Raw genomic sequence first — 56,489 nt, forward strand, 5'->3', positions numbered from 1 at the left:
AAATAATTTATCGACAAAGGGAGTCGACCGTGAATTGATTGAGGTATTCAACACCAATATCTCTGTCGCCTTCGAAAACCTGCACCTTACTCAAGAGATTGAACACACCCAGCATGAGATTATCTATACGCTTGGCGAGGTAACTGAGGCAAGATCCTACGAAACAGGTTTTCATGTAAAGCGTGTGGGTGAATTTTCACGAATCATGGCCCGACGCTATGGACTGGATATAAAGCAAGCTAACCTGTTGAAGGTGGCGGCTGCGCTGCATGATGTGGGCAAGGTGGGCATTCCAGATGCGATATTGAATAAACCTGGCGCTCTGACAGAAACAGAGTTCGAAGTAATGAAGGAACACGCCCTGCTCGGCCATAAGATTCTTGGAAAGTCAAAACGGGAAATGCTCAAGACAGCATCAATCATAGCGCATCAGCATCATGAGCATTTTGATGGCAGCGGCTATCCTCAAGGGCTAAAAGCCGATGAGATCAATATTTTTGCCCGTATCGTTGCAGTTTCAGACGTTTTCGATGCGCTGAGCAGTGATCGTATCTATCGCCCAGCCTGGAATGATGAAAGGATCTATGACTATTTTCGGGAGCATAGGGGCAGCAAGTTCGATCCTGATATCGTTGATACCTTTTTTGAAGCACTTCCAGAACTGTTGGAGATCCGAGCGCTATTTTCTGATTGATCTGTCATTCTCGCCTGCCGGTCTGAGCGTTTCTATTTGCGACGACTCTGATCTATTCGTCTATTCCAACCCCTTCTGTCTACAGAGCAAGGAGGTCTCGAAGTCATCGAGGTGAAATAAGTCCGACGGCCACGAATATCTCTACCGGGAAATCCCCTTGCATATAATCTCAGTGGAGAAACAGCCTATTTCTTCACCTACATATTGAAAAGTTAAGTATCAGGCCCCATATCCAAAATTCTCAAGCAACTAATGGATGGATCAAATGCCTCAATCTATCAATGACGCGCTGAAAGATGGATCCACCTGGAAACGAATCATCAGTATGCTGGTGTTGGGTTTTGCCTATGGCGTGGCGGAAACCGTGCTGATCGCTCTGGTAATCGCTCAAGTAGTGTTCCGGCTGGTCAGCGGCAACACCAATGAGCCAATGAGGGCAATGGGAAAAAAGGTGGCCGATTATATCTACCGCATCCTTATGTTTCTGACCTACAACAGCGATTTCCGCCCCTTTCCCTTCAGCGCCTGGTCGGATGCAACAAACTCAAATGTGATCGTGCCGCCTGCCACGCATGGCACGGACTGAGAGAGTGGGCATATTCCAGCGATTCGTTCAGCAGTTGACATCTGGGTTCCGCAACCTGGTGATGTTGTATCACCCCGGAACCTTACGGGAAAAAGGTTGGGGTTGGGCCGGTACAGTCGGCTTGATGACACTACTGACCATCATGGCCGGCCTTAGCGTCTATTGGAGTCACGAACCCGGGCCATTGGATATTCAGAGGGTCACCCGCGCCCAGCTGTCCCCGGAACTGGAACCGGTCACAGGAAGCTATACCACGGCCACACTGATTGGCGTGATAGAGACCCTGCTGGACAAGCCGGGGGGCTATCTGAGTAACGATGTCATTCTCCCGTCAGTATGGATGGACAATATGCCAAACTGGGAATTTGGTGCGCTGGTCCAGGTGCGGGATCTGGCGCGCTCGCTGCGGAACGACATGAGTCGATCTCAATCCCAATCGATTGAGAACAAGTACCTGTCTGTCGCCGAGCCTCAGTTCAACTTCAACAACGACTCCTGGATTCTCCCTGCGACTGAAAATGAATACCGCAAGGGCATTAAGGCCTTGCATCGGTATCTGCATGACCTTTCAAGCAAAGCCAATCAGGGCACTCAATTCTACGCCAGAGCCGACAACCTGAGAGACTGGCTCTCCATCGTCGAAAAGCGGCTTGGCAGCCTTTCGCAGCGCCTCAGTGCCAGCGTGGGGCAGGAGCGGGTGAATACTGACCTCGCCGGTGAACCGGACGCCACCCAGTCGACCAACGCCCCTGACCGGCTGTCGATCAAGACCCCCTGGCTGGAGGTCGACGATGTTTTCTACGAGGCCCGTGGCTCGACTTGGGCGCTGGTGCAGATTCTGCACGCCATCGAAATCGATTTTCGGGCGATCCTGAAAAAGAAGAATGCCCTGATCAGTCTGCGTCAGATCATCCGTGAACTGGAGGCGGCACAGCAGCCGATATTCAGTCCCATGGTGTTGAATGGTCGCGGCTTTGGCTTGGTCACCAACTATTCCCTGGTGATGAGTTCCTATGTCTCGCGCGCCAATGCCGCAGTGATCGACCTGCGAAACCTCCTGCAACAGGGCTGAAGTATGAATCCAGATCACTGCTATCTGGTCACCTCTGCCGCCGCCTGACCTGCACAACTACTGACAGTACTTGTAACTCTGGCTAATCTGCTGTCACAACTTCAGATAGGCAACCGGACAGCCGGTGATAGAGTCGCCCCACTGCTGGAGAGAACATCCCGCATGCTCCTTTCTCCGACCTAAATATGCGACAATGTTGCGCTTTCACCCTGCGCCAGGGTGAACTTGAAACCCGATCCACCGGAACAGCTATACGATGAACAACACACCGCGCAAAATCCTCGTCACCAGCGCCCTGCCCTATGCCAACGGACCGATCCATATCGGCCACTTGGTGGAGTACATTCAGACCGACATCTGGGTACGATTCCAGAAGATGCGTGAAAACCAGTGCATCTACTGCTGCGCCGACGATGCCCACGGTACACCGATCATGCTGCGTGCCCGGTTGGAAGGGATCGAGCCGGAACAACTCATCGCCCGGGTTGCCGAAGAACACCAGGCTGATTTCAGCGCCTTTCGCATCGCTTTCGACAACTACCACTCGACCCACTCGGAAGAGAACAAAGTCTGCGCCACCACCATCTACGAACACAACCGGGATAGTGGACACATCGTGCGACGCGAGATCACCCAGGCCTACGACCCGGTGGAGAAGATGTTCCTGCCGGATCGTTTCATCAAAGGCACCTGTCCCAAGTGCGGAGCCGAGGATCAGTACGGCGACAACTGCGAGGTCTGTGGCGCCAGCTACTCCCCCGCCGAATTAATAAACCCGGTCTCCGCCGTCTCCGGCGCCAAACCTGAAGAGCGCAAATCGGATCACTACTTCTTCAAACTGGCCGATTTCGAGGAGATGCTGCAGAGCTGGACCAAGGGCGGTCACCTGCAGGCGGAGGTCTCCAACAAACTCGACGAGTGGTTCGACGCGGGTCTGCGAGAGTGGGATATCTCCCGCGACGCGCCCTATTTCGGCTTCGAGATCCCCGATCACCCCGGTAAATATTTCTACGTCTGGCTCGACGCCCCCATCGGTTACATGGCGAGTTTCCGCAATCTCTGCGACAAGACCGAGGATCTGGACTTCGACGCCTTCTGGAAGCCGGATGCCGACACCGAGCTCTACCACTTCATCGGCAAGGACATCATCTATTTCCACGCCCTGTTCTGGCCGGCAATGCTGCACGGCGCAGGTTTCCGCACCCCCAGCGCCATCTTTGCCCACGGTTTTCTCACCGTGGACGGCAAGAAGATGTCAAAGTCCCGCGGCACTTTCATCAAGGCCAGCACCTATCTGGACCATCTGAATCCGGAGTATCTGCGCTACTACTTTGCCGCCAAACTCAGTTCAGGCGTCGACGACATCGACCTCAACCTGAAGGACTTCGCCCAGCGGGTAAACTCTGACCTGGTGGGCAAGGTGGTCAACATCGCCAGCCGTTGCGCCGGTTTCATCAAGAAGCGTTTTGACGGCAGGCTTTCTGACAGCCTCTCCGAGCCGGCCCTGTTCGACGAATTCATCGCCGCAGGTCACACCATCGCAGAACACTACGAGAAGCGGGAATTTGGCCATGCCGTACGCGCCATCATGGGACTTGCCGACAAGGCCAACCAGTACATCGACGAGAAGCAGCCCTGGGTGATCGCCAAAGAGGATGGCAAGGATCAGGAACTGCATGATATCTGCTCCATGGGCATCAACCTGTTCCGGGTGCTGATCGGCTATCTGTCGCCCATCCTGCCGGGCACTGCTGAGAAGTCCGAGGCTTTCCTGCAGGTGGAACCGCTAACCTGGGACAGACTCGCCACGCCACTTACCGGACACCCGATCGCAAAGTTCAAACCGTTGATGACCCGGGTCGATGAAAAACAGATCGATGCCATGCTGGAACACTCCAAGGAAGACTTGAAGGAAGAGGGTGCAAAACAAACGCCCGAACCCGAGAAGACCGCCGGTCCCCTGGCCGAGAATCCCATCGCTGACACTATCGATTTCGACGACTTCGCCAAGCTCGACCTGCGTATCGCAAAGATCGTCGAGGCCAATCCTGTGGAGGGCGCTGACAAGCTGCTGCAACTGACACTGGATATCGGTGGCGAAACCCGCAACGTCTTTGCCGGTATCAAGTCGGCCTATCGGCCCGAAGACCTGCAGGGCAGGCTGACGGTGATGGTGGCCAATCTGGCGCCACGAAAGATGCGCTTCGGTCTCTCCGAGGGCATGGTATTGGCAGCCGGCCCTGGCGGTAAGGAGCTCTTTATTCTCAGTCCGGATGAAGGCGCGCAGCCTGGGATGAAGGTAAAATAATCCACCGTCGCGGATGTAGGCCCGATCAAGCGCAGCGGATCGGGCAATTCAGGATTAGCGATTTGCCTTGATCGCCGGTTCCGCTACGCTTGAGCCGGCCTACGAACCCAGCTAAGTTGCGGATCATCAAGGAACTGAAGACTCCACCTGCCCATAATGACAACGGAACCTCTGAATAGAAGCGGCTCCTGCAAATAACCTATAACTAAATAGTTGTTTCCATTGGCCCGGTTGCCTATTCTTAGACGGATGTTTGAATTTAGTGCTAACAGGCCCTGACACCCATTAGATGAAAGAATACGCCCTCATCCTAATCAGCACCGTCCTGGTGAACAACTTCGTATTGGTGAAGTTTCTGGGACTCTGCCCCTTCATGGGCGTCTCACGCAAGCTGGAAACCGCCACCGGGATGGGGCTGGCCACCACCTTCGTGCTCACACTTTCATCCGTTTGCGCCTATCTGATCAACGAATATCTCTTACTGCCCCTTGGGCTGGAGTTCCTGCGCACTATTGCCTTTATTCTGGTGATCGCGGTAGTGGTGCAGTTCACCGAGATGGTGATGCACAAGACCAGTCCGATGCTCTACCAGGTGCTCGGGATCTTCCTGCCCCTGATCACCACCAACTGCGCCGTACTCGGCGTCGCACTGTTGAATACTCAGGAGCAGCACAACTTCGTCGAATCCGCCCTCTATGGCTTTGGTGCTGCCGCCGGCTTCTCCCTGGTACTGGTCCTCTTTGCCGCAATGCGCGAACGGATCGCCGTAGCCGACGTTCCAGAACCCTTTCAGGGCAACGCCATTGCGCTGATCACTGCTGGTCTGATGTCGATGACCTTTATGGGTTTTGCCGGTCTGGTGGCCAACTGAGAGTGGTGAAACCATGCTGATCGCCATTCTCACCATCACCGGACTCGCCACCGCCTTCGGCCTGCTGCTGGGTTATGCCAATATCCGTTTCCATGTGGAGGGCGATCCAGTTACCGATCAGATCGAGGCACTGCTGCCCCAGACCCAATGCGGTCAGTGTGGTTTTGCGGGCTGTCGCCCCTACGCAGAGGCCATCGCCGGTGGGGAATCTGAGATCAATCTATGCCCTCCCGGTGGTGAAGCCACCATGATTGCCCTCTCCGACTTGCTGGGGCACGATCCGGTACCGCTCTCCGAAGAAACCGCCGAAGAGAAACCCAAGGCGATTGCTCTGATCAAAGAGCAGGAGTGCATCGGCTGCACCCTCTGCCTGCAGGCCTGCCCAGTGGATGCGATCATCGGCGCCGCCAAGCAGATGCATGTGGTCATAGCTTCCGAATGCACCGGCTGCGAACGCTGCCTGCCGCCCTGTCCGGTGGACTGCATCGTGATGGAGCCGGTTTCACAGGAGAGCAGCGGCTGGCGCTGGCCCTTCCCGGACAGTGAACACCCCGGGATCGTCTCGGCACCGCAGTCGCAGTAGACCAGCAGCATGTACGTTGAATCAAGCAAAGGAAAGATGCGGCGGTTATGGGATTTTCATGGCGGCCTGCACCTGCCGGATAACAAACGGCAGTCTCTGCAGACTGACCTCACATCCGCCACGATGCCTGCTCTGCTGATCCTGCCGCTGCGTCAGCACATCGGCGAACCCTCGATCCCTCTGGTAAAATCTGGCGACCGGGTGCTGAAAGGAGAAAAGATCGCCGACAATACTGCTCCCGTCTGCGCACCCATCCATGCCCCCACATCGGGAATCATCAAAGGGATCGAAACACATCCAATTCCCCACCCCTCTGGTCTGAACGGCCCGGCGATACTGCTCGAAGTTGACGGTAAGGACGAGTGGACCGATCTGCCGGCACCCATCAGCGACTTCAAAAATGTTGATAAAAGCTTGTTGCTGCAACGGGTTCGTGAGGCGGGTATCGTCGGTTTGGGCGGCGCCACATTCCCGGCAGCAATCAAGCTCAATCCAGGCAGAGCGATCAAGACCCTGATCATCAACGGCGCGGAGTGCGAACCCTTCATCACCTGTGACGACCGGCTGATGCAGGGCGCTCCGGAGCGCATACTGAACGGTGTACGCATCCTGCAGCACATTCTCGGCGCGGAAGAGTGTCTGATCGGTATCGAGGACAACAAGCCGGACGCCATCAGCACCCTGCGCAGTCACCTCACAGACGACGACCCGATTGAGGTAGTGCGCATCCCCACCCTCTATCCCAGCGGCGGCGAGAAGCAGCTGATCCGTATCCTGACCGGGCGCGAGGTGCCCAGCGGTGGCTTTCCCGCACAACTCGGCGTGATCTGCCACAATGTGGCCACCGCCGCAGCCATCGCCGATGCGGTTCTCGAAGGACGACCGCTGATCTCACGTCTGGTAACCCTCACCGGAGAGGGCCTCGCGAACCCCTGCAATATGGAGGTGCCCCTCGGTATCACAGCGGCCGATCTGATCGAGCAGGCCGGCGGTTATACCGGCAAATCGTCCCAACTGATCATGGGCGGCCCGATGATGGGCTTCAACCTCTCTACCGATCAGGTTCCGATCACCAAGGGCAGCAACTGCCTGCTCGTCCCCAGTGAGGAGGAAGTGCCCGCCGCAGGCCCCGCACTCGCCTGTATCCGCTGCAGCCGCTGTGCCGAAGTCTGTCCGGTAAACCTGTTGCCCCAGCAGATGTACTGGTTCAGTCGCGCCAAAGAGCTGGAGAAGGTTCAGGACTACAATCTTTTCGACTGCATCGAGTGCGGTTGCTGCTCCCATGTCTGCCCCTCCCATATCCCTCTGGTGCACTATTTCCGCTTTGCCAAAACCGAAAGCTGGGCAAAGGAGAAGGAACAGCTGGCAGCAGATCACGCCAAGAAGCGGCACGACTTCCGTATCGCCAGGCTGGAGCGACTCGACGCAGAACGAAAGGCCCGCCTGCGCAAGAAGAAGGAAGATCTTGGCAAGAAAAAACCGGTCAAACCGGCCGCCAAGGGGGAGGATGCAAAAAAGGCAGCCATCGAAGCCGCCATGAAACGGGCTGCAGCAAAAAAGGCAGCCCGGCAGAGTCCACCCAAGAACACAGATAATCTGACGCCGGCGCAGCAGAAGCAGGTCGATGCGGTCGATCAACACCGAGCTGAAACAACAGCCGATCAGGAGTGATTTACGGAATGCAGTTCCAGACCTTCAGTTCCCCCCACACCCGACTGCCCAACAGCGTCGACAAGGTGATGCTGCAGGTGATTCTTGCGCTGCTGCCGGGCGTGCTGGCCATGGCCTGGTATTTCGGTCCAGGCGTATTGGTCAATATCGTCATCGCCACGCTCTCGGCAGTAGCCTTCGAGGCGCTGGTACTGAAACTGCGCAAGCGCCCGGTGATGCCCACCCTCTACGACCTCAGCGCCGTAGTCACCGCCATTCTGTTTGCCATCGCCGTACCACCACTGCTGCCCTGGTGGCTGACAGTCATCGGCATGGCCTTCGCCATCATCATGGTGAAACAACTGTACGGTGGACTGGGTTACAACCCATTCAACCCTGCCATGGCCGCCTATGTGCTGCTGCTTATCTCATGGCCGATCCCCATGACCAGCTGGCTGCCACCAGCGATGCTCAGCAACAACCCGCTGGATATCATGCAGATAGTCAGTGCCATCTTTACCGGATCACCACCAACAGGACTCGAGTGGGATGCCATTACCATGGCGACACCGCTGGACGGAATGCGCACCAATCTCGACCAGGGCCACATGATCAGCGAGATATTCCAAAGTCCGGTCTGGGGCGATTTTGGTGGTCTCGGTTGGGAGTGGGTCGGCAACTGGTTTCTGATGGGCGGCCTCTGGCTCATCTACAAGCGCACCATCACCTGGCATATCCCACTGGCATTCTTTGCAGGCCTGACTGGGCTGGCGATGATCGCCTTCCTGTTCGACCCGGAAAGTTATCCCTTCGCCCTGTTCCATGTCTTTAGCGGCGGCGCAATTCTCGGGGCCTTTTTTATCGCCACTGATCCGGTGACTGCCTGTACAACCAGAAAGGGACAGCTGATCTACGGCGTCGCCATCGGCATGCTGGTCTATATCATCCGCACCTGGGGCGGCTACCCCGATGCCGTGGCCTTCGCCGTACTGCTGCTGAACATGGCGGCCCCCACCATCGACTACTACACCCAGCCGCAGGTGTTCGGCCATGGGGATAACCATGGTTAAACATCCGGTAGTGATTGCGGGTTCGATTCTGGCCATGTTTGCCGTTGCCGGTAGCACACTGGTGGCCTTCACCCATGAATTCACCAAGGATCGTATCGCCGCCAACGAGCGGGAGACCCTGCTGCGCAGTCTGCGCGCCATGGTGCCCTCCGACACGGTGGACAATGACATGACCACCGACAGCCTGATCATCAGCGATCAGGAGATGCTCGGCAGTCCACAGACCACCGTCTATCGTGGCCGTTTGATGGGGCAACCGGTGGCCACCGTACTGACCTCTGTGGTGCCCGGCGGCTACAGTGGCCCGATCAAGCTGCTGGTAGCCGTACGTTACAACGGCACATTGGGTGGCGTGCGCGTCATCTCCCATAAAGAGACGCCAGGACTCGGAGACAAGATCGAAGAGTCACGCGCCGACTGGATCTATAGTTTCGATAACAAATCCCTGGACAATCCAAAACTCCAGGATTGGAAGGTCAAACGGGACGGCGGCGTCTTCGATCAGTTCACCGGCGCAACCATCACGCCTCGCTCTATCGTCGAGGCGGTCAAGAAAACCCTACTCTATGTCAAAGACCATCGTGATGCGCTCTATGACAAAAAAGCCGCCTCCGATCCAGAGCCACAAGGGAATAAGAAACCATGAGCAACAGCGGATTAGGCCGGATCATCAAAGATGGCCTCTGGAGCAGCAACCAAGCACTGGTGGCCCTGCTCGGTCTCTGTCCCCTGCTGGCGGTAACCAACACCGCAATCAACGGACTGGGGCTTGGCATTGCCACCACCGCTGTGCTGGTGGCTTCCAACGGCACGGTATCGCTGATCCGCAATCTGGTCAGATCAGAGGTGCGGCTGCCGGTCTTCGTACTGGTCATCGCCTCCTTCGTGACCGCCATCGAATTGAGCATGAACGCCTACTTCCATGAACTGCACAAGATCCTCGGTATCTTTATCCCGCTGATCGTCACCAACTGCGCCATCATCGGTCGCGCTGAAGCCTTTGCATCCAAAAACAACCTGCTGCGTTCGCTGGTGGATGGTCTGAGTGTCGGTGTGGGTTTCACCCTGGTATTGGTCACACTGGGAGGCATGCGCGAATTGATCGGCCAGGGCACACTTTTCGACCAGGCCCATCTGATGTTCGGTGCTGCCGCAGAGGGCATGAGTCTGTCACTGGGCAGTGATTTCCAGGGTATGCTGCTTGCGATCCTACCACCGGGGGCATTTATCGGTCTGGGCCTGATGATTGCAATAAAGAATCTGATCGATAAACGGCTGGCACAGACAACTGCGACAAAACCTGAGGCCATCGAATCCGGAGCTGAAGCCGGCGTCTCCTGAGATGCGTATCCCCCGCATCTTTACCAACCAGGATCTTGCCGACACCGGTTCGATCACTCTGGAGAAGGAACCCTCACACCACCTCAGCCAGGTGCTGCGCCTCAAACCGGGTGTAGACCTCGTGCTCTTCAACGGTAACGGCAATGAATATGCCGCACGCCTGCTGACCTGTCAGAAAAACGCCGTTGAGGCTGAATTAACCCGCTGTCTCCGGCATGAGGAGCCGCCCCCACCGTTGCATATCCATCTGACCATCGGCATCTCCCGTGGCGAACGCATGGATTTCTCACTGCAGAAATCGGTGGAACTCGGCGTTGCAGAGATCCAACCAATCTTTTCCGAGCGCTGCGTGGTTAAGTTGGACGGCAAGCGGCTGATGCGGCGCATGTATCATTGGCAGAAGATCATCGTCGGCGCCTGTGAACAGTCCGGGCGCTGCCGTATCCCCATCCTGCATAAGCCAGCCGGCTATAGCTCCGCGATTGAAAACAGCTCAGCCAGTCTCCGTATATTGCTTGACCATCGAAGCGATCTCACGCTAACAGACATCCCTGCTCCCAAAGGGGATGTGCAGATACTGGTTGGCCCGGAGGGAGGACTCTCCGGTGCAGAGAGAGAGATAGCAAAAGAGATGGGGTTCACCGGCATCAGGCTGGGACCCAGGGTACTGCGCACCGAAACCGCCCCACTGGCAGCCATCTCAGTCATGCAAATCCTGTGGGGGGATTTTGCCGATTGACGCCTGTCTGTCCTATCATGAACCCATTCTGGTTCAACGTGAACACTTTTTTGGTTTTCCGGAATCAGTATTCACCATCCCGGTAATTCTAGTCTTTTCATTGAAAATCATTGGATTTTCTGGATTATTGAGGAATCGTATGTCGACTAGCCCCCTTAGAAAAAAGGGTATAGCGTGAAGTCAGGAGAGGACCGTAAAGGTGATGGGGTAGAAAGAGTCATCCAGTCAGTATGATGCCGCAGGACAGACACGAGTCACATCTGTGCCAAGGCATCCTGAACAAGTAACTCCAACTCATCGAGGTCTGGAATAAGCGCGGATTCACCACCAACGATTACCGGTTTCTGTATCACAACTCCCATCTCTTCATCTGTAGATGCTGGCAGAATATTATCACTGGTTACACGCACCAAACGGGGAATTGCCTGAGCAACCAAACCAATGTACGGCAGCTCCTCATCACCATTCAGGGTATGGGTCACGATAATTCGGCCTCGATGACCCGGTTCTTGAATCGGCTTGCCTATCAACCCATCGAATGAAACCACTGGAATGTCATACTTCCGCCACTCAATAAATCCAAGCAGCCAGTCCGGTAAGTTCGCCTCGGGCTTAGGTTTCCGGTAGCCGACCACTTCCGCCACTGCGGCATTCGGCAGCAGCAGCCGTTCCGATTCGAGCGGTATCAGAACGCTTCGCACCTCTGATGAGACAGGAAAGCCGGCGTCTCCTGAGATGCGTATCCCTGCATCTTTACCAACCAGGATCTGCCGACACCGGTTCGACTACCGGAGAAGGAACCCCTTACACCACCTCAGCCAGGTGCTGCGCCTCAAACCGGGTGTAGACCTCGTTTCAACGGTAACGGCAATGAATATGCCGTACGCCCGTTGACCTGTCAGAAAACGCCGTTGAGTTGAATTAACCGTCTCCAGTATGAGGAGCCGCCCCCACCGTTGCATATCCATCTGACCATCGGCATCTCCTGTGGCGAACGCATGGATTTCTACTGCAGAAATCGGTGGAACTCGGCGTTGCAGAGATCCAACCACCTTTCCGAGCGCCGTGTTGTTGGACGGCAAAGGTTGATGCGGCGCATGGATCATTGGCAGAAGATCATCGTCATGCCTGTGAACAGTCCGCGCCGTATCCCCATCCTGCATAAGCCAGCCGGCTATAGCTCCAAGTGATTGAAAAACAGCTCAGCCAGTCTCCGCATATTGCTTGACCATCGAAGCGATCTCACGCTAACAGACATCCCGTTCCAAAGGATGCAGATACTGGTTGGCCCGGAGGAGACCTCCGGCAGAGAGAGATAGCAAAAGAGATAGCTCACCGGCATCAGGCTGGGACCCAGAAAGGGTACGGTGCACCGAAACCGCCCCACTGGCAGCCATCTCAGCCATGCAAATCCTGTGGGGGGAATTTCGCCGACTGACGAGTCACTTTCCCTTCTTTGCTAATCGCCTCGAAAGTTTTCGCAACAAGGAGCAGTTAGCCAATGCAATTTACTTTCACCTTGAAGGACTGGATATTTGTCCTGCTGGGTTGATTAAGCGAGAGTCACCCACTGGACCAGGGAAAGAACCAAGATTAAATTGCACTGTTTTTAGAGTAAACATACATTTACTTGAGTGTTTCCCGATATATCAACTTTCCTTTTTCCATATTAATTTTGTATCTCAAACAACAAAAGGATATTGCCGAAAGCCCTTCGGTTTTATTAATACCAACGAAATAATCAGGCTCATTTGAATTTAAGTATGGAGCACCCATGAATTCCAAGTCGACTCTCATCCCTTCGCTATCAACTAATTTTAAATTAATTTTATTTCTCGGCACACAAACATCAGCAGGAATGTCATATAAATAAAGACGAAAACCACCATACTCTATGCTATCTATTACTGAACCAAGCATGTCACCATCTTCCTTCATCTTGCTTTTAACCGTTCTGACACTTTCTTTCCTATAGGAATTGCCTTGGACACCTTCAAGTCAATCTTATTGAAAGATTTATTTTGGCGATTATATTGTGGACGCAGCTCATACTGAACACCTCCACCCAGCGCTGTCTTACCATTCTTTCGATAAGTTTGCCTACCCGCAATACCTATTGAAACCTTGGTCTTTTGCGGAACAGTAACATGAACAAAATGCGTGGGAACATGAGGCAAGGCAAATTTTCGTTTGATTTGGGCCGGAGTCAGACCACGAATGTCTCGGGCTCTCATAAGCCATTTTCCCTGTGCAGCAGTTTTTCCTTTTGTGAAGACACGTACAAATTTTTCAGGCTTCGTTGTTGTCCTAGTTAATACTGAAGTTCCACGCTTGTAAGGATTATTATAATTCTTTGCCCTTAGTCTGGAATTCTCCCGACCAGATTTAGTAAGCTTTACTTTGGCTTTGCTTAGTAGCGATTTTACAGAATCTACGTTTTTAAAAGCCTTCACAGTGCCAGGCTTAAGATTAACTTTCTGACCATTCTTAAGCTTCAGATTATTACTTAAAGACTTTCTTTTAGGCTTTAATTTTTTCCGAAACCCCAGACTGCCAGAAGATTTCTTTGGCTTGACTGACTTTTGTTTTACCCTCCTAGATTTGACTTTCTGTGGAGGTGGTTTCTTTACACTCGCATAGGCAACACCTTCACTACTAATATTGGCAACTGGGAAAAAAGTAACGATAAAGAAACATGTGACTATTAACGCAGCAAGAACAGATTTCATATCTAATTCTCAACAACAAACTTTTTTAAACCTCTATAGACACGGCGAAATGCATCTGGATCCGAATCATAAAGAATCGCAAGGCGCTGAGCATCTTGATAAGCTTGCTTCTTGAGTACATCCAACTTTACTAGCGGGCTATTTACAATAGCTGTATTTGAGGCCAGTAACTCATCCTGAATTGAACCACCACTTTTACGAGTGTTCGCTATTGCAATAAAAGGGGCAAGTATAGATTTTAGCCCGGCATCCACTGACTGATTCAATCCACGTTGAGTCGTCAGTAATTTTTTCTCTATCTCATGAGACAAATTTGGATCAATTTCAGTAACAATCATCCGATTATCTGTGATAAATAATACGCTCGTCGTGTCGGACAGAAAGTTGTGTATAGTTGAGGCATATGTGATGTTATTGAGAAGCTCTGTCTGAAGTGGAGTGGTATTTCCTGTATAAAAAGCATTGATCAGGTCTGGGCGATTAAAGTTATCTGGATTGAATTGAGGAAATTGACTGGATGGCGGAGCGGAAGACATTTGCACCTGTTCCTCTGCAATAGCAGCTTCCACTTCCGCAAGCCAATCTTTAGCTGGCCCAAATCCTCCTTCGACCGCACGACGGAGATGCTCCGCCATCTCATCCAGATCTTCTGTTAGGTGCGCAATATACGCATCGGCAGCTGATGACCCCCGCTGGGAAGCTTTTTCGAGGAGCTCTAAGGCAAGTTCTTCATCACCGTAAACCAATGCCGCTCTCCCCAAGGCAAATAGATATCGGGGCTCCCCTGTTTTCGCTTCGGCATAAGGCAGTGCGAATTCTATAAGCTCAGCAATTTCTTCAGGTGGTACCTCCGCTAATTCCTCATCACTCCTGCCTACCACATCCATTGAGTTCTGAGGATCAGAAGGATGTGCAGCTACTTCATCTATTAATCTAAATGCTAATGCTGCCATATCTTCTTCATTTAAACTTTCGTTCGATTCTTCCTGTGTAATTTCTCCAGACTGATTTGAGTTTTTCTTCTGCGCGGAGCGATTTTCCGTCTCAGAGTCGGTATCTCTACGGTAATTGCTCGTTACACTATTGGCAGAAGCTACCTTGCTTGCGGCGATCGGGGCAGACTGTTCGTTCTGGTTACCAACCACTAAAAACAATCCAAGGCTGCCAATGGCAATGCCAGCCAATGTCATACCCGCAAGCAATAACGCAATATTTGTCTTGCTCCCACTCATAATGTGACTGCCTTACACCTTGTGCGATTCACTCTGTCTCCAGAGCATGTTTGGCACGGACTAAGAGGATTCGGTCAATAGAACGCTCAAGGACGGCAACCTCAGCCCCCAGATCTTCAATCTCAACCTCATATTCCGCCATTCTCTCCTTGACTATTTGTTTATCTCGTTCTTTTGCTGTAGCTAACAAGGATTCGAACTTCGCCAACTCTACCTTGAGTCCTTTTACCTCTTTAACCACGCGAGCCAGCTCTGTGCGTTTTTTACTGACAGCTCTCTCTATTTCGCGTTGTTTATGTTCAATATTTTCTGCCTTTGCAGACTCAGCCTTAAGGCTGCGATCAAGGCTCTTCAACTTTTCTTCCCTGTCATAAAGCCGTGATTCCAGTAACAATGCATGTTTCTGCATACTCTTTAATTCGCGCTTACGAGATTCCAGATAAGCCTCAAGACGATCGTTTCCCCACCAGAGATCACCAGCAGAAACGCGCGTTGGGTGTGTTTCCTTTGTGGTTGCACACCCAGTTAAAACAATGGCAACCAATATAAATAATATCAGGGAAATTCTCATGATTATCACCCTAACGACAAACTACGTAAATCTTCTTGCTGCTCTTCCAGCTTTGGTGTTATGCCGTTTATCGTGTTGAGGGATACGATCAGTTCAGCCCGTCTTTTTACAAGCTGATCACGACGCAACCTAAAGCCCTGATTTTCCGGATCGGCTTTAATGATGGTTTCCACCTCAGTGATATCATCTTGGACAACTTTAATAGCCACCCTTGTCTTCTTGGCTAGCTTATGACTTAGAGTGATATCACTATCCAGACTTTTCAGCAGAATGTTGGTCTGTGCTACTACATCCTCACCTTTCTTGGCACGATGCTGCACCGCAATAATTTCTCGTTTTCGCGACCTCACATTTGAGTCAACTAAAGATATTGTTGACTCCAGTGCAGATATTTTCTTGTCGGTTGCGTTAATTGATCGATCAATCTTGTCGTATTTCTCTGCATACTTCCCTCTATTATCAGCCGTCATGCCCCCTACTACGTAGCCACCAATGCCGCCCACCGCTGCACCGGCCGCTGCACCTTGCCCCTTGCTCAGGCCTAATTTATCCGCAAGCATTGTCCCAGCTATTGCACCACCCACTGCACCAATAAGTGTTGCTTGCTGCTTATCTTTCTTTTGTGCGTTTGCAAGCTCTTGGGAATCACTAACGTTTTCGGACGACCTAACACCATTTGTTGCATCTGTTAGTTCATCCAGTAACCCCAGCGTCACAAATCCATCTGAAGAGGTTCCGCGGCTACGCTGGAAGGACTTGATCGCATGAGAAGTCTTTTTTCCATAGATACCATCAACAACACCAACATTGTAGCCTAGCCGGGAAAGCATCCGCTGAGCATCAGCTACCGATTGCCTATCAGTCAATCTAGTTGATGTGTCCCGCTGATATTGCGTGCTCCTTTGTTGATACCGAGTTATGTCCTGATGCTGTGGCTGTGGCTGTGTTTGCGTGTTCGCACCGCCTCCTGGTATGGGAATGGCATCGATCAAGTCATCCATCCAGCTTGCGTTGGACACTGATCCGTTTAGCAGGCCAACACCTGCAATAATCACCAGCATTTTTCTCATGACTCATAACTCCCCTATTTTCAACATCTTGGCTCGTAATCAGAATCCTACTCTGGCAAAGAGAAAACGGACACTTGTGAAGCCACCATTACATATATAAAGAAAATACTTGCCCGCATTAAAATTACGTTGAGACAGCGCATACCATACTAAATTCAGCTGGACAGAAAATTGCTATAATCTATCCTCAACCGCTACCTTCATATATTCTCGTATATCAGCATCCCTCGGAGATCCTTCCAATACTTTCAGCCCCATTTTCAACAAGCGAACGGTCTCCGAACTATCCCTACCTTCCGCTGCAGCAATCGCCTTATTAAATTGCGCTTCAACTGAATCCGAATGCTCAGAATAGACGTGATTAAGTTCCATCAGTAAGGCAATAAGCTTATCTTTATATTTCACAAGGTCTTGTCTTTTCTTGTTGACGACAATCTCTAGCGCGGAAAGCACCGCCGCACCACCGATTTTTTCTGCCTCGATCAACGACAAGACATTTACTTCAAATTCTTTCTTAGAAAGCGAGGTAAGCGAGCCTATCTTCACAAGCCGTTCCAGATTCATTGATATATCAACCTCAGCGACCTGAACTCTTCTCTCCTCTTGCTTATCACGAGAAGCAGCGGAAAGTTTCCCGTATAGATAGTAAGATCCCAGCGGAAGAAGTATGCCTAAAACCAACGCTAAAGCTGACGGAAGCAGCAGACTACTACGGCCGACCTTGGGCTTCGACGGCTGCGTCACATCCTCGCTAGCAGTGGGAGCATTTTCATTCTCTTTGCGCAATACTTCTTCCGCAGGAGAAGCAGGTTCAATAGGAGTTCTTGATATTGGTTTTTCAATTATGGGCATAATCTTTATCCGAACTCGGTTGGCTGCCTATTTGTTTTTAACAATCGCGGTAAGAAGGTAAGCCAACATTTTCCCAGGGTTCTGAGTAAAATTATCCGGCTGCCCCGACTTGGCAGCAACCTCTCTAAAAAACCGAAGACTTTCTTTATGCCGGATGTGATATCCCTGGGGCCATGAGGGCTCAGGAGTAGCACCAGAAAACAGGCTGATTACACGCCGTTTGTCAGATCCCTTTACCCATGAGGCAATTTTCCTGATTATAGGAGCCTCGTGCCGCTTCTTTTGTTGGCTGAAAAATAGATCTTCAAGACTATACTCATATGGACCAACATCCCCCAACAGCAAGAATATCTGATAGCCGTCGTAAGCGTTTGATGAAGATAGTATGCCTATAGCCTTATCAACAGCCATACCTACTGGAGCTATACCGTTAGACGCTTTAAGGCCTTGCAGAAAGTTGCTGATTTTTGCGAAAGACCGGCCTCCGTCTTTTGAATCCACAACAATTCTATGGGGTGGAAATATTTTCAAAGGTGTTCTGTCGTCTGGTCCCTGCCGATAAGCCACTATACCTACCCGAAACTCTGGAGTGATCTTCGGCAAAACCTTCCCGATCGTCGTAATGGTTTCCACCAAATGTCCCAGCGCCTCGCCCATACTGCCTGACACATCGACAGCAATCACAAGCTCCAGCCCTTGCGCCTTTACCGAATCTTCCAACTTGGTTAACTGTTCAGTCAATTCCTGAAGCTGTTCGCGCGCTTTATCTCTTTCAAATTCAGCTTTTGCGATTTGTTCAGACTGTTCAACAACCCGCTTTTCTACATCTTGAAGCATCTCCTTCAAATCACCTTCGCTACCTGAGGATTGAATAAGAGTCAAAAAAATAGTCATCAGCAATACGAAAATCGCCATGGTCGCGAATATCAAATCGCTGAACGACTCATAAAAGCTTGTGAACCTGGATGGTGATTCTAGCTTCATGACTAAGAAGCTGTAGTTTCTATCATTTCGTGCGTTTTCTTGGCAGTACGTCGCATATAGGGCAATACATACACCTCAGTCAGCTCCGCAAGATGGGCCGTATAACGCATAATATTTGCATCTACTACGCTGGTTAAAACCCGGAGTATCACACCACCAAATACCGCGCCCAGCAACGTCGTGTAAAAAGCAATGCCAAGTCCAGAAAGGGGACCACCCTCTGGATCAGCCAATCTGGCCAATAGGTCATCGCCTCCTTGCAACATAACTTCAGTCATGCCATCCATCATGATAATCAGACCGACTATCGTCCCTATCAGGCCGAGCGTGATTAGTATACTTGAGAACAATTCTATAACTCGATTTCTTGCCATCAAACGCGTGTGCAACACCTCAATCAGATTGTCTTGATTGATTTCAGTATGGGAAAGAGAAATCGTATGTAAATTGTCTATATGCGACCTGAAAACACTTTTTTTTGCCTGATCCAGAAAAGACTCAAAGTCATCAACCCGCTCAAGTATCTTCACCTGCTCAGAGGCCAACTTCATTTCCCTATCGAGAAACTTAGCGTCCTGATACCCTTTGTAGACCAAACCGATTGCCAGAGAGAAGATGACGAAATACATCCCTGCGCTAATCTGACCGAGAAGGAATGTCACAACCAGGACCACGCAAATTGCCACCATAACAACCAACCACGCAAGCCAACTGCTGAGGCCAGAGACGGTTTCAAATTGAGATGCAAAGCTTTCTGGATGATGTTGATTTTCGGCGGGACGGGCCATCTTATCCTCCTTAATAAAACGCGGCCGTTTATAGTACCTACCCGTTGTATGTAAATCCAGCCTGAAAACGGATCCCAAAAATGCCTAGGGACAGGCAGGGTTAGAAGCTATATTGGCCAGCAATTCTGCCGGTATTATGCGCACTTTTACCCATATACGATTTCAATAAATAGGAGTATGGAGTGAAGTAAAAAGAGGGTAGTAAAGTGGTGGGGTAGAAAGAGTCATCCAGTCAGTATGATGCCGCAGGACAGACACAAGTCACACCTGTGCCACTGCATCCTGAACAAGTAACTCCAACTCATCGAGGTCGGGAATAAGCGCGGATTCACCACCAATGATTACCGGTTTCTGTATCACAACTCCCATCTCTTCATCTGAAGAGGCGGGCAGAATATTGTCACTGGTTACACGCACCAGACGGGGGATTGCCTGAGCAACCAAACCAATGTATGGCAGCTCCTCATCACCATTCAGGGTATGGGTCACGATAATTCGGCCTCGATGACCCGGTTCTTGAATCGGTTTGCCTATCAACCCATCGAATGAAACCACTGGAATGTCATACTTCCGCCACTCAATAAAACCAAGCAGCCACTCCGGCAAGTTCTCCTCGGGCTTAGGTTTCCGGTAGCCGACCACTTCCGCCACTGCGGCATTCGGCAGCAGCAGCCGTTCCGATTCGAGCGGTATCAGAACGCTTCGCACCTCTGATGAGACAGTTTCACTCATGCACTGCCTTCCGCCAGTACTTCATTGATGTTCTCCAACAGATCGCTCTCCTGATATGGCTTGCCGAGACAGCGTTTCACACCAAGATCGAAGGCCCGCTGACGGTGTTTTTCACCAACGCGAGAGGAGATCATGATGATAGGAACCTTTTTGTAATCAGCTGAGTTGCGCATATGACGCGCCAACTCGAAACCATCCATACGTGGCATTTCGATATCCAGCAACATGATATCGGGAACCTGTTCCTGCAACAGCGCCACAGCATCTACCCCATCTTTGGCGGTCACCACATCCATTTCATGACGCTCCAAGAGGCGGGTGGTGACTTTTCTCACCGTAATCGAGTCATCCACGACCAAAACCCGCAGTCGTTCTTTTTCAGCCCCGGCTTCAGCACCCTTGTCAGCATCCGGCACTGCAAGTGCGTGGGCAGCACCCAAGCGTACCAACGTACCGACATCAAGGATCAGGGCCACCCGTCCGTCCGCCAGAATTGTTCCGCCGGTAATCCAGGGCACACTGCTTACCTGCTTGCCCAACGGCTTCACTACAATCTGGCGCGTACCCAACAATCCGTCTACCTGCAGTGCCACCTGATGTTCACCTGTATGCACAAGCAAAATAGGGAACCACTTGGCACTCTCATGCAGATCGGGGGCACCCGCCATCATCAGCTGCCCCATGTTCTCGACTTTGTAGCTTCTGCCCGCGTAACTGTACCCCACCTGCTCACCGGCGTAACAGGCGCTCAATTCCTCGTGACTGATTCTGACCACACCCTCCACACTGCCGTGGGGAATGGCATAGACCTCTTCACCGATCCGCACCAAAAGCGCATCAGTGATGGCCAGGGTCAGCGGCAGTCGAATGGTAAAACTGGTACCACGACCGGGTTGCGAGTCGATGCCAAGCGTACCGCCCAACTGCTTTACCTCACTGCTTACGACATCCAGCCCCACGCCGCGGCCAGCAATCTGAGTCACCTCATCCGCTGTAGTAAATCCGGGCATCAACACACACTGCATCAAATCATCGTCACTGATCTCCGCATCCTGGACAATCAGGCCGTGGTCGATAGCCTTGGCCTTGATGGCATCGATATCCAGTCCACGTCCATCGTCTGAGATTGTCAGTACGATATCGGACGCTTCCCTCGCCATGTAAAGCGAGACTACGCCTTGCTCGCCCTTTTCAGCTTGGGCACGTTCTGACAAACTCTCGATTCCATGGGAAACCGCATTGCGCAACAGATGCTCCAAGGCGGGAATCATCCGGTTGAGTATGCTTCGATCCATCTCGCCATCGGTGCCGAAGCTATCGAGACGCGCCTTTTTCCCTAACTGATCGGCAGTCTGCCGAACCACGCGCTGCAGCCTGGGCAACAACTGCGCAAAGGGGACCATGCGAGTACGCAACAGACCATCCTGTAGATCGGTGGAAATACGCGACTGCTGCAGCAATAGTGTGTCTGTCTCACGCTGAAGATCGTCCATCAGGTGATAGATACTGTCGAGATCGCTAACCGTTTCAATCAGTGCTCTGGAGAGCTGCTGCATATTGGAAAAACGATCGAGTTCCAGCGGATCGAAAGCCGCCTTGTCCACATCGTCCTTCTCGTAGTCGTCCCTTTCCCAACGATAGAGAATCTGGGCTTCTGTCTCTATCTCCAGCTTGCGCAGCTGTTCGTGCAGACGGGCCACGGTCTGCTCCAACTCAGTCAGGTTAAACCCAAGCACACTGTTCTGTTGCTCTAAACGGGTGCGATAGATACTGATCTCACCGGCATTGTTAACCATGCGATCCATCAGTGTGGAGCTGACACGCACTTGGTCTCGGGCCGGTCGAAAGATCGAACCGGACTCATCGGCCTGGGACTCGACATCAGTCTCACCTTTAAACAGAGAAAAGGCTTTCTTCCAGACATCATCGGCTGGCGACACACTCTCCTGCAGAGGCTCCGCCTCGTCAGGCTGTGGTGCGGCTCTCTCCTCAATACTCGGGGGTGGCGCTTCAGCCTCCTCCGTTGCCGGCAGAGCCCGTCCGCCATCAACCTCAGCCAAACCCATTTCTGACAGCAGGCCCTCAAGCCCAGCGATCAGATTTTGCGGTTGATGTACCCGGCCGATACTGCCCACCTCATCCACCTGGGTGGCCAATCTATCCAGTGCTTGACGCGTCAGATCAGTGACTGACTCGCTAGCTGACAGCTGACGGTCAGCGACTCCGGTAAAAACAGTCTCCAAAGCATGGCTGAGATCCCCTACGGGCAGAATGCCAGCCAGTCGTGCACTCCCTTTCAGGGTATGAAGTGTACGTTGAATATCATCAATGAGCGTGTCGTTTTGAGAATCCCCCATCCACTGCTGGTAGGTGGACTCGATGGATTCAAGCAGCTCTCTCGCTTCCTCAACGAAGATCTCGATCAGCTCCGGGTCTTCGCCGACCTCGAACAGCGGCTCTTCCTGCATAAACGGCAGAGAGATATCCTCACGGCCGGCCTCTGCTGCAATATCCTCTTCAACGCCCTTTGCAGAAACCGGTTCAAGCTCAATCGTCTCGGAGATTTCAGCCTCTTGGACATCGTCCTCCATCTGCGCGTCCTGCTGGGCTTCAGATGTTTCCTCTCTGCCCTCTTCTTTTTCGAGCAGTTCGTGAGCGTGGTCGAGGCGATGCAGAAAATCCTCGGTCTCCGGTTCCTGCAGATTGTGGTCAAGAAGCCACGCCAGCAGACCACGGACAAGTGAAGCACCATCATCAATAAAGGCAACGACCCCCTCATTGGTAACCTGATGGTGAGACATCAGCGAATTCACATAGTATTCGAGCGCCTTGCTCAGACCCGCAATGGATGTGACGCCCGCCATGTGAGCACTGCCGTGCAGGGTATGAAAAGCGCGTGAAACCTTTTCGGTCAGCGGAATGCCTTCGGCCTTCGCTTTCGCCCGTGTAACAAACTTATCCAGGGTTTTGAGATGCGCTGCCGACTCCGCTTCAAAAATCTCAAGCAACTCGGTATCGAGTTCAATTTCCAGATCCGCAGCCGACAACTCTTCCTTTTGCACTTCGGCTTCAGCTTCAGCTTCAGCTTCAGCTTCCAGGGAAGCATCGACGACTGATTCTTCTATTGCAACTTCGTATCCGGCAACCTCGTCTCCTGTATCCAGATGGGCCAGGGCTTCATCAATCTGATCCAGTGCCGGTGACTCCACCACTGGCTCGGTAGAATCAGTATCCTCTGACGCTGCAAAACCGGCCACTTCGAGCAGATCTGTATCGACGAGTATCTCTTCCTCAGCGGATGGGTAGTGCTCAGAAGGAGTGGACTCCTCCCCCTGCTCAGGCAGTGGTTCCACCTCTTCCGTTTTGGCAGTTGCAGATTTCGCCGCACGCCCTTCGGACAATGCGAAAATGCGATTGATAACAGCATCGACATCAACTGCCGGCAACACCGAGCGTTCCTGACAATCGATGAGTTCCGGCATTATATTCTGCACGGTATCGAGCAGATCGAAAATCTCGGGGGTGACCTCAATGGTCTCGTCAATCACCCGGTTGATCATATTCTCTACCGACCAGGCCAGTTCACCGATGATCTTTGCACCCACCAACCGCCCACTACCCTTCAGGGTATGGAACGAGCGACGAAAAGTGATGAGGGCGTCCTTGTCATCATGATTCTGCTGCCAGCGAGGCAGGTATTCCTGAATAACCTCCAGCTCTTCCCGTGCCTCTTCGATGAAAATTTCCAGGATTTCCGAGTCGATATCCTCAAGCGCAGGTTTGTCTGCCGACGGGATCGGGATCTCCTGCGTCGACGCCTCAATATCAGCCTGTTCCACTTGCCGGGAGCTAACATCAACGAGGGATGGGGCCTCCAGGGCTTCACCCGGAACGGCTTCTTCAGTCTCTGACTCCTCGGCAGGATTTATCTCCGGGGATACGGGAAGGGGAACCACCGGTGCCGGCACATCGCTGACAACTTCAGTCTTTTCAGAGGGCAGTGCGCCACGCGTCTCAAGTAGGCCAGCCAGCGCCGCTCTTGCAATGCTGACAATCTCATTGCGGTCACCGGCTCCGTCGATCAGGGATTCGAGGAAGTACTCAATACTGCTTATGACATCAGCCAATGAATTCAGCTGTTGGCGTTCTGGAATCTGCCCATCTTCTATAAGGCGAGCACGGATAAAGTCTGCCGTCAGGCCAAGTATCCGTGCGGGCTCAACCAGCCCGAGCAGATTCAGGGCGCCGTAAACCCGATGAAATTCATCGTAGACATCCTCCAGTACCGAGGCATCGTGTGCCGTTTCGGTATAGCTGATGATCGCCTCTTTGGCTTTCGCAATGTCCACTTTTGCTTCGCGGACGGTTTGCCTTACCAGGCTTTCATATTCGCCTTGAGGCAGGTCCTGTCCCCAGCCGCCATCATCGACTACGTGATCGACGGGGGCCTTTCCACTGTGAATATTGCTCAGAGACGACTCAACAAACAGCAGGTCGCCCGCCATTTCCATCAGTTCAAACTCTTCCGGCTGAGTCTCCCGCTCGACGATAGAGTGGACACGGTCTGCCTGCCGAATCAGACGGGTACGAAGCGCGCCTTGGCCGATCATGCCAAGGGTGTCACCCAGCTTGCGCAGGGGGGTCTCCATCTTCGCCAGCGCACCGGGTTGGAACTGCTCTCCGCGCATGAACAGATCAAGGACATCCTTGACGTGGGTAAGTTCAATGTGGATAGCATCCCGAACCGACTCGGCAAGTTCCTCATTCGCTCCGGTCAGGCCCTGCCTGCCCAGCACCAGATCCGCCTCGCTGGGCAGTACCTCATTCAGATGATAGGCCTCTTTGACCTCCAGAATACGAGGACTGCCGGAATCGGCACGGGCAACATAGTAGAGAAGATTTTTTAAAAGGTCTTTCGGTGGGTCATTCACTAATGACGACTCACCTTCATCCACGATATGTTTGAGTTGGCGGTCCAGCTTGCCAAACAATTGTTTGACAGCGATACCGGAATCGATGGTGAATTCGCGCAGACCCTGGATTAGCGCGCCGGCAACCCACATAAGGCGATGGACCTGCTCAGTCCCGGCACTGCGTTCCAGCTCGTCGACCACATCCTGCAAATAGCCCCAGCCTTTCTCAACATTCAGTTTGCGGTACCAGTTGAGTAGACCGAGATGGAACTTGTGCCGTGAACGGCGAGCCAACGCGGGCAGATCCTCATTGGGCTCCCCCGTGATACGGCCTGCCACCTGGACATCATCCAGATCAGGATTGAACAACGCAGCCTCAGAAAGCAGCGGTGCTTCCCGCACGGCACGGAGATCATTCAACAGTGGTAAAACGATGAACGGAATGTCCGAATCACCGGCCTGCAGTTTTTCCAGATAGTCAGGCAGCTGTATCAGCGCCAGCATCAAGGCTTCGGCAGCGTCATCGATCTGCCGCACCTTTCCGCTATACATCGCCCGTGCGACCTGCTCCATCTCTTCCGCAAGCATGCCGGGGCCATAAGCCTGAACCATCTGCAACACACCAGATATCTGGTGCAGGCGATCGGCGCAAACCTCCAGGGATGAGGCATCTCCCTCGCCCTCGATCCGCTCCTCAAGCGCCTGTCGCGCCTGACGAAGGGTCTCGTCAATCTCTGCTTTGACCCAGTTCAGGGCGCCAAAATCGTGAATGTCGGTCACAGGCGTACCTCAGTAGCCCATTCACGTATCGCAAAAAAAACTTTGCTCAGCATTTTGCCCCTAATACCCCTAACCGCCATTGAACTGAAAAAATGAAACCCCCCGCCTTTACGGAAGACGGAAACCGGCAACAGTTTTCTGCAATACATCAGAGAGATCAGCCAGCTCTCCGATGGATTGCGCGGTCTGGTTGGTGCCGTCAGATGTCTGGGTAGTAATCTCCTGAATAACCGCCATGGTGTCATTGATCCTGGCGGACTCATCGGACTGTATCTTGGCTGAACTTGAAATCTTCTCTGTCAGATCGGAGATATACTGAGAAACGTTCTCGATCTCCATCAGGGCTTCACCGGCATCCTCTGCGAGCTTGGCGCCTTTCACTACACCTGCGGTACTGGCATCCATGGAGATAACCGCCTCGTTGGTATCCGCCTGGATGGTTTTAACCAGCGCCTCGATCTGCTTGGTTGCATTGATGGAACGTTCAGCAAGACGCTGTACCTCGTCTGCAACCACCGCGAAACCACGGCCCGCCTCACCTGCCATCGCCGCCTGCATAGCAGCGTTCAGGGCCAGAATATTCGTCTGGTCAGCAATGTCATCGATCAGCTCAACGATATCCCCGATCTCCTGAGAGCTTTCACCCAGTCGTTTGATACGTTTCGAGGTTTCCTGGATCTGCTCACGGATCGAATCCATGCCCTGGATAGTATTGCGCACGGTGTCGGCACCCGTGTTGGCGATATCAACCGAACGCTTCGCTACCTCGGCCGTCTCCGCTGCATCCTTCGTCATCTGATCGATAGCGATCGTCATCTCCTTGATGGAGGCATTCGCCTGGGTGATCTGCTCTGCCTGATGCTCACTCGCTTCTGCAAGATGCATTGCGGTTGCACGACTCTCCTGTGTCGAGGACGAGACCTGTTCCGAGGTGGTATTGATGGTGGTAACCAGCTCCCGCAAGGCCTCGATAGCATAGTTGATGGAGTCGGCAATGGCGCCGGTAATATCCTCGGTGACGCTGGCGGTCACTGTCAGGTCACCATCCGCCAAGTCGCCCATTTCATCCAACAGACGTAGAATCGCCTTTTGGTTGCTTTCATTCAGCTGCTTACTCGCTTCTTCACGCCGGCGGGCATCAACAACGAGCTGCACACCCAACAGGATTAGAAACAGCGCCGCTGCGGCGCCAAAAAGTGCCACCGCACCTGGACCAGCCTTGATGCCGAGCAACTGAAATCGTCCGGGAGATTCACCAAAGACCTTGATCAGCTGTTCCGCTTTATCACTGGTTCGGTCACTGATCTCGTCGACCGTAGATGCCGCCTCAAGTGCCGGCAGTACCGCCGGAATACTGTCGATGATCTCTTCTGCATGATCGTTGATCGTGCCGAACAAGGTGGCAACATCCCGTAAACTTGCTTCTGCGGCAGGATTCGTTACTTTTTCCACGCCCAAGTCAGGATCACCCTCCAACAACCCGTCCAATACACGGCCAAAACGATCGCCATCCCGACTAAACTGGTCAATGGCAGATGCTGTCTCCTGTCCCCCAAGCAATACTGCATTCACCTTGGTATCGATTCGCTGTGCCAACATCAGCTGTTCAGTGGCGATATAGATTTGGCGTGGCGACGCCTGCTCGTTGATCAGGCCCTGCACAACCTCGTTTGAAAGATCCTGTAGCTGAGGAATAAATTCTGAAATGACGTTGGAAAACTCGCCAATTGCCAAGGTGGGTTCTTTCGCAGCAATAATCTCATCCGCATTCTGGCGCAATTCAAGCCAGGTATTTTCAACCTCACGAAGGGTTGGGCGCACCTCGTCCGGCGCAGGGGGCAATCCCTCTGAGCGTGCGCCATTCTTGAGTTCCCACATGATCTGCTCAAAGCGGTCCCGGACGTTCTGCAGGGAACTGAACGCCTGTCGCTCGCCACGAGCGGCCAAGAGGGAAAATTTAGCCAGTCGCTGAGCCAGAATCCTCTGTTCAGCGGCTCTAAGCAGGTACTGTTCGTCAAACGACTCTTGCCTGGTGGTATGCACAAAGGTCAACAGCGCCAGAACCAATGACACCAACAGTAGTACGGAAAGTACCGTTATGGCCCTGTTTGACGGTGATTTAGCACCTCTTACTTTCATTACTCTTTCTCCTGAAAGCGCATCTTCAAGCCCCGCTGCAAGCGGTGCGTGACACGGACTTACACGGCCGCAACCTGAAAAGCAGGATCCTGCGCCAATGAAAACAGACTTAAAACCGGCCAGATTTCACCATCCAGATCAAATCCAAGCCGTACATATTTTTCCATACGACCAACAACACCATGATTGGCAATTGCCATCGTTTCGCTGAAATGGCGCATACCCACCATTTCACCCACCAGGACACCGGTAAAAACGTCATGATGAGCAAAAACCAGTACTCGGCTGCGCCGGCTACGTTCTGTTTTATTGCCGACAAGATAGGATTGCAAGTCGATAACGGGAATCAGATTGCCGCGAACATTTGCCACCCCCAGCATCCAGGGTTTCGTTGCAGGGACCGGGGTAATATTGCTGGGATAGTTAAGGATCTCTTTTATCTCATCGAGTGGAGCGACCAGTCTTTGCTCGCCAACGAAGAACATGACACCTTCCCACTGCGCCTCGGCCTGCTCCTGCTGGGGAAGCCCCCGGGCAAACTCTCTGCTACGATGTTCGATAACCTGTAAAAGCTGCAGCAGCTCTTCAGGATCATCAAACATTGGGTCAGAAAGCATTTCAGCCATTCAGCAACACCTTGATCTTGGCCAGCAAGTCTGCAGGCGCCACCGGCTTGACCAGGTATTCACTGGCCCCCTGGCGTTTTCCCCAGCTCCGGTCCGTCTCCTGATCTTTCGTAGTTACCATGATCACAGGAATTTTCGCGGTCCCCTCGTCATTCTGCAACTGCCGGGTCGCCTGAAAACCATTGAGTATAGGCATCACCACATCCATCAATATCAAATCCGGATGGGTGCGCTTTGCCGTATCAACGCCCTCCTGACCATCACGCGCCACCTGAACCTGAAAGCCCTGCTTTTCCAGGATCTTCTTCAGAACATGCACCTCCGTCGGAGAATCATCCACGATCAATATCGTAGCCGCATCTGCCCCAGGCAACACAGTAGCCGGATCAAGCCCTTTTGGAGTCCTGTCTCTATTAAAAAATCTTCTTATCATCGATATAAAGCGCCGAAAGCTCTCATGCTCGTTGGCCGCAGTCTATGCGGCCCCCCATAATCATTACTCTGATCAGGCTGCCTTAGTGGCGTATCGCCTTATCGCACCCAAGAGTTCATCCTTTGTAAAAGGCTTGGTCAGGTACTGCTCAGAACCAACAATACGCCCGCGTGCCCGGTCAAAAAGGCCATCTTTACTGGAGAGCATGATGACAGGAATGCCTTTATAAACTTCATTATGCTTTATCAGCGCGCAGGTCTGGTAACCATCAAGACGCGGCATCATGATATCGACAAAGATAACGTCGGGATGATGGTCGGCAATCATCGCCAGCGCCTCAAAGCCATCAATAGCGGTCATAACTTCACAACCGGCTTTTTTCAGAAGACTTTCAGCGGTACGTCGGATGGTCTTACTGTCATCAATGACCATCACCTTGACCCCTGAAATATCCGTCTCCGTATCTTCAGCACTCAACTTGACATCCTCTCGATAATGGGGCGGCGCAGCACATAGTAGGCCAACTATTTCTTAGGAATTACAGTTGTCAGGCCCCACAACTGCCACAACTGCATACCTCCCCGGTAGTAAAAAAGCCTTTCAGGTGGATATCCCACTTTCAATAGCCCCTTTATCGCCCTGGGAGACTGACCACAAGATGGACCATTACACCACAACACCAGGTCCTTGGCTCTGGAAAAATCCCATTTACTGCTCTTCAACTCCCCATCCATGAACCCCATCTCTTCCATTTTGCGGGTAAAAAAACCGACGCTGGAACGCCGTGTGACGCCAAACGACTCCAGCGCCTTCACCATTTCCGGGTCGTCCACGTCTTTGGAAAGCGTGGTGAAAGGGATATTGACGGAGCCTGGGATAGTGCCACGCTGATGCCACTGGGGAGTTCTGGCATCGATCAGCAGCCCCTCTCCATCCCGCAATTTTGTCTCCATAAACTCGAAGATCTCGACTTCACCAATGGTCGACACCCGTGGATCCGCCTGCTCCGGCCTAATACAAAACGGCGGACATTTACGCACCGTCCTGGCAAAATAACCCCTGAGTTCGTAGTCGGGATCCTGAACCCGCTGAATCTTTACGGAACGTCCCTCATGCATGACATGAAGATAGGGCTTGTCGGCAGTCAAACCAACCACACCGCTGCTTTCACCTACCTCTAACTCATCTGACGAAGCAGTTCCCGCCATCATCAGCAGAAGAAAGAAGACGAAAGTATATTTAACGAATAATTTCATGCCTGTCCCCGTAATTCTATTCTTATTTTGAGAAATTCAAAGCCGCTGCCCCAGGCATTCAAAAGTACCCTGCTTGTTTAGCGATGCAGGAACCGGTCCATGATCTTTTTACGAATGTCTCCGATGGGGACCCCACTCTTGTAATCAAGATAGATCTCCTCCTGACTTCGGCCAGGCAACTTTCTATAAAAAGTAAAGCTGCCCAGGTAACGACTCTTCAGGTTAGCCTCAAATTCCTCCTGGGTTGGCCCACCCTCAGCCAATGGCTCCTGCTCACTCTGCCCACCAACGTCGGCCCTCTGCTCCACCTTCTTGGCCTCTTCAGCGATGGCGGAGAGGAAGGCATCCTCCTCATCCTCCGCTGTGGCCATGCCGTTCACAAATATGAGAATAAGAAAGAACAACCACCGAAAACCCGGCCGCAGCATCGCCAAACCGCTCTGACGGCTGAATCCTACCGGCATAGCGCACCTCAAATGATTAATGATTTAACAATTGTGGTTCGCTGCCCTTCTCACACTGCCAGGATGAACAACGAATCTCTTTATTATACGGCCGAATCCCCTTCAACCTATGCCAACCATCCTGGACTCGCCCAAAATAGCAAGATGTCCATCCCGCATCAAGGTTAGCTTTCTTCGCATCAGGTTTGAAGGATCTTTATCGATAACCGTGACCTCTTCGCTGTTTTATTGCATGAAAAAAGCAAAGTCGCTTAAAACCATCCCAATTCCAAAGTAAACTGTAACACCATGAAGATCAGAATTGGCGTAGTCATGGATCCTATCGGGTCCATCAAGATTAAAAAAGACAGTACTTTTGCCATGCTGCTCGCAGCTCAGGCCCGGGACTGGGAACTCCACTACCTGGAGCAATCCAGCCTTTTTCTGTCAGGCGGACGCTGTCTCGCGGCAACCCGCACAATACGGGTCAGCGACGATCCATCGGGTTGGTACGAGGTTTTAGAGAAACAGACACTCCCTCTGGATCAGCTCGATGTTGTGCTGATGCGCAAGGATCCACCCTTCGACATGGAGTATATCTACACCACCTATCTGCTGGAACAGGCGGAGCGCCAGGGTTGTCTGGTCGTCAACCGTCCTGGCAGCCTGCGTGACGCCAACGAAAAACTCTTTACCAGTCTGTTCCCCCAATGCTGCCCACCCACGCTGGTGAGCCGCAGAAGCGATGATTTCCGTGCATTTCACAAGGAGCACCGGGATATCATCCTCAAACCCCTCGGCGGCATGGGCGGCGCCTCTGTTTTTCGCGTCAAGGAGGATGACCCCAATATCAGCGTCATCATCGAAACTCTGACCAGCTACGGCACTGCATACACCATGGCGCAGCGATTCATCCCCGAGATCAGCGCAGGCGACAAGCGTATCCTGATGGTTGAGGGCCAACCCGTACCCTACGCCCTGGCCCGCATCCCGGCAAAAGGGGAGACCCGGGGGAACCTGGCCGCCGGTGGCCGTGGAGAGGGAGTGCCACTGTCAGAGCGGGATCGCTGGATCGCCGGCGAAGTCGGACCGGAACTGAGACGGCGCGGCATCCTCTTCGCCGGACTCGACGTGATCGGCGATTATCTCACCGAGATCAATGTCACCAGCCCCACCTGTATTCGGGAGCTGGACAGACAATACGATCTGGACATTGCCGGTGATCTGATGAATGCCATTCAGGGGAAACTGCAAAAATGAGATCCGTCTGCAGCAGAGTCTTCCAACAACTCCCGCTTGCCCTCCTCATCCTGTTCACGCTGGTAGTTACGGGCTGTCATGGAGAGCACCAGCCCATCCACCACAGTCGGTTCCTCGCCTTTGGCACCCTGGTTGACCTCGACATCGTCGGTGCAGACCGGGAAACCGCAGAACAGGCCAGCGCAGCCATCCAGGCCGACTTCAATGAGATGCATCAGGCCTGGCACGCCTGGGACCCCGGCCCACTGAAACGGGTCAACCAATTGATCCACAAGGGAAAACAGTTTGCCGTCCCACCGTCAGTGCAGCCCCTGATCGAACAGTCCAGTCGGCTCTCCGCCCAGAGCAACCATCTTTTCAATCCCGCCATTGGTCATCTGATCGATCTCTGGGGCTTTCAGAAAAGTCCCGAGCGGTGGGAACCGCCGCAGCAGGAGGCTATCGACAAACTGCTCACAGCCAATCCGCGCATGTCTGATCTGCAACTGGACGACATTCTGCTGCAATCATCAAATCCGTCAGTCAAACTCGACTTCGGCGCCTTCGGCAAGGGGTATGGCATCGACCTGGCCATCGAGCATCTGCGCGAACTGGGTATCCACAGCGCCATCCTCAATTCCGGGGGTGATCTGCGAGCTATCGGCAACCGTGACGGACGCCCCTGGCGCATCGCCATTCGCCGGCCCAGCGGCCACGGTGTCTTTGCCATGGTTGAGGTGGATGGAGACGAAAGCGTTTTCACCTCCGGCGATTACGAGCGGAACTTCACGTATGAGGGCCATCTGTATCACCACATCGTCGATCCCCGCACCGGTTACCCCGCCACAAAATCCCACTCTGTCACCGTCATCCACCAAGATGCCGCCACCGCCGACGCTGCCGCCACCGCACTCTTTATCGCCGGGCCGGATGAGTGGCATGGGATCGCGCAGGCTATGGGGATAAAATTTGTTCTTCTGGTCGGCAGCGACGACCGTATTCATATGAATCCGGCAATGCAGAAACGGATCATACTGGTGGACGAAATTCATCAGGAAATCGTCGTGAGCAAGCCGCTCTGAACGTGGGAGTCCCGGAAACCGAATAACCTATGGGTATGACCGCATCACTCCCACAGACCGACCGCTTGGGGATCACCCTGTTTTTAGCGGCCTGTCTGCATGCCTTGCTCATCCTTGGCGTCACCTTCAAATTCGAAGATAGAAAACCACCGGATCACCGCCAGCAGAGCCTTGAAATCATGGTGGTCAGACAACCGCAGGCGCCACCAGAGAAAGAGGAGAAGGCCGACTTTCTTGCCCAAGTAACACAATCAGGTGGCGGCAGCGAAAAAACGCCCAAAAAGCCGGCTATCGAGGCGATAGTGCAGCCGGTACCGGAACCCGCACCTAAACAGACCCGCTCCACGCCAAAGATGAGTCTGCCCCAACCCTCCCCAAGAGCGGAAAAAAAACTCATCACCCAGGCGAAATCAACCATCAAACTCAAGGCCGAGCAGGCTCAGCCTGAACCCAAAAAACGTCTGACCGCTGCTCAATTGCTGGCCAGCAAAAACCTTGAGATCGCCCGCCTTACCGCAGATCTGGAAGAGAAATCCCAGGCCTACGCCAAACGGACCCGGCGCAAGGCGGTCAGCGCCAGCACAAAGGAGTATAAATATTCGGCCTACCTGGAATCCTGGCGGCGCAAGGTGGAACGCATCGGCAATCTGAACTATCCGGATGAGGCCAAGCGCCAGCGGCTCTACGGCAATCTGGTATTGCATGTTGCGGTCAAGGCAGACGGCGCCATAGAGCGGGTCCGCATACTGCACTCATCCGGACACAAGCTACTTGACGACGCAGCAATCCGCATCGTCAGACTGGCGGCGCCCTACTCACCTTTTCCAAACAACATCAGAAAAGAGACTGACGTGCTCGACATCACCCGCACCTGGCAATTCCTGCGCAGCAACAGATTGGGTTCGGAATAGTCCTTGTGGCGGAAAAAAACCTCTCCGATTTGGTTGCAGACAGGACGCCACGATCAGATACTATGGGGATGGATCCTAAAACCAGCCTGACAAATCACTTCCTCATTGCGATGCCGGCGCTGACCGATCCCAATTTCTTTCATGCCGTCACCTATATCTGCGAGCATAATGAGGAGGGGGCGATGGGTATCATGGTCAATCGCCCCATCGAACTGCAACTCACCGACGTCTTTGAACAGTTGGATATCAAGGTCACCGACGGAAACCTCTCCGAACAGCACGTCTATATCGGCGGCCCGGTTCAGACCGACCGAGGCTTCGTCCTGCACACCGCCACCTCAACCTGGGACTCCACCCTCAAGGTAGCGCCGGAGATCAGCGTGACGACATCACGGGATATTCTGGAGGCCATCGCTATCGGCAAAGGCCCTGATCAGGCATTGGTCGCACTGGGTTATGCCGGTTGGGGACCGGGGCAACTTGAAAGCGAAATTGCCGGAAACGCCTGGCTGAGCGGCCCGGCAGACAACAATATCATTTTCCGACTGGAGAACGGTGCTCGCTGGCAGGCTGCTGCGGATCTACTGGGTGTGGATATCACTCTAATGAGTGGCGAGGCCGGCCATGCCTGAAAAATGATCAACCGGGTACTTGGCTTTGACTATGGCACCCGTAAAATCGGTGTTGCCGTGGGGCAGACCATCACCGCCACCGCCACCGCGCTGGAGACCCTTCTACCGGTAAAGAACAAGCCTGACTGGCAGCGCATCTCACAGTTGATTGACGAATGGAGGCCGGATGCTCTGATCGTGGGTCTGCCGCTGAATGTGGACGACACCGAGACCGATGCCACCGCCCCGGCCAAACGCTTCAGTTGAGGGATTGCCGATTGCTTCGTAGTGATGACGGATGAACGCTTCACCTCCTTCGAAGCGACCGGTCATCAGCAAAACGTATCAGGGAGGCGATGCCGTGGCGGCAAACTCATCTGGCTGAGACATGGCTGAGTGAAAATTCGTAGGCGGCCAGGATACCCATCAGGTGGTAAGCTACGACAGAACGATTTTCCAGCAGATTCAGAAAAGGTAAACAATGCAGTCAAATAGCTTTATGAACGCGGATGCGGTCGAATCGCTGGTCGATGAAATGGCGGGAAAACTCTGGTCCCTGATGAATGAACGGGGAACTGCGCCCTCCTGGTGGGATTCCGCACCGGCGGCGTGTCTTGGCTGGCCGATGCTTTATCAGAACTGGGCCAGAAAGAACCCTCGCACCCTGGAGGAATTCTTCTACCGCTAGATGATTCCCACCCGCATCGGCATGAACCCGGAAGTCCACCCTCCGACCTGCCGGTACCGGTGGATGACCGCCATATCGTCCTCATCGACGATGTACTGCATACCGGCCGCACCATGCGCGCGGCCCTCAACGAGATCTTTCAATGGCGGCTGTGCAATACGTAAACTGAACGAAGTATACCTTCTCGATGTCTGGCACGTCAGAGGAAGCTATGATTGTCAGCACGCCAAACGTGACGACGGTTAGGACAGCGAGGAATTGCGTGAGGGATAGGAATTTGCTTTTCGCGGATGCAGCGCCTTGCGCCATCAACCCGCCCAAAAATCTGGCAATCGATTGTTGGGCATAACCCCAATTACCCGTGTTGGCCATCTCACCCCCTCCTTTTGCGAGAACCAGAATCCTTTCTGTTATGCGTTCATCGTTTCGAGGCTTACTGACCTTTTCCTAACCGGATTTAGGTCTATCTCCTCTTCCGAACAGGGCCTGAGCAGTGGCTTGAGGATTTCACGCTTGCGAGCATCAGAATCTACCCAAGCTTCATAATGTTCAGTGTGCAGGGTGATGGGCATCCGGCCATGAACGGGATTTACTACCTCGTTGGCCTTACCTACGAGTATAGTTCAAGAGTCGATGCTCTTCCCCGCCTTGTTGTCCCAGTGCCCATACAATCCAGCGAAAGAAAACTGTGGTGCTTTACTGGGTCGGAAGCAATATGGCTGTTTGCCATCCTTCTCCGCTTCCCACTCGAAAAATCCACTGGCAGGGATTAGGTATCGACGTTTCTTGAACGCTGTTCTACCTTCCCACATCCATGTGGGTCGCCTGCCGCCGACACCCACGAGTACGACATGTTCGCATTTACCGACAGTCTCCCAATCAGATTGTGATCATATTCCTAAAATACCTCAGATTAGTGCCGATAATACATGTGCATTCGGTTTTTCTGAATTAGGATCATATGATCATGAAGCTTAAACACTTGTTTTTTATCACTGCGTTTCTTGCCATCGAGGTGAACGCGGACAGTTCGACCCTAGAAGCGGCAATTGGTGGTGCCATCGGTGGTGCTACTGGCGCGGCAATCGGTAATGAGATCGGTGGCCGCGATGGTGCCATTCTCGGAGGTGCTCTAGGAGCAGCTGTAGGGACTGCGATTAATACAGATAAAGATCCACGCTACTCTCCCCCCCCGTCGCCACAAGTACGATATGAAAGCAACCCATCTCGAGGAGAGCATCCCCGCAGCTACCACTGCCCGCCTGGCCAAAGAAAAAAAGGGCGTTGCTGATGCCATCTAATTCCGTCCGCACTAATACTTCGAAGGAGAAGTAGAATGAAATATCAAATTTGGAGGATCGTGTGCGCCAGTCTGCTTGCGTTTTTTGCAGTTGCCGTCCAAGCCGAAGGGCATGAACCCAGTGCCTGGGAGAAGAGCAAACAGTTTAGTTCAGAGGCCTGGGATGCCACTAAGAAAGCCTCAGGAAATGCCTGGAAGGCGACAAAAGAGACATCAGGCGAGGTTTGGGACGTCACCAAGGAGACCTCTGGGAAAGCCTGGAAGGCGACTAAGCAGAAGTCGGGTGTGGTCTGGCATGCCACCAAGAAGATGGGTAAGGAAGTGTGGGACGATTCCAAGAGGATGGTCGGTAGCAAGGATAAACCTGATAATGAAAAACAGGGACAGGGTGCTCCGGTCAGTGGAATCTGAGTCATTGATTCAGAACAGCTAATCGTTCCTCCGAACCTCTCTCAAACCCCTGTTATGTCCTTGGTTCCAGGGCATTCAGGGGTTTTTTTATGTGCTCCAGTTTTCCAGGGTAGACTAACCTTTCGGTAACATCAGGGTCGATAGTGGACAAGGGACGGTTTTGCTGAATTGCACTGCCGGTAAACTATGCCATAAAGGGCGCCAGGCGGGGCAGCGGATCGCCAAGCTTTTCTGTAGAGTACGCTATCAGACTCTCTCTGCATGGGTCTTTTCTCACTGCGATATCTGGGGTATGGGATGCACTGGTCTCTTCCAATGTTTTTATTCCTGCTGATTCTTGGGTTTCTGTCGGGTCCCGCGTCGGTGCAGGCACTGGAGGCGGCAAAGATTGAGGAGAGGATCTCCCTTCTGGAAAAGCTGGAAGAGCCAAGGGATGAGGCGGTCCAGATGGAGCTGAATCTCTATCGGGAAGCAGTCGCTTCGTTGAAGTCGGCGAAGGCGTATGCCGAAAAGACAGCACTCTTTAAACAGGCAGCGGTGGATACGCCGGCAGAGATCAAACGGTTGCATGCTGAGATCAAGGGGCTGGCGCGTCAACCCACGGAAGAGACGGCATCTTTGCTTGGTGGGCTGCCGGATATTCTGTTGGAGGCCCGGGTGAGGGAGGAGAGTGCCGCAATCGTCAGTCTTGGTGGGAGATCGGCGGAGCTTGTCCAATCCATCAGCACATTGCAGGCCCGTCCCGAATCAAATCGTCAGATGCTCTCTCTGGCCAATACCCGCCTGGAAGAGGTGGATGAGACCCTGCGAAAGAGACCGCCGGCAGATAAGAGCCAAGAAGCAACCGAGGCCATGCTGGTTACCGCCCAAGCTGTGCGTAAGGCGCTGCTGGCAGAAATAGAGATGCTCAACAATGAGCGTTTGAGTCACGATCTTCGTTTGCAGTTGCTTCAGGCCAAACGCCAGTTGCTTGAAAAACGGCTTGTCATTGCCAAACAAAATGAGCAGGAGGGCAGGGACGAGATCAACCGGCGGCAAGCCAACGAGGCGAAGGCGGCGGAAGCGGAAGCTGCCCAGGCGAGGCAGGAGGCGGTCGGTAAGCATATCCTCATCACTGCTGCTGCGGAGATGAATTCGGAGTTGAGTCGCCTGCTCAGTGAGTTGAGCCGGAGCAATGAGGAAGAGACCGCACAGCTGAAATTGACTCGGGCTCAATTTCAGCGGATCGATCGCAACTACCAACGCTCCCTGCAACAGTTGGAAATCACCAGACTGGATCAACAGTTGGGGCAGTTTCTTCGTACCCAACAGACCAAATTGCCCAAGATTGCAGCGCATGAGAAAGAACGGTCACTGAAACAGCGTGAACTGGATGAATCGCGGTTGGCCCAATTCCGGCTACAGGAATCGCTGAACAATTTGCAGGATATCGGACAGGTGGTGGCGACGCTGCTCGCCAGCGAAAAGAAGGAGACCGAAACACTATCCCCCAGCCAGTTGGAACAGCTGACCGGTGAACTGCATCGATTGATGGAGGATCGGAAGGCGCTTCTTACCAAGCTCGATGTTGCCTATACACTCAAGATAGAGTTGTTGGGGGAGTCGATCCAGGAGCAACAGAATCTTATCGACCGTGTAGACAAGTACGACCAGCTTCTGGATGAGAATCTATTGTGGATCGCGAATGCGGAGACGGTGGATCTCAGGTGGGTCGGAAGTTTCGGCAAACCACTACGGGTTCTGTTCTCCCCTGCAAATTGGTTTTCCGTCTTGCAGGCATTGGTAAAAGCCGCCTTACAGTCTGCGCCATTCACCCTGATTGTGCTGTTCTTATCAGCGGCGCTGCTGGTGGGCAGGCGCCGATTGAAAAAACGTTTGGGGGATATTGCCGCCAAGGTAGGGCTGGTTAAACGGGATCGATTCAGTTACACACTGGTCGCATTGGTTATCACGTTGCTGCTGGCCATGCCCTGGCCGGTGCTGATGGCCTATACAGGGTGGTTGCTGGGTAATGTGCAGGCAGATGCCTTTGTCGAGGCGGCGGGATCTGGTTTCAGGCGCAGTGCCTTTATCTTGGTAGTCTTTCTCTTTCTGCAGACACTCTATGTCTCCAACGGTCTCGCTGAGATCCATTTTCGCTGGAAAGCCAAAACCCGTCGGCGTGTTTCCGGCAACCTGACCTGGTTGATCCCGATCATGGCATGGGTCGCATTTTTGGTCGCGATGACGGAATCATCCGATGCAGGCCTCTATCGGGATACCATCGGCAGGCTGGTGTTCAGCGCCGCGATGCTGGCTCTATTGCTCTTTATCTGGCGAGTGCTTCGGTTAAAAGAGAGTAAGGTCGAGCGCCGTACTACCAGCCTCGTCTGGCGCAGTCGATATATCTGGTATCCGCTGCTGCTGTTGATCCCCTTTGCCCTGGTCATGTTGGCGGCGCAGGGCTATCACTACACCAGTCTGCGGGTTGCCGGACTGATATTTGGCTCTCTCATTGTCCTTCTGATAGCACTGTTGATCTATTTTCTCGCGGTACGCTGGTTGTTGGTGGCGCAGCGCCGTCTTGCTCTCGCCAGGGCGCTGGCAAAACGTCAGGCAGATATTGAGTCGCGGGCCAGCAGGGAGACGGTGGAGCAGACGGGAGAGATTACACCGGAAGCGATCGAGATTCCCGAGATCGGTCTCGCCACCATCAATGACCAGACCCGTCGGTTGCTGCGGCTGTTGCTTACCGTTTTTGTGGGGTTGATTCTCTGGACATACTGGTCTGCGATAACACCAGCCCTGGGGGTGTTGGACAACGTTACCATTTGGGAGCATATGGCAAGTGCGGAAGCGGGTGGCCAACTTTTACCGATTTCTCTTGCAGACGTTGGTCTGGCCGCCCTGGTTCTTTTGTTGACCTTCGTTGCCGAGCGCAATCTGCCAGGCTTGCTGGAGATTGCACTGCTGCAGCCTCTCCATGTGGAGCAGGGCAACCGCTACGCAGTTTCCGGTCTGATTCGTTATCTCATACTGGCGGTCGGCATCGTAATGTCGATTAACCTGGTTGGTGTCGGCTGGGGAGAGGTACAGTGGCTGGTTGCGGCAATCGGCGTTGGTTTGGGGTTTGGCCTGAAGGAGATCTTTGCCAATTTCATATCTGGAATAATCGTCCTGTTTGAACGGCCGGTTCGGGTTGGCGATACTGTGACTCTCGGTGATATCAGTGGTGTAGTGACGCGGATACGGATGCGGGCCACAACCATTACGGATTTCGATAACAAGGAGCTGATCATTCCCAATCAAAATCTTATCGTCGAGCCGTTGGTGAACTGGACTCTTAGCGATCAGATCACCCGTGTCACCTTTATGGTGGGCATTGCCTATGGATCCGATACTGAACTGGCCCATCGCATTATGCTCAAAACGGTAACCGAACATTCGTTGGTGCTGGATGAACCCAAGCCAACGGTTTTTTTTACGGGCTTCGGCGACAGCTCCCTCGACTTCCAGGTGGCAGTGCATGTCAAGGAGCGAATCCACCGTCGTCTGTTGACCCATGAACTCCACATGGCGCTGGAAAAAACATTGCGCGAAAATGGTGTGGAGATCCCTTTTCCTCAGCGTGATCTACACTTGCGTAGTGTTGATGAGAACATTCAGCCTCTGGCCAATAGCAAGGAAAATTAGCCGTTCTTTCAACTCAGGAACGCATCTGTTTGGCTGATGTTGGTGGTATCGATCGTGGTGGATTAGTGCTTGGCGCGGTGGCCCGCCGTTTCAAACAGGAGGAAGATAGACGAACTGGGGAACCGGTGCCGGACAACGTTGCATATCTGGAGAAGAGAGAGTCCGGAGAGTGATGCTTTCCCCCGAACAGCAACAGAAAACAGGAGAAATGATCCATGAGCATGAAGTGGGATACCCGTTTTCTCGGGCTGGCAGCTCACATCTCCGGATGGAGTAAAGACCCTTCATCCCAGGTGGGCGCCGTCATAACCGACGGCAATCGTATTATCTCGCTTGGCTACAACGGCTTTGCGGCCGGGGTGGAGGATACGCAGAGCCGACTCTCCGACAGGGAGTGCAAACTGAATCTCACCATTCATGCGGAAGAGAACGCCATGATCTTCGCCAAGCGTGATCTGCGCGGCTGCACGGTCTATGTGACCCATCCCCCCTGTCCCCGTTGCGCCTCGAAGCTGATCCAGGAGGAGATCGGCCGGGTGGTATTTATCAATCCGAGTGAGGATTTTCTTTCACGCTGGGCCGATGACATCGAACTGTCGCGGCAGATGTACCGCGAAGCCGTAGTCGAAATAACGGGATATGAGGTGGAACAGGTCAATGTTGAGGATGCGCAGATAACCGTGGCGCCTGGCGGTTTTTTCAGCAAGATCTTGAGTCGACTGCTGCGGGTGTAGGCCCTCTTCAATCATGAGGAGGCGGGCTCAATTTGACGCCGGCCTTTCCCCTGGGAATTGGAGGGGAGTGCATCCCCCCGGGCTGCTATTTCAGCGTTAAATATTTCAACTCCATGCGATAGCGGCCCAAGATCCGATCCCGCTCGATGCGCACCGGCAGGTAGTCGAGAGAGGGGGCGAACCAGATGGTGTAGTCGGGTGCCAGACCCTCTTTGCTGCGGTTGACCTTGAGACACTTCAGTCGGCCCAGAGGGGTCTGAATCCACTCCCTGCCAACCACCCGGAACTGATAACGCTTCAGGCGTCCGCCATCCGCCACCTGGTAACTGACCTGCTGCCGACCATTGGCCAGATCGAAACGGATCGCCAACTGTTGGCTGAACTTGTCCTGCACGCCCGGTGAGATCTCCTGCGACCAGCGGGTGCCGCCACTCTCTGTCCAGACCCGTTGGTCGGGCCAGTCGAACTGGAGCCGGGTCAGGTTACTGGTCTCCCCGTTGCCGAGCCGGTATTCGTAGGCGTGGGGCACGATGTGGCTGTTTTGCAGCACGCCTTCGCTGGTCTCGTTGACCTCGTCGGACTGTAGCCAGCCGACCATGCGCGTGGGGCGGGTGTGCGCATGATAGAGGTATTCGCCACCCTCAGTGAGGGTGAGTTGGAGCGTCAGACTTCCGAGGGGGACCCCGTAGTTGGTGACCTGAAAACCGGCGTCGAAAGATCTGAGCTGGAAGGGGATTCCGCACTGAGTAGCGAACTGCACAGCAGTAGTGGGATACCAGCCAGCCAGTAGCGGAGGAATCCGGTAACCTTCATGGATCAGGCGATCTCCTGATCCGGCGTGAAGAGGACCGGCTGCTGTAACGGCTGGTCGTCCAGATAGACCTGGCCATTTCCCGCCAACCACAGTCTCTGCTGGGCAAACCAGCGTATCGCCAGCGGATAGATAAGGTGTTCGCGCTGCAGTACACGGTTGGCTAAAGTCCTGGCATCGTCACCATCCTGGACAGGTACCTGGGCCTGCACGATCAATGGGCCGCCATCCAACTCCTCGGTGACGAAGTGCACACTGGCGCCATGCAGGGTCTCTCCTTCATCCAGGGCCTGCTGATGGGTGTTGAGGCCACGGAATTTCGGTAGCAGTGAAGGGTGGATATTGAACATCCGGCCGGCGTAGTGGCGCACGAATCCGGGCGTGAGGATGCGCATGAAACCCGCCAGCACTACCAGCTCTGGTTGATACTCGTCGATGAGTTCGATCAGCGCCTGGTCGTAACTCTCCCGGTCGGGGAAGGCCTTGTGGTTCAGCACCCGAGTGGGGATATTGGCGTTATCTGCACGGGTCAGGCCATGCACATCGGGCCGGTTGCTGATGACGGCGCGGATCTCCACCGGCAGATCGCCCACTGCGCCGTCGATGATCGCCTGCAGATTGGTGCCGCTGCCGGAGATCAGGGCGACCAGCGGCAGTTTATGGTTATCGCTCATGCACCCAGGCTTCCGCTGAACTCTACCCCCGGTTCATCGCTGTCGCTGGTTTCGATCTGTCCCAGTCGCCAGGCGGTCTCGCCGGCATCGTTCAGCATCTGCATCGCCCGTTCTGAGTCTTCGGCGGCGACGCAGACCACCATGCCCACGCCACAGTTGAAGGTGCGCAGCATCTCCGACTGCGCCACGTTGCCTTTCGACTGCAGCCAGCTGAAGACCTCCGGCAGTTGCCAGGAGTCACTGTCGATGACTGCCTTGCTTCCGGCAGGCAGGACGCGGGGCAGGTTCTCCGGCAGGCCGCCGCCGGTGATATGAGCGAGGGCGTGAACCTCAACCTCAGCCATCAGCGCCAGCAGGGATTTGACGTAGATGTGGGTCGGTGCCAGCAGTGCTTCGCCCAGCGTCCCTTCGCCCATGGGTTCGGCAAGATCGGCGCCGCTCACTTCGAGGATCTTGCGGATCAGCGAATAGCCGTTGGAGTGGGGGCCGGAAGCGGCGAGTCCGATCAGCACGTCGCCGGGCTTTACCTGTTCGCCCTGGATCAGCTTGCGCTTCTCGACGATGCCGACGCAGAAACCGGCCAGATCGTAATCCCCCTCGCTATACATGCCGGGCATCTCGGCGGTCTCGCCGCCGGTGAGGGCTGCGCCCGCCAGTTCGCACCCTTTGGCGATGCCACTGATTACATCGGTGGCTACGTCCAGCTCCAGCTTGCCGGTGGCGTAGTAGTCGAGAAAGAAGAGCGGCTCGGCGCCTGCCACCACGATGTCGTTGACACACATGGCCACCAGATCGATGCCGATGGTATCGTGGCGGTTGAGTTCCAGCGCCAGTTTCAGCTTGGTGCCCACCCCGTCGGTACCGGAGACCAGTACCGGCTCGGAATAGCGGTCGAGGGGCAGTTCGAACAGTGCGCCAAAACCGCCGAGGCCGGATAGCACACCGGGTCTGAAGGTCTTTTTGACGATAGGCTTGATGCGTTCTATCAGGCTGTTGCCGGCATCGATGTCGACACCGGCATCCCGGTAACTGAGTTGGGTTTCGCTGTTGCGGGTACTGTCTTGGGCCACAGGTTGACTCCCTGGTGGGCGGTTACTGTTGGCGGGGGATTTTAGCAGATCTTCCGATACACCGTGATAGAGTTGCTGTTGGAGGATTTGTCCGGCTTTTCCGTTTCTGGATGAAGACTAACTACTTAGACAGGCTTTCTGCACCGCGCTAGAATCCCAGCGGTCAAAACGACTGAGATGAATTTAACTGGACTCATATTTCAATGATCTTTAAACAGACATGGCTGATATTACTGCTTCTGCTCTGGTGTACCGGAGCGGTGGCGGAGCGTGTGTCCGGACTCTACGAAGCGGCGGTGCCGGTGGTGGGGCAGGGTGCCGAAGCCCGTGCACCGGCCATGCGGGAGGCCTTCGGTCAGGTGCTGATCAAGATCTCCGGCAACCGTGACCTATTGCTACGGGAAGATCTTGTCAAGCGGCTGAAGAGAGCTCCCAGGTATGTTCAGCAGTACCGCTACCGCATGTTGGAACAACCCCTGGCGGATGATCCCGCACCTGTGGTGGATCCGGAAAACCCACTGCCGGATCGGCAGCTCTGGGTGCGTTTCGATGAAAAAGCCGTGAATCGCCTGCTGCGCGAGGCTGGAGTGCCGGTCTGGGGCGGCACCCGGCCATCCACGCTGGTCTGGCTGACTCGTGATGCCAAAGGCCGTCGCACCCTCTACCAGCAGGATATGGAGCCGGAACTGGCAACTACGGTGACTGAAACGGCGGAACAGCGAGGTCTGCCGGTGGTGATGCCGCTGATGGATCTCGAAGATAGAAACACCCTTCAGGTAAGTGACCTCTGGGGCGGTTTTGAAGAGAACATTCGTCGTGCCTCCCAGCGTTATCTGCCTGATGTGATCCTGGCAGGCTGTCTGCACCGGCAGGGCAGTCAAGCCTGGAGTGGTGACTGGACGCTCTATCTGCCGGATGGAGTGGAGCAGTGGCAGATTCAGGGCGAGAGCGATCTGGCGCTGGCCCGCGAAGGCGTGCAGCGGGCGGTGGATCTGTTGGCTGCCAGGTTTGCGCCCCAGAGTGCTTCTCAGGGAGTTGAAGCACTGCGGATAAGGGTTTCAGGTATGCTCAATCTGGCTGACTATGTTCTGGTCAAAGACTATCTGCATTCACTGGTGATGATAGAGCAGCTGGATCTGCTGGCGGCGGGTCCGGAGCAGGTCAGTTTTCTGGCCGGAGTGCAGGGGGGGCGTGAAGCACTGGAGCGGGGTATCGTACTCGGCGGTGTGCTGGAGTCGGTGGTTACCCCTGATGAGGTGGTGGAGGCAGAGGCGTCGCCACCGGAAGATTTCGATGTGCAGAGTCTCGACTACCGTTTGCGGTAGTGAGCCGGCTTGGATTGCCTTCACTGATTGGTGTTCGTCCAGAACACTGTTTTTTACCGCGAAGAGCACGAAGTACACGAAGAAAATTTATGGTTAATCAATCTCTTTACCTTAGTGCTCTTCTCGTGTTCTTTGTGGTTAGATATGAATTTTTGGACGGGCACTAATTAATCTGTCCAGTGTCACCTGATAATTTGTAAAAAATGCAGCCCAGAGACATACCCAACCTCATCAGCTTTTTACGCATACTGCTCTCGGTGCCAGTCGTCTGGCTGCTCTTCGAGCGGGAGTTTGCTGCGGCACTGACATTATTTGCCATTGCGGGCATCTCCGATGGCCTGGATGGCTTCCTGGCCAAACACTACGGCTGGGAGAGCCGCCTCGGCGGGATGCTCGATCCCCTGGCGGACAAGGCGCTGCTGATGAGTTCTTTTCTGGTGCTCGGTGCGCTGGGACTGGTCCCTGTCTGGTTGGTAATCCTGGTGATATTCCGGGATCTGGTGATCATTGGCGGTGCGCTCTATTACCACTTCAGTGTCGAGGAACTGCAGGCCGATCCGAGTCTGGTCAGTAAACTCAACACCCTGTTGCAGATATTGCTGGTCATCCTCGTGGTGACGGATGCAGGCCCCTATCCACTTCCAGCAGTGCTGATTTCAGTCCTGGTCTGGAGCACGTTGGCCACTACGGTAGCCAGCGGAGTGGGTTATGTCTGGGTTTGGTCGCGCAAGGCGAAGGAGAAGGGGTTGCGGAGTTGATGGCTGGCATCCACATTGGCTTTCTGATGTGCAGGGTATTTGGCGTTGGTCCTACAACCCTAGCACTTCCCGTACAAACGGGATGGTCAGTTTTCTTTTCGCGGCGAGCGATGCCTGATCGAGCTGTTCCAATAGACCGGTTATCGAACTGATGTCCCGGGGAATCCGCTGCAGCAGGTAGCTTGCGGTGTCTTGCGAAAGTTCCAGTCCACGCTGCTGCGAGAGCTGGGTCAGCAGTATCAGGCGGCCATCGTCGTCCAGGGGTAGCAGGTGGTAACAGGGACCCCAGGTGAGGCGGGAGGCGAGATCCGGTAGACGGATGTCCACTCCGGCAGGCGCAGAGTTTGCTGTTATCAGCAGTCGGGCATCACGCTCCCGAAGCTGGTTGAAGAGGTTGAAGAGGGCGATCTCCCATGCCGGGTTGCCGGCCACTTTTTCCAGATCGTCCAGACAGACCAGATCCAGGGCCTCCAGTCCCTCCAGAATCCCGGGTTCCAACTCGCTGGTTTGCGCCAGAGGAATATAGGCGCAGGTGCCGCCGGACTCATCCTGTTGGTGACAGGATGCCTGCAACAGATGGGTTTTGCCGGAACCGCTCTCCCCCCAAAGATAGATGAACGGATCGGTGCCCGTCAGCAGACGCGAAAGGGCCTCGCCATTCGGGCCGGGAATAAAGCCGCTGAAGTTAACTGTGGGTTTTAACCCTATCCCCAGGGCAAGCTGACTGGACATGATTCTGGCGTGGTCAATCGTTGGATGTGAGCTGCACAGCCTTGGCCGCGACCCGTTTGCCCAAGGCGCGGCAGAGCGTTTTCTCTTCATCGCTGAGGGGCAGATTGCTCTCTCCACCGGCCAGGTGGCTGGCACCGTAGGGGGTGCCGCCGGTTCTGGTGTGCAGCAGATCGGTTTCACTGTAAGGCAGTCCCATGAGGATCATGCCGTGGTGCATCAGCGGCAGCATCATTGAGAGCAGCGTGCTCTCCTGTCCACCATGCATGCTCGATGTGGAGGTGAAAACGGCTGCGGGTTTGTCGATCAGCGAGCCGGTCATCCAGAGGCGACTGGTCTGGTCGAGAAAGTATTTCAGTGGTGCCGCCATATTACCGAAACGGGTGGGACTGCCGAGGATCAATCCAGCACATGCCTGCAGGTCAGCGTCAGTGGCGTAGGGTGCGCCCGACTCAGGAATGGGCTCGGCGGTTGCCTCACAGATGCTGGAAACCTCCGGTACGGTGCGCAGGCGGGCGGTCATGCCGGCGACATCCTCTACGCCACGGGCGATCTGCCGCGCCATCTTTGCGGTGGCGCCGTGGCGACTGTAGTAGAGAATCAGGATCTCGGCCATCTCAGATAATCTCCAGTACCTGTTCCGGGGGACGGCCGAGGGCAGCCTTGCCGTTATTGATGACGATGGGGCGTTCGATCAGTTTGGGGTGGGCAATCATGGCGTCGATCAATTGATCCCGGGTCAACGAAGCGTCGTCGAGATTGTTCTCTTTGTACTCGCTCTCCTTCTTGCGCATCAGATCTCTGGGTTCCATGCCGAGCATGTTGAGTACTTGTTCCAGGGTATCCCGGTTCGGTGGGGTCTTCAGATACTCCACGATCTCAGGTTCGACGCCGTTATCCTTCAGCAACTGGAGGGTCTGGCGGGATTTGCTGCAGCGGGGGTTGTGAAAGATCTCCACACTCATTGGATTATTCTCCGGCTGAAAAACGCCTATTGTAACCATCGTTCAGGACGACGTCTCCCCACGGTCGCTGGTTGGTGGCATACTGTTCTTCTACTCTTTGCAAGGTAATGACATGAGCATGGATCCTGCGGCAAGAGGCCGCTTCTATCTGCACCGCATCAGGCAGTTCAGTGCGTTGCTGTTGCACCATTTCATCAAGGATGGCGGGGTGCAGAATACGGCGGCCCTGACCTACACCACGCTGCTCTCGCTGGTTCCCCTGATGACCGTCATGCTGGCACTGTTTTCGGTCTTTCCCGCCTCGGAACGGGTGGCGGTGGAGATCGAGGAGTTTGTCTTCAAAAACTTTGTGCCTGCGGCGGGGGAAGTGGTGCATGAGCATCTGAGTAATTTCAGCAGCAAGGCGGCAAAACTCTCCGGTGTGGGGTTCGCTTTTCTGCTGGTTGCTGCGCTGATGTTGATGGGCAATATCGACAAGGCGTTCAATACCATCTGGCATGTGCGCAAGAAACGTGGGGCCATGTCGACCTTCATGGTCTACTGGGCGATCCTCTCTTTGGGACCGGTGTTGATCGTGTTCAGTGTGGGCGTGACCTCCTATCTGGTCTCAATCCCGATTCTCAACGATGATGAGACGGTGCAGCAGTTGCGTTCGCGCTTTTTGAGTATGAGCCCGGTCCTTATCTCCGCCTTTGCTTTTACCCTGCTCTATGCTGTGGTGCCGAATCGGAAGGTGCCGCTGCGCCATGCCCTTGCAGGCGGCATTCTCGCTGCCCTGTTGTTTGAGAGCGCAAAGCGGGGTTTTGCACTTTATGTCACCCATTTTCCCACCTACGAGGCAATCTACGGTGCGATGGCGGTGATCCCGATATTCCTGATCTGGATCTACCTCTCCTGGTTGGTGACACTGCTGGGGGCGGAGTTTACCTACTGCCTCGGCATCTTCCGGGACGACTGGCACGAGCGGTTAAACACTCGCGGCAGTAACTTTCTGTTGGCGCTTCGTCTGATTGGCCATCTGCGGGAGGCGCAGATGCTGGGGGAGCAGCGTTCATGTCAGGATCTGTCAAAGCGGGAACCGGAAGTCTCTGAAGAGCACCTGGAGGCGTCGCTGTATACCCTGCAAGGGGCTAAGCTGGTGTTGCGTACCGAGGAGAAGAGTTGGGCGCTTGCCAGGAACCTGCAGGAGGTGAAACTTAGCGATCTCTACCGTGCAGCGCCTTTTGTGCTGCCGGATGCAGATAAGCTGGATGAGGGGTCAGTGGTATTGTCGAGTATTCTGCAGACTATCGAGAGAGATGTTGAAAAGGGTATGAATTGCCCGTTGGAAGATCTCTACCGTCAGGTTTAGAATCAGAATTGCTGAAGCGATGCTATTTGTATCTGATCCTTAGCCGCTCGTAATAGGGACTCGATGAAGCCTGTTCCGTCGGCACTATAACCGGTGCCGGTATCTGTTCCTCCACAAGATATTCGCGTCCGGTTTTGAGCTGTCCTTTGGTAGACAGTAGCGTGTTTTTTTTCGGGGTTCCCCGGTCGACGTAGAGACAAGGCTGTGTGCGAAGGTCGCCACCACTCCCTCCGATGGGGTTGAGAGTAACCGGCATTACGTGCCCCTTTAGAAACTGTACCCCCAACTCCAACATTTCGCCGCCTCTCTTGAGCGCGCGTCTTACTTCACCGATTTTCAGGCTGTCCGGCTGGTCGGGATGTTTTTCAGTGATCAATACCAGTTGACCGACCAGTTTAAGACTCGAACTCTGCAGTGGCAGATGAATCGCCACACCGGTTTTGCTGCAGTTGGTCAGTTTGCAGGTTAAGCGTTGGTGGCGGGGTTTGAAGCCTCCGCCCAGATTGCCGGATGCCAGGGTCACCGACTCTCCTTCCTCCTCATCGGATCTGCTGGCTGCAGGAGTGGCAATACCAAGAAAGTGGTGGATCGAACTGATGCCGATGGCAACGGTAACCTGACCATAGGTATCCTGTCTTTTGCTGCTGCGTTCCTTGCGGATATGCCAGGATTTTAACATGTCGCGCAGCGTCCCTGCCGCATCTTCCGAACTGAGGTGCTGCAGTCCCATTGGAGGCGCTTCACCACGTAACTCGATCTTTCGCAGACTCTGGTGCAGGCGTTTGCTGACTGGATTGATGTTGAGCAGGCGGAATCGGGGAGATGCCAATGTGTCGGAGGTATCCGGATCGAAAAGCCGTGGTGGTACCTCGCCCAGCATATCGATGATATAGCGCCCGGCCGGGTCCGCCTCGGATTTCAGTTCTTCGAAACGTGCTTTGCCTGCAAATTGGTTCAGATAGCCGTAGCAGAGTCGTGCCTCCCCTGCCTTCAGATGGCAGGGGTCGAGTAGCGCCAGCAGCAGGATACGTTTCAGCTGGTGGGCGACAGAGGCGTTCTTGGGTACGGCTTGGTCACGGTCGTCAATCAGATCGTGTTGTTGGTTCTGCTGTTCCGCCAGATTATAGAGCTGGAGAATTTCACGCCAGGCATTGGTGGCCTGGCAGTCATAGCCTTCGAAAGTGGTCAGTTGGTCAAGAGAGAGGAACTTGATGGCGTAGTAGATCCCCTCCAACAGTCTTTTGCGGTGTTTGAGCCATGATTTCTGGCGCAGACTTTCATTGACGATATGTTTGTGACCGTAGGCCATCTCCTGCATCAGCTGGCGGATCTGCTTTACGCTGGGTGCACCGGGTTTGTTTGAGGCGATCCGGCAGAGCCGGGTTGTGGGTAATCGGTAGAGTTCCATCAACTCTATGCGGTCAGGGACCCGTCCAGGAAAACGGTTGAGTTGTGCAAGATTGGTGATGATCGCCTCAGCCACGCGCGCTGGACTGGCGTAAGGGAGGGCAGCGATCCATTGGCGCAGGGATCCGGGATGTGTCTCCACATGCGGGTTTTCGATGGTATCGGGTGCAGGAACAGTAAACTTGGGACGCCGCATCGAATCATTTGGTCTGCTGAAAATCTGAAACATATTGATAGTATCGATATTCCGTGGCGGGTTCACCCTTTATAGTTTCTGCTGATTGATGCAGTTCGACGCTTCTTGGAGAATTATCGGCGGTCATCGTCAAATCTTGAAAAATTGTGCTGCGGACTATTTTTCATGATTGAATTTCCCGGAATTTATCCCGACAATGGGGGTCGGATTATTGAGAGTGCCGTTGCCGGTGCTTCTCTCCAGAAGAATCAACAAGTACCAGAGGCACTCTATGCACAATCCACCCCCAGCGTGGCGGCTACTACTATTAGGCTGTTTGGCCCTGTTCAGCACGGTATCGTTCTCAGAGTCCGTGGACTTTGAGTTGCAGGGACTCGATGGCAAGACTCACAAGCTTTCCGACTACCGGGGCAAGTGGGTGCTGGTCAACTACTGGGCGACCTGGTGTCCTCCCTGCAGGGAGGAGTTGCCGGAGCTGGAGGTCTTTCACTCCAACCACAAGGACAAGGATGCAGTGGTGTTGGGTGTTGCCTTTGAACGCATTGATATAAAACGCCTGAAACGCTTTGTCGAAGAGCAGTTTCTCAGCTATCCGATTTTGTTGGGCAAACCTGCTGCTGGCTCGGAGTTAGGAAAAATTCCCGGTCTGCCGACCTCTTTTTTAATCTCGCCAAGTGGTGAAGTGGTGGCTCGGCAGGTGGGGCCGTTAACCGCAGAGGACCTGGAAAGTTTTATTGCCAACAATGCTGAGTAGGTGGCTCGATGTGAGGATTTTCCTCTCCATTGTCCTGATGCTGTTCATGCTCTCTGCCGGGGCGGTGGGCAGAGACCCTGATGATCACTTTTTTGATCAGTCGCTGGGGGATTTCAGTGAGGAGTTGGAACTTGCCCGCGAGGAGGGTAAAACGGGTATCCTCATCATGTTCGAAATGGATGAGTGTCCCTTTTGTCACCGTATGAAAGGCACCGTGCTGAATCAGTCCGAGGTTCAGGACTACTATAAACAGCACTTTCTGATCTTCACCGTGGACATCGAGGGTGACGTGGAGATCACCGACTTTCAGGGGGAGCAGGTCTCGCAGAAGGATTTCGCCTTTAAACAGTTTCGTGTGCGAGCCACGCCGGTATTCGGTTTTTTCGATCTGGAGGGTAAACTGATCAGTCGTTTTACAGGTGCCACCCGCGATGCCCAGGAGTTTCTCTGGCTCGGAGAGTATGTGGTGAACGGTGAGTATAAAAAGATCAGTTTTTCCCGCTATAAACGACAAAAGAGAAAGGAAAAAAGAGCGCGGTGAGCCGCCTTCGAATCCCGATAACCTTGATTGTTGCTCTGGCTGGATGGATCTGTTTCGCGCCGGTTCGGGCCGACGGCCTATCTGAGCCGCTCCCATCCCCCTGACACTGCAGCAGGCACTGAAACTGGCCGATGGCGTGCATCCCGATCGGGAGCTGGCTGATGCGGCGCTGCAGCGCGCCCGGGCGGAACAGTCCGGTGTCGATGCCAGCGATGACCTGCAGCTTGGTTTCGAGGCGGCTCTGAAGGTGGTCAACCCCTCGTACAACGCCGTCGATCAATCCAGCAACGACAGCTGGGCGAAACTGAAACTGAGCAAACGGCTGTATGATTTTGGCCGTACCGACAATGCGTTGGCCGCAGCCGATGCGGCACGGCGAAGCCAGGAGTGGAATCTGCTGGATGTACGCCAACAACGGCGACTGGAAGTGATGGCCAGATTCTTCGACGTGCTGCTGGCGGACCTGGAGTATGCGCGGGAGAATGAAGCGATGTCGATCGCCTTCGTCCGGTTGGACAAGGCTCGCAGCCGGTCCGAACTGGGCGGGATCTCCGATCTGGAGCTGCTGCGGCTCGAAAATCTCTTTCAGAAGGTAAGGCGGCGTACCGTCGGCAGCCAGAACAAGCAGCGTATTACCCGTTCCCGCCTCGCCATCAGTCTCAACCGCCCCGATGACCTGCCTGCCGATCTTGTTTCTCCTGAGCTGCCCGTCCGGCCGATACCGGAGAGTGTGGAAGCGCTGACCCAGCGCATTATTGAGAGCAATCCCGGGTTGAAATCGCTGCGTGCACAGAGGGATGCAGCTGAACAGCAGATGCGTGCAGCCCGGGCGGGCGACAATCCGATAATCCGCGGGGAAGTCGAAGCCGCCACCTATAATCGGGAGTTGGGGGGGCGTAATCCTCTGTCGGCGGCACTGGTGCTGGAGGTGCCGCTCTTTACCGGCAACCGGGTTGGCGCCGAGGTTGCACTGGAGCGCGCCCGTCTACGGGAGCGCCGGGCGGAGCTGGCCGTGCTGGAACTCGATCTGCGGCAGTCGGCGTTGGAGCTCTGGCTGGAACTTGACCGGCTACGAGTAAGACGGGAGGAGTTGGTGGTGACCGGAGACTATCGTGATCTCTCTCTTGATCGCAGCCGTACCCTCTACGACCTGGAGGTCTCCACCGATCTGGGTGATTCCATGGTAAGAATCTCCGACTGGCGCCTGCAGCAGGCTGAGACCGATTTTGAAATTGCACTGGCGCAGGCACGACTTGATGCATTGGCCGGGGTGCTGTTGGATGAATTTGATATCACAGTGGGAAGTAAGGGGGAGGGAAAATGAAGAGAATGAGTCGTGTGGCTATCTGTTGTGGACTGCTCTTTTGTAGCACATTGCAGGCCCAGGATCTGGATGCCCAGTTGGAGTGGCAGCAACGGGTGGAGTTGGGAACTGTGGTGAACGGGATCGTCGGCCGGGTCAATGTGACTGCAGGCGAGCCGGTTACCCGGGGCGCTTTGCTGGTCGAGTTGGACCAACGGCCGCTGCAAGCCAGACTGGTAAAGGCAGTAGCGCAGAAAGAAGCAGCCAAGCAACAGATGGATGAGGCCAAGCGGGAGTTGGACCGTTCCCTGGAACTCTATGATCGAACATTGCTGTCCGACCATGAGCGGCAGCTTGCTGAGATCGATGCTGCCAAAGCGGATGCCTATCTGCGTGCAGCGGAGGCGGAGCTGATTCTGATAAAACTTGCGCGTGAATACAGCCGCATCAAGTCGCCTTTCAACGGCCGGGTGTTGGTGGTGAACGTCCAGCAGGGGCAGGCTGTGGTTAACCATCTGCAGATCATGCCGTTGGTGGTAGTGGTTAATGATCGGGAGATGAAAGCGGTGACTGCCGTTGATAGTGAAATGGCAGCAAAGCTGAGGCCGGGGCAGGCAGCCAAGGTCGGTGTTCATGGCGAATGGCTGCCGGGGGTCATTCAGTCCGTCGGGCTGGAACCTTTGGCAGGTAGCGGGATGCCACGTCACTACCGTCTCGAAGTCGGCTTCAAAACCCCGAAGGGGCAGCAGTTGCGTCTTGGAGAGAAGGCCGTGGTGAGAATCGATGGGTAAAGCGGTACAAACAGGGCACCCGGTCTGTGTCCGCTGTCTTGTGGCAGGTCGGGTGCAGGGGGTCTTCTTTCGGGCCAGTACCCGTTACGAGGCGCAGAGACGGGGTATCACCGGTTATGCAAAAAACCTTCATGACGGCCGAGTCGAAGTGATTGCCTGTGGTGATCTGAAGGCAATCAATGAACTGCGCGACTGGTTGCGCCAGGGACCGGCCAATGCCGATGTTTCAGGCGTTGCCTGTGAAAACCTGCATTTCCAGGAGTATTCCCACTTCTCTATCTCCTGATACCCGCTTCCCGCTATGCAATAAAGCGGAATCGTAGGATGTGCTGAGCGCAGCGATGCGCATCTGTCGCGATTGATGCGGTTCGTTTTACTCGACAACATGCTCCATGCGTTACTCTACCTCCTGCATCCATGCAGTCGTCACCACATCCTACAGGTTACCTCAGTGTTTACCATGCGCTGAATAGATACCATGCAGGAACGATGTGCTATTGGGAAGTCGGGGTCTCAACGCCCACATCGTCTGCCGTTTCCTCCACCGGACGGAAGACGGCGGGTTTCCCGTTGGCCAGGGTGGCTGTCTGTTCCTCTTCAAGGACAGGCGCCGTAGGAACCTCCGCCGTCTCATGCATCATAGGGGCCGGTTCCGGGTAGCTGAGGGGTGCTAGAGGTTCCTGGAAAGCAGGAGCAGGAGTCGACACTGTGGGGGGCTCAATCGGTGCGGGTTGTGATACCACTGGCGCCATTGGCTGTGGCATCTCCATTGGTGGAGGTGTCATCTCACCAGTTGCTGCCGGTTGCATCGGACGATAACTGTATTCGACCGGTGGAGTGTAATCGCTTTGCGGCGGCTGTTGTGGTGCGTAGCTGGGGTATTGCGGATAAGTTTGGCTGCTGCCGCTGGTTTCGTAGTCGTAGCTCGGCGCATATTGCTGTTGTGGCGCTGTGTCATAGGTTGGCGGGTTATAGGCCGGCGCGCTGTAGACGGGTTGCTGCTCACGATACGGCTGGGTGGTTGCGTAGTCGTTGTATTGTTGCGGATAGCCGCCCTGAGAGGGGGCATTGTAGTAGCTGGGGCTGTTTCCATAGGGGGCATAACCGCCGCCAGGCTGAGTCCCGTAACCGTAAACCGGTGGTGCCTGGTAGGCCGGTGCACCGCCATATCCGTAGCCATATCCCTGATTATAATTTGGTTGTTGTGCGGGATAGTAGGGTTCCGGGTAGCGGTCTTCACGCCGATTGGAATTGAACCTGTTGTTCATGGGGTTTGGCGCCCCCTTCATCATGTTCATCGGATTCATATTGAACTGTTTGTTGTTGTTCCGGTTGTCGCCGCGATATGCCGGAGCGGCGTATTGAGGCGTTTGTGTGCTGTAGCCTTGAGCGCCATAAACCGGTTCGTTGTAGGCGGGCGCCTGCTGTCCCGTTGCGGAAGGATTGTCGTAGTATCCCCACTGCGTCGGATAGCCCTCGTCAGCCTGCGCATTTGTCAGGCAGAACGTAGTGATACAGGCGGTGAGCCATAGTTTACGCTTCATTATTCACTCCTCTTTAGAGAGTTTTTCCGTTGATTCGGCGAAGACCCTAATATAAGCCCCAGCCGTGGTCGTGTAAAATTAGGGATTGCCCTAAGAGTTTCCCGAGTCAGGCCCATGTTGCTCCCACTACTCACCAACGGACATATACTAAAACGCTACAAACGCTTTCTGGCGGATGTCGAATTGACCGATGGTTCCGTCGTAACCGCCCATTGTCCCAATACCGGTAGTATGCGTGGATGCTGGGAGCCTGGAGCGCTGGTACAGATCAGCCACAGTGACAATCCGCGTCGCAAGCTTGCCTGGACGCTGGAACGGGTGGATATGGGCGCAGGCTGGATCGGCGTACATACCGGCCGGACGAATCCGGTGATCAGCGAGGCGTTGCGTGAAGAGAGGATTCCAGGTCTGGAGGGGTACCGTGACGTGCGGACTGAAGTGACCTTCGAGGCGCCGGGTTTTCCCCGTTCCCGCTTCGATATGTTCCTGAGTGATGGTCCTGCGGCGGATGTCTGGGTCGAGGTCAAAAATGTCACGCTCTGGGAGGGGGGGGAGTCACTCAGTTTCCCGGATGCGGTCACTGCGCGGGGTTTGAAGCATCTTGAGCTACTGGCGGAGGCCTGTCGTCAGGGCTATCGTGGCGTGATGATCTATGCGCTCAATCGGCCGGAGGGGGCGTGCTTCCGCCCAGCCGATGAGATCGATCCCGTATATGGAAAAGCTCTGCGCAGGGTGGTGGAGGCTGGTGTTGAAGTGGTGGCTGTGCGTATTCTGCATCTGCCGCAGGCGATGATGGTGGGTGATCCAGTGACCGTGGATCTGAGCTGAAATTTTTCTGAGGGGTCGAAAATCAGCAGGGATGTTCGGTTCAATAGCCGCTGGAATTGAAATCCAGGCCCTTGCGTATTTCCGGCAGTAGTTCCACGCCGCGCGATTTCTTACCATCCGGCAGCAGGCGACGCAAAGGATACCTCGGTATTGTCGTCAATGCTGAATTTGTCCTGACCTGGCGATGAACTGAATGCAGGTAGAGGAGAACCAAGCAGCAGCAGGTTGTGTTGCGTCAAATTTGGTGGATATGACCGTGATGTGATGCCTTTACCCGTTTTGTGCTTTGCTGTGCCCGAAGAGAGCACATGTAACCGGTCGAAGTACAACAA

The 56,489-nt window shown here is 54.1% G+C and carries 60 protein-coding genes and 1 pseudogene; 33 read left to right on the top strand and 28 right to left on the bottom strand.

Features of this window, described 5'->3' with window-relative positions:
• The 11 genes from G9Q73_RS11095 to G9Q73_RS11145 all read left to right on the top strand — a co-directional run.
• Nucleotides 1–694, top strand: a 694-nt coding sequence (locus G9Q73_RS11095) for an HD-GYP domain-containing protein (RefSeq protein ID WP_218649946.1), incomplete at its 5' end; no start/stop codon positions are given.
• Between the two features lie 265 nt (nt 695–959).
• Entirely contained in the window at nt 960–1,280 is a 321-nt protein-coding gene (locus tag G9Q73_RS11100) for a DUF4389 domain-containing protein (RefSeq protein ID WP_177419851.1), read from the top strand.
• 61 nt (nt 1,281–1,341) lie between these two features.
• Nucleotides 1,342–2,352 (top strand): DUF2333 family protein, encoded by a 1,011-nt coding sequence (locus G9Q73_RS11105; RefSeq protein WP_177421412.1) that lies wholly within the window; start codon nt 1,342–1,344, stop codon nt 2,350–2,352.
• Nucleotides 2,353–2,608: 256 nt separating this feature from the next.
• On the top strand, nt 2,609–4,660 hold the full coding sequence (metG, locus tag G9Q73_RS11110; protein WP_177419852.1) for a methionine--tRNA ligase: 2,052 nt from the start codon (nt 2,609–2,611) through the stop codon (nt 4,658–4,660).
• 289 nt (nt 4,661–4,949) lie between these two features.
• On the top strand, nt 4,950–5,531 hold the full coding sequence (rsxA, locus tag G9Q73_RS11115; protein ID WP_177419853.1) for an electron transport complex subunit RsxA: 582 nt from the start codon (nt 4,950–4,952) through the stop codon (nt 5,529–5,531).
• A 13-nt stretch (nt 5,532–5,544) separates the two neighbouring features.
• A complete protein-coding gene (gene rsxB / locus G9Q73_RS11120; RefSeq protein WP_177419854.1) occupies nt 5,545–6,114 on the top strand; it encodes an electron transport complex subunit RsxB in 570 nt (189 codons plus the stop codon).
• A gap of 9 nt (nt 6,115–6,123) precedes the next feature.
• Nucleotides 6,124–7,785, top strand: a complete 1,662-nt coding sequence (rsxC, locus tag G9Q73_RS11125; protein WP_246345207.1) for an electron transport complex subunit RsxC — start codon at nt 6,124–6,126, stop codon at nt 7,783–7,785.
• Between the two features lie 8 nt (nt 7,786–7,793).
• The gene (rsxD, locus tag G9Q73_RS11130; RefSeq protein WP_177419855.1) at nt 7,794–8,834 is read left to right on the top strand and encodes an electron transport complex subunit RsxD; all 1,041 of its coding nucleotides are present in this window, start codon (nt 7,794–7,796) and stop codon (nt 8,832–8,834) included.
• Complete coding sequence (gene rsxG, locus G9Q73_RS11135) at nt 8,827–9,480, top strand: electron transport complex subunit RsxG (protein WP_177419856.1); 654 nt, start codon at nt 8,827–8,829, stop codon at nt 9,478–9,480. The genes rsxD and rsxG overlap by 8 nt, the downstream gene beginning before the upstream one ends.
• Nucleotides 9,477–10,175: an electron transport complex subunit E gene (locus G9Q73_RS11140; RefSeq protein WP_177419857.1), complete on the top strand. Its 699-nt coding sequence runs from the start codon at nt 9,477–9,479 to the stop codon at nt 10,173–10,175. The genes rsxG and G9Q73_RS11140 overlap by 4 nt, the downstream gene beginning before the upstream one ends.
• A 1-nt stretch (nt 10,176) precedes the next feature.
• On the top strand, nt 10,177–10,914 hold the full coding sequence (locus G9Q73_RS11145) for a 16S rRNA (uracil(1498)-N(3))-methyltransferase (RefSeq protein WP_177419858.1): 738 nt from the start codon (nt 10,177–10,179) through the stop codon (nt 10,912–10,914).
• Between the two features lie 254 nt (nt 10,915–11,168).
• Here G9Q73_RS11145 and G9Q73_RS11150 read toward each other — a convergent pair whose 3' ends face one another.
• Nucleotides 11,169–11,615, bottom strand: coding sequence for a chemotaxis protein CheW (locus tag G9Q73_RS11150; RefSeq protein ID WP_369408881.1), 447 nt, complete (start codon nt 11,613–11,615; stop codon nt 11,169–11,171).
• Nucleotides 11,616–11,870: 255 nt separating this feature from the next.
• Between G9Q73_RS11150 and G9Q73_RS11155 the strand changes: the two genes are divergently transcribed.
• Complete coding sequence (locus G9Q73_RS11155; RefSeq protein ID WP_177419859.1) at nt 11,871–12,104, top strand: hypothetical protein; 234 nt, start codon at nt 11,871–11,873, stop codon at nt 12,102–12,104.
• 436 nt (nt 12,105–12,540) lie between these two features.
• Here the strand turns inward: G9Q73_RS11155 and G9Q73_RS11160 are convergent, their stop codons facing one another.
• From G9Q73_RS11160 to G9Q73_RS11235, 16 genes are all read right to left on the bottom strand, one after another.
• Nucleotides 12,541–12,852: a hypothetical protein gene (locus G9Q73_RS11160; RefSeq protein WP_177419860.1), complete on the bottom strand. Its 312-nt coding sequence runs from the start codon at nt 12,850–12,852 to the stop codon at nt 12,541–12,543.
• Entirely contained in the window at nt 12,849–13,643 is a 795-nt protein-coding gene (locus G9Q73_RS11165; RefSeq protein ID WP_177419861.1) for a hypothetical protein, read from the bottom strand. Before G9Q73_RS11165 ends, G9Q73_RS11160 begins: the two co-directional genes overlap by 4 nt.
• A gap of 2 nt (nt 13,644–13,645) precedes the next feature.
• Nucleotides 13,646–14,875: a hypothetical protein gene (locus G9Q73_RS11170; RefSeq protein ID WP_177419862.1), complete on the bottom strand. Its 1,230-nt coding sequence runs from the start codon at nt 14,873–14,875 to the stop codon at nt 13,646–13,648.
• Between the two features lie 28 nt (nt 14,876–14,903).
• Entirely contained in the window at nt 14,904–15,446 is a 543-nt protein-coding gene (locus tag G9Q73_RS11175; protein WP_177419863.1) for a hypothetical protein, read from the bottom strand.
• Between the two features lie 5 nt (nt 15,447–15,451).
• Nucleotides 15,452–16,516 carry a peptidoglycan-binding domain-containing protein gene (locus tag G9Q73_RS11180; protein WP_246345209.1) on the bottom strand — a complete coding sequence of 355 codons (1,065 nt, stop codon included), beginning with the start codon at nt 16,514–16,516 and terminating at the stop codon, nt 15,452–15,454.
• 174 nt (nt 16,517–16,690) lie between these two features.
• Nucleotides 16,691–17,368, bottom strand: coding sequence for a hypothetical protein (locus G9Q73_RS11185; RefSeq protein ID WP_177419864.1), 678 nt, complete (start codon nt 17,366–17,368; stop codon nt 16,691–16,693).
• A gap of 27 nt (nt 17,369–17,395) precedes the next feature.
• Nucleotides 17,396–18,283 carry a VWA domain-containing protein gene (locus tag G9Q73_RS11190; RefSeq protein WP_177419865.1) on the bottom strand — a complete coding sequence of 296 codons (888 nt, stop codon included), beginning with the start codon at nt 18,281–18,283 and terminating at the stop codon, nt 17,396–17,398.
• Between the two features lie 71 nt (nt 18,284–18,354).
• Nucleotides 18,355–19,140, bottom strand: a complete 786-nt coding sequence (locus G9Q73_RS11195) for a MotA/TolQ/ExbB proton channel family protein (protein ID WP_177419866.1) — start codon at nt 19,138–19,140, stop codon at nt 18,355–18,357.
• Between the two features lie 261 nt (nt 19,141–19,401).
• Nucleotides 19,402–19,872 carry a chemotaxis protein CheW gene (locus tag G9Q73_RS11200; protein WP_177419867.1) on the bottom strand — a complete coding sequence of 157 codons (471 nt, stop codon included), beginning with the start codon at nt 19,870–19,872 and terminating at the stop codon, nt 19,402–19,404.
• Nucleotides 19,869–25,565 (bottom strand): hybrid sensor histidine kinase/response regulator, encoded by a 5,697-nt coding sequence (locus tag G9Q73_RS11205; protein ID WP_177419868.1) that lies wholly within the window; start codon nt 25,563–25,565, stop codon nt 19,869–19,871. Before G9Q73_RS11205 ends, G9Q73_RS11200 begins: the two co-directional genes overlap by 4 nt.
• A gap of 108 nt (nt 25,566–25,673) precedes the next feature.
• Complete coding sequence (locus G9Q73_RS11210) at nt 25,674–27,704, bottom strand: methyl-accepting chemotaxis protein (RefSeq protein ID WP_177419869.1); 2,031 nt, start codon at nt 27,702–27,704, stop codon at nt 25,674–25,676.
• A gap of 59 nt (nt 27,705–27,763) precedes the next feature.
• Complete coding sequence (locus G9Q73_RS11215; RefSeq protein ID WP_246345211.1) at nt 27,764–28,330, bottom strand: chemotaxis protein CheW; 567 nt, start codon at nt 28,328–28,330, stop codon at nt 27,764–27,766.
• Nucleotides 28,323–28,760: a response regulator gene (locus tag G9Q73_RS11220; protein WP_439654710.1), complete on the bottom strand. Its 438-nt coding sequence runs from the start codon at nt 28,758–28,760 to the stop codon at nt 28,323–28,325. The genes G9Q73_RS11215 and G9Q73_RS11220 overlap by 8 nt, the downstream gene beginning before the upstream one ends.
• A gap of 75 nt (nt 28,761–28,835) precedes the next feature.
• Nucleotides 28,836–29,195, bottom strand: coding sequence for a response regulator (locus G9Q73_RS11225; RefSeq protein WP_177421417.1), 360 nt, complete (start codon nt 29,193–29,195; stop codon nt 28,836–28,838).
• Nucleotides 29,196–29,287: 92 nt separating this feature from the next.
• On the bottom strand, nt 29,288–30,019 hold the full coding sequence (locus G9Q73_RS11230) for a rhodanese-like domain-containing protein (RefSeq protein WP_177419871.1): 732 nt from the start codon (nt 30,017–30,019) through the stop codon (nt 29,288–29,290).
• A gap of 77 nt (nt 30,020–30,096) precedes the next feature.
• Nucleotides 30,097–30,483 (bottom strand): hypothetical protein, encoded by a 387-nt coding sequence (locus G9Q73_RS11235; RefSeq protein ID WP_177419872.1) that lies wholly within the window; start codon nt 30,481–30,483, stop codon nt 30,097–30,099.
• Nucleotides 30,484–30,771: 288 nt separating this feature from the next.
• Here G9Q73_RS11235 and gshB point away from each other — a divergent pair, with 288 nt between their 5' ends.
• From gshB to G9Q73_RS20480, 7 genes are all read left to right on the top strand, one after another.
• Nucleotides 30,772–31,722 carry a glutathione synthase gene (gene gshB, locus G9Q73_RS11240; RefSeq protein ID WP_177419873.1) on the top strand — a complete coding sequence of 317 codons (951 nt, stop codon included), beginning with the start codon at nt 30,772–30,774 and terminating at the stop codon, nt 31,720–31,722.
• On the top strand, nt 31,719–32,783 hold the full coding sequence (locus tag G9Q73_RS11245) for an FAD:protein FMN transferase (RefSeq protein ID WP_177419874.1): 1,065 nt from the start codon (nt 31,719–31,721) through the stop codon (nt 32,781–32,783). The genes gshB and G9Q73_RS11245 overlap by 4 nt, the downstream gene beginning before the upstream one ends.
• A 29-nt stretch (nt 32,784–32,812) precedes the next feature.
• Complete coding sequence (locus G9Q73_RS11250; RefSeq protein WP_177419875.1) at nt 32,813–33,694, top strand: energy transducer TonB; 882 nt, start codon at nt 32,813–32,815, stop codon at nt 33,692–33,694.
• Nucleotides 33,695–33,762: 68 nt separating this feature from the next.
• A complete protein-coding gene (locus G9Q73_RS11255) occupies nt 33,763–34,326 on the top strand; it encodes a YqgE/AlgH family protein (protein ID WP_177421418.1) in 564 nt (187 codons plus the stop codon).
• Nucleotides 34,327–34,329: 3 nt separating this feature from the next.
• Nucleotides 34,330–34,572, top strand: coding sequence for a Holliday junction resolvase RuvX (gene ruvX / locus G9Q73_RS19635; protein WP_246345213.1), 243 nt, complete (start codon nt 34,330–34,332; stop codon nt 34,570–34,572).
• Nucleotides 34,573–34,786: 214 nt separating this feature from the next.
• Nucleotides 34,787–34,993 (top strand): hypothetical protein, encoded by a 207-nt coding sequence (locus G9Q73_RS11265; RefSeq protein ID WP_177417912.1) that lies wholly within the window; start codon nt 34,787–34,789, stop codon nt 34,991–34,993.
• Nucleotides 34,915–35,157 carry a type I phosphoribosyltransferase gene (locus G9Q73_RS20480; RefSeq protein ID WP_369408952.1) on the top strand — a complete coding sequence of 81 codons (243 nt, stop codon included), beginning with the start codon at nt 34,915–34,917 and terminating at the stop codon, nt 35,155–35,157. The genes G9Q73_RS11265 and G9Q73_RS20480 overlap by 79 nt, the downstream gene beginning before the upstream one ends.
• On the opposite strand, the gene G9Q73_RS11275 is transcribed toward G9Q73_RS20480, so the two are convergent.
• Together G9Q73_RS11275 and G9Q73_RS20485 are read right to left on the bottom strand one after the other, a co-directional pair.
• Nucleotides 35,120–35,365: a hypothetical protein gene (locus G9Q73_RS11275; RefSeq protein WP_177417913.1), complete on the bottom strand. Its 246-nt coding sequence runs from the start codon at nt 35,363–35,365 to the stop codon at nt 35,120–35,122. The genes G9Q73_RS20480 and G9Q73_RS11275 overlap by 38 nt on opposite strands.
• A gap of 38 nt (nt 35,366–35,403) precedes the next feature.
• A pseudogene (locus G9Q73_RS20485) lies at nt 35,404–35,805 on the bottom strand (SOS response-associated peptidase).
• A 155-nt stretch (nt 35,806–35,960) separates the two neighbouring features.
• Here G9Q73_RS20485 and G9Q73_RS11290 point away from each other — a divergent pair.
• From G9Q73_RS11290 to G9Q73_RS11310, 5 genes are all read left to right on the top strand, one after another.
• The gene (locus tag G9Q73_RS11290) at nt 35,961–36,284 is read left to right on the top strand and encodes a YMGG-like glycine zipper-containing protein (protein ID WP_177419877.1); all 324 of its coding nucleotides are present in this window, start codon (nt 35,961–35,963) and stop codon (nt 36,282–36,284) included.
• A gap of 45 nt (nt 36,285–36,329) precedes the next feature.
• The gene (locus tag G9Q73_RS11295) at nt 36,330–36,704 is read left to right on the top strand and encodes a hypothetical protein (RefSeq protein WP_177419878.1); all 375 of its coding nucleotides are present in this window, start codon (nt 36,330–36,332) and stop codon (nt 36,702–36,704) included.
• 315 nt (nt 36,705–37,019) lie between these two features.
• Nucleotides 37,020–40,376 (top strand): mechanosensitive ion channel domain-containing protein, encoded by a 3,357-nt coding sequence (locus G9Q73_RS11300; RefSeq protein WP_177419879.1) that lies wholly within the window; start codon nt 37,020–37,022, stop codon nt 40,374–40,376.
• A 29-nt stretch (nt 40,377–40,405) separates the two neighbouring features.
• Nucleotides 40,406–40,549: a hypothetical protein gene (locus tag G9Q73_RS11305; RefSeq protein ID WP_177419880.1), complete on the top strand. Its 144-nt coding sequence runs from the start codon at nt 40,406–40,408 to the stop codon at nt 40,547–40,549.
• Nucleotides 40,550–40,591: 42 nt separating this feature from the next.
• Nucleotides 40,592–41,110 carry a deoxycytidylate deaminase gene (locus G9Q73_RS11310; RefSeq protein ID WP_177419881.1) on the top strand — a complete coding sequence of 173 codons (519 nt, stop codon included), beginning with the start codon at nt 40,592–40,594 and terminating at the stop codon, nt 41,108–41,110.
• An 85-nt stretch (nt 41,111–41,195) separates the two neighbouring features.
• Here G9Q73_RS11310 and G9Q73_RS11315 read toward each other — a convergent pair whose 3' ends face one another.
• The 3 genes from G9Q73_RS11315 to purM are packed head-to-tail and all read right to left on the bottom strand — an operon-like array spanning nt 41,196 to nt 43,665.
• Nucleotides 41,196–41,870: a DUF3108 domain-containing protein gene (locus G9Q73_RS11315; RefSeq protein ID WP_177419882.1), complete on the bottom strand. Its 675-nt coding sequence runs from the start codon at nt 41,868–41,870 to the stop codon at nt 41,196–41,198.
• Between the two features lie 56 nt (nt 41,871–41,926).
• Complete coding sequence (purN, locus tag G9Q73_RS11320; RefSeq protein WP_177419883.1) at nt 41,927–42,595, bottom strand: phosphoribosylglycinamide formyltransferase; 669 nt, start codon at nt 42,593–42,595, stop codon at nt 41,927–41,929.
• On the bottom strand, nt 42,592–43,665 hold the full coding sequence (gene purM / locus G9Q73_RS11325; protein WP_177419884.1) for a phosphoribosylformylglycinamidine cyclo-ligase: 1,074 nt from the start codon (nt 43,663–43,665) through the stop codon (nt 42,592–42,594). Before purM ends, purN begins: the two co-directional genes overlap by 4 nt.
• Before the next feature lie 203 nt (nt 43,666–43,868).
• On the opposite strand from purM, the gene G9Q73_RS11330 reads away from it, so the two are divergent.
• Both G9Q73_RS11330 and G9Q73_RS11335 read left to right on the top strand, forming a co-directional pair.
• Nucleotides 43,869–44,990, top strand: coding sequence for a DUF2066 domain-containing protein (locus G9Q73_RS11330; protein WP_177419885.1), 1,122 nt, complete (start codon nt 43,869–43,871; stop codon nt 44,988–44,990).
• A gap of 203 nt (nt 44,991–45,193) precedes the next feature.
• Entirely contained in the window at nt 45,194–45,748 is a 555-nt protein-coding gene (locus tag G9Q73_RS11335) for a CDP-alcohol phosphatidyltransferase family protein (protein WP_177419886.1), read from the top strand.
• A gap of 51 nt (nt 45,749–45,799) precedes the next feature.
• On the opposite strand, the gene hda is transcribed toward G9Q73_RS11335, so the two are convergent.
• From hda to arsC, 3 genes are read right to left on the bottom strand one after another with little or no spacing between them, the layout of a single operon-like run.
• Nucleotides 45,800–46,480, bottom strand: a complete 681-nt coding sequence (hda, locus tag G9Q73_RS11340; RefSeq protein WP_218649947.1) for a DnaA regulatory inactivator Hda — start codon at nt 46,478–46,480, stop codon at nt 45,800–45,802.
• Nucleotides 46,481–46,493: 13 nt separating this feature from the next.
• Nucleotides 46,494–47,093, bottom strand: coding sequence for an NAD(P)H:quinone oxidoreductase (gene wrbA, locus G9Q73_RS11345; RefSeq protein WP_177419887.1), 600 nt, complete (start codon nt 47,091–47,093; stop codon nt 46,494–46,496).
• A gap of 1 nt (nt 47,094) precedes the next feature.
• Nucleotides 47,095–47,442 carry an arsenate reductase (glutaredoxin) gene (gene arsC / locus G9Q73_RS11350; protein ID WP_177419888.1) on the bottom strand — a complete coding sequence of 116 codons (348 nt, stop codon included), beginning with the start codon at nt 47,440–47,442 and terminating at the stop codon, nt 47,095–47,097.
• A gap of 112 nt (nt 47,443–47,554) precedes the next feature.
• Here arsC and G9Q73_RS11355 point away from each other — a divergent pair, with 112 nt between their 5' ends.
• Nucleotides 47,555–48,793: a virulence factor BrkB family protein gene (locus G9Q73_RS11355; RefSeq protein ID WP_177419889.1), complete on the top strand. Its 1,239-nt coding sequence runs from the start codon at nt 47,555–47,557 to the stop codon at nt 48,791–48,793.
• A 22-nt stretch (nt 48,794–48,815) separates the two neighbouring features.
• On the opposite strand, the gene G9Q73_RS11360 is transcribed toward G9Q73_RS11355, so the two are convergent.
• Entirely contained in the window at nt 48,816–50,396 is a 1,581-nt protein-coding gene (locus tag G9Q73_RS11360) for a cyclic-di-GMP receptor FimW-related protein (RefSeq protein WP_177419890.1), read from the bottom strand.
• A 352-nt stretch (nt 50,397–50,748) separates the two neighbouring features.
• Here G9Q73_RS11360 and G9Q73_RS11365 point away from each other — a divergent pair, with 352 nt between their 5' ends.
• From G9Q73_RS11365 to G9Q73_RS11385, 5 genes are all read left to right on the top strand, one after another.
• A complete protein-coding gene (locus tag G9Q73_RS11365) occupies nt 50,749–51,150 on the top strand; it encodes a TlpA family protein disulfide reductase (RefSeq protein WP_369408882.1) in 402 nt (133 codons plus the stop codon).
• Nucleotides 51,140–51,691: a thioredoxin family protein gene (locus G9Q73_RS11370; protein WP_177421421.1), complete on the top strand. Its 552-nt coding sequence runs from the start codon at nt 51,140–51,142 to the stop codon at nt 51,689–51,691. Before G9Q73_RS11365 ends, G9Q73_RS11370 begins: the two co-directional genes overlap by 11 nt.
• Nucleotides 51,692–51,827: 136 nt before the next feature.
• Nucleotides 51,828–53,015: a TolC family protein gene (locus G9Q73_RS11375; protein ID WP_369408883.1), complete on the top strand. Its 1,188-nt coding sequence runs from the start codon at nt 51,828–51,830 to the stop codon at nt 53,013–53,015.
• Nucleotides 53,012–53,785, top strand: a complete 774-nt coding sequence (locus G9Q73_RS11380) for an efflux RND transporter periplasmic adaptor subunit (RefSeq protein WP_177419892.1) — start codon at nt 53,012–53,014, stop codon at nt 53,783–53,785. Before G9Q73_RS11375 ends, G9Q73_RS11380 begins: the two co-directional genes overlap by 4 nt.
• The gene (locus G9Q73_RS11385) at nt 53,778–54,071 is read left to right on the top strand and encodes an acylphosphatase (RefSeq protein ID WP_177419893.1); all 294 of its coding nucleotides are present in this window, start codon (nt 53,778–53,780) and stop codon (nt 54,069–54,071) included. Before G9Q73_RS11380 ends, G9Q73_RS11385 begins: the two co-directional genes overlap by 8 nt.
• Before the next feature lie 208 nt (nt 54,072–54,279).
• On the opposite strand, the gene G9Q73_RS11390 is transcribed toward G9Q73_RS11385, so the two are convergent.
• Nucleotides 54,280–55,329 (bottom strand): hypothetical protein, encoded by a 1,050-nt coding sequence (locus G9Q73_RS11390; protein ID WP_177419894.1) that lies wholly within the window; start codon nt 55,327–55,329, stop codon nt 54,280–54,282.
• Between the two features lie 114 nt (nt 55,330–55,443).
• On the opposite strand from G9Q73_RS11390, the gene sfsA reads away from it, so the two are divergent.
• Nucleotides 55,444–56,157, top strand: a complete 714-nt coding sequence (sfsA, locus tag G9Q73_RS11395; RefSeq protein ID WP_177419895.1) for a DNA/RNA nuclease SfsA — start codon at nt 55,444–55,446, stop codon at nt 56,155–56,157.
• A gap of 110 nt (nt 56,158–56,267) precedes the next feature.
• Here sfsA and G9Q73_RS19220 read toward each other — a convergent pair.
• Nucleotides 56,268–56,489: hypothetical protein (locus G9Q73_RS19220; protein WP_218649948.1), on the bottom strand; the 222-nt coding region annotated here is incomplete at its 5' end.

The sequence above is a fragment of the endosymbiont of Lamellibrachia barhami genome, assembly GCF_011947365.2.
Classification (GTDB): domain Bacteria; phylum Pseudomonadota; class Gammaproteobacteria; order Chromatiales; family Chromatiaceae; genus QGON01.

Coding starts and splice junctions, on each gene's coding strand:
- G9Q73_RS11100 (WP_177419851.1), top strand. CDS start 960: ATGCCTCAATCTATCAATGACGCGCTGAAAGATGGATCCACCTGGAAA.
- G9Q73_RS11105 (WP_177421412.1), top strand. CDS start 1,342: ATGTTGTATCACCCCGGAACCTTACGGGAAAAAGGTTGGGGTTGGGCC.
- metG (WP_177419852.1), top strand. CDS start 2,609: ATGAACAACACACCGCGCAAAATCCTCGTCACCAGCGCCCTGCCCTAT.
- rsxA (WP_177419853.1), top strand. CDS start 4,950: ATGAAAGAATACGCCCTCATCCTAATCAGCACCGTCCTGGTGAACAAC.
- rsxB (WP_177419854.1), top strand. CDS start 5,545: ATGCTGATCGCCATTCTCACCATCACCGGACTCGCCACCGCCTTCGGC.
- rsxC (WP_246345207.1), top strand. CDS start 6,124: ATGTACGTTGAATCAAGCAAAGGAAAGATGCGGCGGTTATGGGATTTT.
- rsxD (WP_177419855.1), top strand. CDS start 7,794: ATGCAGTTCCAGACCTTCAGTTCCCCCCACACCCGACTGCCCAACAGC.
- rsxG (WP_177419856.1), top strand. CDS start 8,827: ATGGTTAAACATCCGGTAGTGATTGCGGGTTCGATTCTGGCCATGTTT.
- G9Q73_RS11140 (WP_177419857.1), top strand. CDS start 9,477: ATGAGCAACAGCGGATTAGGCCGGATCATCAAAGATGGCCTCTGGAGC.
- G9Q73_RS11145 (WP_177419858.1), top strand. CDS start 10,177: ATGCGTATCCCCCGCATCTTTACCAACCAGGATCTTGCCGACACCGGT.
- G9Q73_RS11160 (WP_177419860.1), bottom strand. CDS start 12,852: ATGAAGGAAGATGGTGACATGCTTGGTTCAGTAATAGATAGCATAGAG.
- G9Q73_RS11165 (WP_177419861.1), bottom strand. CDS start 13,643: ATGAAATCTGTTCTTGCTGCGTTAATAGTCACATGTTTCTTTATCGTT.
- G9Q73_RS11170 (WP_177419862.1), bottom strand. CDS start 14,875: ATGAGTGGGAGCAAGACAAATATTGCGTTATTGCTTGCGGGTATGACA.
- G9Q73_RS11175 (WP_177419863.1), bottom strand. CDS start 15,446: ATGAGAATTTCCCTGATATTATTTATATTGGTTGCCATTGTTTTAACT.
- G9Q73_RS11180 (WP_246345209.1), bottom strand. CDS start 16,516: ATGAGAAAAATGCTGGTGATTATTGCAGGTGTTGGCCTGCTAAACGGA.
- G9Q73_RS11185 (WP_177419864.1), bottom strand. CDS start 17,368: ATGCCCATAATTGAAAAACCAATATCAAGAACTCCTATTGAACCTGCT.
- G9Q73_RS11190 (WP_177419865.1), bottom strand. CDS start 18,283: ATGGCGATTTTCGTATTGCTGATGACTATTTTTTTGACTCTTATTCAA.
- G9Q73_RS11195 (WP_177419866.1), bottom strand. CDS start 19,140: ATGGCCCGTCCCGCCGAAAATCAACATCATCCAGAAAGCTTTGCATCT.
- G9Q73_RS11200 (WP_177419867.1), bottom strand. CDS start 19,872: ATGAGTGAAACTGTCTCATCAGAGGTGCGAAGCGTTCTGATACCGCTC.
- G9Q73_RS11210 (WP_177419869.1), bottom strand. CDS start 27,704: ATGAAAGTAAGAGGTGCTAAATCACCGTCAAACAGGGCCATAACGGTA.
- G9Q73_RS11215 (WP_246345211.1), bottom strand. CDS start 28,330: ATGGCTGAAATGCTTTCTGACCCAATGTTTGATGATCCTGAAGAGCTG.
- G9Q73_RS11225 (WP_177421417.1), bottom strand. CDS start 29,195: ATGGTCATTGATGACAGTAAGACCATCCGACGTACCGCTGAAAGTCTT.
- G9Q73_RS11230 (WP_177419871.1), bottom strand. CDS start 30,019: ATGAAATTATTCGTTAAATATACTTTCGTCTTCTTTCTTCTGCTGATG.
- G9Q73_RS11235 (WP_177419872.1), bottom strand. CDS start 30,483: ATGCCGGTAGGATTCAGCCGTCAGAGCGGTTTGGCGATGCTGCGGCCG.
- gshB (WP_177419873.1), top strand. CDS start 30,772: ATGAAGATCAGAATTGGCGTAGTCATGGATCCTATCGGGTCCATCAAG.
- G9Q73_RS11245 (WP_177419874.1), top strand. CDS start 31,719: ATGAGATCCGTCTGCAGCAGAGTCTTCCAACAACTCCCGCTTGCCCTC.
- G9Q73_RS11250 (WP_177419875.1), top strand. CDS start 32,813: ATGGGTATGACCGCATCACTCCCACAGACCGACCGCTTGGGGATCACC.
- G9Q73_RS11255 (WP_177421418.1), top strand. CDS start 33,763: ATGGATCCTAAAACCAGCCTGACAAATCACTTCCTCATTGCGATGCCG.
- ruvX (WP_246345213.1), top strand. CDS start 34,330: ATGATCAACCGGGTACTTGGCTTTGACTATGGCACCCGTAAAATCGGT.
- G9Q73_RS11265 (WP_177417912.1), top strand. CDS start 34,787: ATGCAGTCAAATAGCTTTATGAACGCGGATGCGGTCGAATCGCTGGTC.
- G9Q73_RS11275 (WP_177417913.1), bottom strand. CDS start 35,365: ATGGCCAACACGGGTAATTGGGGTTATGCCCAACAATCGATTGCCAGA.
- G9Q73_RS11290 (WP_177419877.1), top strand. CDS start 35,961: ATGAAGCTTAAACACTTGTTTTTTATCACTGCGTTTCTTGCCATCGAG.
- G9Q73_RS11295 (WP_177419878.1), top strand. CDS start 36,330: ATGAAATATCAAATTTGGAGGATCGTGTGCGCCAGTCTGCTTGCGTTT.
- G9Q73_RS11300 (WP_177419879.1), top strand. CDS start 37,020: ATGTTTTTATTCCTGCTGATTCTTGGGTTTCTGTCGGGTCCCGCGTCG.
- G9Q73_RS11310 (WP_177419881.1), top strand. CDS start 40,592: ATGAGCATGAAGTGGGATACCCGTTTTCTCGGGCTGGCAGCTCACATC.
- purN (WP_177419883.1), bottom strand. CDS start 42,595: ATGAGCGATAACCATAAACTGCCGCTGGTCGCCCTGATCTCCGGCAGC.
- G9Q73_RS11330 (WP_177419885.1), top strand. CDS start 43,869: ATGATCTTTAAACAGACATGGCTGATATTACTGCTTCTGCTCTGGTGT.
- G9Q73_RS11335 (WP_177419886.1), top strand. CDS start 45,194: ATGCAGCCCAGAGACATACCCAACCTCATCAGCTTTTTACGCATACTG.
- hda (WP_218649947.1), bottom strand. CDS start 46,480: ATGTCCAGTCAGCTTGCCCTGGGGATAGGGTTAAAACCCACAGTTAAC.
- wrbA (WP_177419887.1), bottom strand. CDS start 47,093: ATGGCCGAGATCCTGATTCTCTACTACAGTCGCCACGGCGCCACCGCA.
- arsC (WP_177419888.1), bottom strand. CDS start 47,442: ATGAGTGTGGAGATCTTTCACAACCCCCGCTGCAGCAAATCCCGCCAG.
- G9Q73_RS11355 (WP_177419889.1), top strand. CDS start 47,555: ATGAGCATGGATCCTGCGGCAAGAGGCCGCTTCTATCTGCACCGCATC.
- G9Q73_RS11360 (WP_177419890.1), bottom strand. CDS start 50,396: ATGCGGCGTCCCAAGTTTACTGTTCCTGCACCCGATACCATCGAAAAC.
- G9Q73_RS11370 (WP_177421421.1), top strand. CDS start 51,140: ATGCTGAGTAGGTGGCTCGATGTGAGGATTTTCCTCTCCATTGTCCTG.
- G9Q73_RS11380 (WP_177419892.1), top strand. CDS start 53,012: ATGAAGAGAATGAGTCGTGTGGCTATCTGTTGTGGACTGCTCTTTTGT.
- G9Q73_RS11385 (WP_177419893.1), top strand. CDS start 53,778: ATGGGTAAAGCGGTACAAACAGGGCACCCGGTCTGTGTCCGCTGTCTT.
- G9Q73_RS11390 (WP_177419894.1), bottom strand. CDS start 55,329: ATGAAGCGTAAACTATGGCTCACCGCCTGTATCACTACGTTCTGCCTG.
- sfsA (WP_177419895.1), top strand. CDS start 55,444: ATGTTGCTCCCACTACTCACCAACGGACATATACTAAAACGCTACAAA.